Source organism: Flavihumibacter profundi (assembly GCF_020076305.1).
Classification (GTDB): Bacteria; Bacteroidota; Bacteroidia; order Chitinophagales; family Chitinophagaceae; genus Flavihumibacter; species Flavihumibacter profundi.
In genome coordinates, this window is record NZ_JAIQXE010000003.1 from 57,672 (window position 1) to 115,342 (window position 57,671).

The window sequence follows — 57,671 nt, forward strand, 5'->3', positions numbered from 1 at the left end:
GTTTCACTTTGTCGTCATCTATATACATGAAATTGAGTTGTATTGCACCTGAAGACAGGAAATCAAAATGAAGGCTGGCTTCAAAGCCTTTAGGTGCGCCGGGATAGTCAAAAGTATTGTTGCCCACATACAAAAAATCTTCCCCAAACACTTCATTTTTCATCCAGAGTGTATGCTCATTTTTAAACAAATCGACCGACCTGGTTTTATCCTGTACACTTATATAATGTCCGGCCAGTTTATCCAGCGCTTCCGGCTCAGCCAACAGTTTCGGTGACATGCTCACATCATAGGTCACTTTGGCGGTTCCATTACTATTTTTCTGCAGGTCAAGGATCCTTCGCTTTGCAGCCGGGGAGGCAGCAGAGGAGTCTTTACCGATATATTTATCGCCTGTAAAATACAACTGTGTTACCAGTGGCTGGTACCCTTCTGCGGTAATCATCAAATGGAAATGTGCAGGCCGGGTATGTCCATTTCCCACATCATAGGGCACAGGCAGGATGGTATTAAAAACATACTGCCCGTTTGCATCAGAATAGGTTGTACCCCGGTACCTGAAATCGCTGGTGGTATTATCATAAACACCTTTGCCATCACAATGCCACAATTCTATTTTAGCATTCTTATAGGGAGTAATACAATCATTGTGCTTGATTTTGCCACTCAGTTGAATCAGGGTTCCCTTATCTCCCGGGATGACAAAATTATTCCTGACCGGGCTACCCGGGCGATAATACGGGCCCAGGATATCACTCGTGGTTTCACAGTCACCCACATATTGCTTGCCATCAAAACGAACAAATCCAAAAGCACTAACTGCGAAAGCACTTAATGTTGTATTTTTTATAAAGGCTCTCCTTTTCATATTGACAGTTGATAAATGCTAATTATTTTTTTGCTTTTGCAGCTTCCAGGATATTCATGCCGCTTGCTTTAATGATCACCGAGCGATCGTAATAAGTTGAATAATGGTCTATCTTTTTCTCCGCATTAAAATGAACGGAAAAATTCATACGGAGGGCAACTGGTTTTCCTTTAAATACCATCTTGTTGGAAAAATAAGAGATCACATAAATCCCCAATTGTGCACCACCTTTAGGTTGTGCAATAACATTAATGGGAATATTGTTGAATTCAGTCATGGTCATAGATTCAACTCCTGATTTCTCCTTCCAGTTTTTCCACCAGCCCACTACCGCAGTTTTACCCGATAAAGTAGTACGGGTATCCACATCGCCATCGGGAAAACTGTAGACAACATTATCAGCCAGCATATCACCCCAGGCATCAAATTCAAACTTTGATATATGGTTAAAAGCCGCAAGGGATGAATCGGTATACTCCATCGGTGCAATAATAAAATTCGGATTGGTAATGGCTGCCGGCATTGTTGTTACGGGTTCTTCCTTTACAGCCTGTTCTTTTACCGGTGCGGCTCCATTACAGCCCACTGTAAAAAAACTGGTAAATATGACGATACCCGCAATTACCAGGGCCAGGGCCACCAACAAGTTAAACTTTTTCATGGTTTATTTTTTTCTCCGATAAACCTACTGTTTAGCAACTGCAAAAAGATAAGGGTCAGGATGAACAAGGCGCCAGACTGTCCGAATAGGGGTAAATATTTACCGGCCGGATCGGGCTACAGGGTCTTAATACTTTTCAGGAGTTTTTCTTTCTGGTCTGCACTGAGCGGAATGGTTTTCTGGCCAAGCATTACATGGCTTTCAGCCACTTCATCCACATGCGAAAGGTTGATGATATAAGAACGGTGAATACGGAGGAAAAGCCGCATGGGCAATTTCTCTTCAATTGTTTTCAGTGTAATAGCAAGCAGGTATTCTTTCTGTTGGGTAAATATCCGGCAATAGTTACGATCGGCTTCCATGTAAAGGATTTCGGCAAGCATAATTTTGACCATCTTATTGCTGTGCCGTATAAAAATCCGGTCACTTAAAATAAAGGGTTGCTCTTCCCCGGCAACTTTTTCTGTAAATGGTCCGGTTGCGCGTTCTGCCATGCGGCTGATCGTGAGTTCTATTGCCCTTTGCAGGTCCAGTTGCTTAAACGGTTTGGAAATAAATGCTGCCGGCCGGGAAATTTTCGCCCTGTTAAAGGTTGCTTCATCTGCATTGGCAGTCAGGTAAATGATGGGGATATCAGCGATTTTTTGGATTTGTAAAGCGGTTTCAATCCCATCTAATTTTCCCTTCAGGTTGATATCGAGTAAAACAATATCGGGCCTGTTCGCTGATACATGCTGGATGGCTTCTTCACCGCGCGGCAAAATACCAGTTACCTCATAACCAAGATCAGTGAGCAACATGGAAATCTTTGCACCAATGATCATTTCATCTTCTACCACCAGTATTTTGATTCCCTTATCCATTAATGCGGCATTTCGTATTTAAAAACAATAGAGATAGCAGTACCCTGACTGGTATCTGTCGAAAGTTTGCCACTTAACTGTTGTACTAATAAATTTACCAATTCTGTTCCGAAGCCTGTTCCTTTTGCTTTACTATTTTGGGGTTTGCCAATACCATTATCTGCAACCTTAAATACCCATTCATTTTTAGCGCCGGTTTTTGCCAAACTGATCTGTATTTCACCGCGCCGGTTTTCCGGGAAAGCATATTTAAGTGCATTGGTCAGTAATTCATTCGCAATAAGTCCGATCGGTATAGCCGTATCAATATCCAGTTCAACGGGCTGCATACTACAGCGGATATTGATCCGGTCACCGGCGTTAAAGCTGTCTGCAATACTTTCGCTCAGGTTTTTAAAATAATCCTGCATCTCAATAGCGGCAAGGTTGCTGCCCTGGTACAATTTCTGGTGGATGATACCCATTGAAAGTACCCGGTTCTGGGTGGCCTTCATCACTTCCTGGCCCGTAGGATGGTCGATCTGCGCAGCTTGTAATGCCAATAAGCCAGAAACAACTTCCAGGTTATTCTTTACGCGGTGATGGATTTCTTTCAGCAGTAATTCATTTTCAGCATTGCGTTTATCCAGTTGTGCGTTTTTTTGTGCAAGGTCATTATTGAGCGACCCGAGTTTGGTATTAAGCAATTGTTTATTCTGGTAGTTGCGGTATAGCACCACCAGGCTGAAAATCAGCAACCCGGCAGCGCTTAAGATCATCCACTGCAAGCGCTTTTGTTGCAGGATGGACAACTCCTGCGATTTAATGGTTGATTCCTTTTGCGCCACTTCAAATTCTGTTTGCAGTTTGGCAACCCGCTGGTCGGCATCAGCGGTGAATACACTATCCTTCAGCTGGTCATATTTCAGGAAAGCGGTATGGGCATTTTTGTAGTCGCCGGTAGCCGCGTAGGCTGTTCCCAATTCCTTATAGGCCAGGTGCAGAAAATAATTATCGCCGAATTTTTCAGTGGCCACCTGCAGGCAGGTATCCAGGCTTTTTATTGCCTCGGCTGAACGTTTGGAAAGGTTCTGAAGTTTCCCCATTGCCAGCCAGGAACGCATCAGCATAAAATTATTATCTAACAGCGTTGAATACCTGATTGCATTTTTTGCATTGACTTCTGCTTTGTCGTAATCATAGGTAATGGTATACAGGTCGGCCAGTGAAATATAGATATCTGCCAGGTTATTATAAAACTGGTAGCGTTCACTTATTGCCAGTGCGCGCTTATAGTATTCCAGTGCCCTGGGGTAATCTTTTACAGCCAGGTAATTGTTACCGATCACATAGAGGGTAAAACTGTAATCCATATCATCTATACCCCTATGCTTAAACAATAGCTCAGATTTCAACCCGTATTCAATGCCTTTACTAAATTTCGATTGCTTCCAGAATAAATTGCTGAGGTCGCTATAGGCCATGGCAATGGCTTTGATGTCGTGCAGGGACTCGCCAAGGCGCAAGCCTTCCATGGCGTAATCGGCTGCCTTGCTGATGAGTCCCCTGCGTTCCATCACATAGCCCATTTGGGTTAACACCTGCGGAAGGTCTTTCCGGGGAAGCCTGGTCCTGGCTGAATCCAGCACAGCGAAAGCGGAATCCAATTTTTCCTGTCGCAATAAAATAGCACCAAGTGTTGTTTGCAGCCGGCCTTCCCAGGCAGTTTGGCGGGAAGCAATTGCAGCTTCCAGCACCTGGCGGGTGAGTGAATTGGCTTTATCCAGGTTACGGGTATGCCAGTAATAAGCCAGGTCGTTACCGATTTTGAATTTCAGGGAATCGGGCAAATTTTGCCTGTACGCCTTTTCCAGGATGGTTAAGTAGGAAGAATCGAAATCATCTGTTTCGACGAATACCTGCAAGTATGGTGGATTGCGGGAGAAATCAACTATTTGGGCGTGAACAGTTGCAGTCACGAATAAAAAAAACAGTGTACAGTTTACCGGAATGGTTCTTCTCCACATAAACCGATACCGTTTTTTTATGGTGTTCATTTATGCGCGATCTTATTCCTTTTTAAGAAATCGTCATATTTTTCCTTAAAGACCTGGTAGCGGTATTTTCCATCAACCGGTTTTTCCTTTCCGGAAGCAGCCTTATCAACGAGTTCAAAATAAGCCTGTGGAAATTCATCAGAATAAATGGCTGGAATCATACCGGCCTTGTTAAACCCGACATAGAGTGAAAAGAGAAAGAACAGGGAAATGATCAGGAATGAATAGTCTTTATATTGAAGAACATATTTCAATGCAGAAACAGGTTCGCCATCTTCCCCCCGCCCTTTTTTCACCAGGCTTGCAGTGAGGAAACAAAGCAATAAAATAAATGCCAGCGCACCAACAATTTGCGCAGAACCCGGTACAAATGGCATAACCACCAGCGAAAGCAAAAACAAAATAATACTCGCGTGGAAAATAAGTACAGACAAGGCAAGGAAATTATTAATGGGTTGCAGTTTCCTGTAGCGGTATATCATTTTACGCATATAGATTCCGGCAAGGCAAATTCCTGCTACCACAAACAAGCCTTCAACAAATTGAAAATGGATATAAAAAACACGCAGCATAAGAATGAAGGCAAGCAGGGTAAGACTGGACATTTCAATCAACGCATAAATATTTTTCCGGTCTTTCTTCCATAAAAGGGAAATTAACCTCACCCCGAAAATCAACCCAAATGCAGCAGCTACGCCACCCAGGATTTTTAGTCCGTAACTATTCTGGGCCATGGCGGCAAACGCGCCCATGATCAGCAGCACAAACAACAGGTAATATAAGGATTGGTCTCTTTTCATTAGTTAGGGAGGTAGTTTAGGTAGTTTATATCCCACAACAGGTTTTTGTCAAAGGAGGTCCATTTTTGATCGCCTGTCTGGCGTTCCCTGACCCGGCAGGCTTCCAGTAAGATCAGGGTTCGGCAAACCAGGTCCTGTGATTCTGTAAGCGTGGAAGGCAGGGAAGTTAAAGCGCGGTAATAATTCCCTTCATAGGAAACACCAAGCACCTGGTAGTAAATGCCAAAAAATTTTCCACCTTCCGGAATATCCCTTAATATTTCACTTGCGTGTGTATTGACAGATTTACTGCCTATTTCCGAAAGCACCAGGATCTGGTCTACGCGTGGATCCAACCGGGCATCAAGCTTTGCATAATCAAGCTTAGCAATATTGGCGTAGGCGGAATCCAGGTAAACAAATGCTTTTGGATTGGCGTTCTGCCTGTATAATTTTTCTGCTATATGCAGGTACCCAAGAACTTTTTCATGGTTTTCTTCGAACAATTCGGCAATGCTGACAGATTTTTCCATTTTCCCTAATTCAGCCAGGTGCTCAGCCAGCTGCCGCATTAAATTCAGGAAGAATACTTTCTCGAGGTATTCATATTTGTCCTTGGACCGATGGATGTTTTGCAGGTCCAAAAGGCCTGTATATTTCATTCCTTCAAGGCTATCACCCCGGTCAAATGCCCGGTTCGCTAATACCAGTAACAGCAGGTTCTTATCAAATGCTTTACCCTCAGGGTGCTGGTCCGTAAAGCTGATGATGTTTTGTAAAGTGGAATCAGGTAGTGAATAGTTTTTTGAATATGCTTCAGGGGAAATATCAGCTTTGGTTTCAAAAGCCTTTGCTACCCAATAATGAATAGCCTGGAGGTCATTGCCCGTTTTATACAATTGGGAAAGCAGTCCATTCTTACGCAGGTAATTGAAAAAATAATCGCTGTGGAAAGTCCAGCTGAACCAGCCATCCCGGTAATCCGGATAGATAAAAAGGTCATGCCTTGAAATAAGTTTTGTCCTGACACCATCACCATTATAGACCACAGTTGTTGAAATCATTGCATCAAGTGAGTCTTTACTGACTTGCCCGTACAGGTCAACTGCTGCTTTTAGGTAACCATCTAACTTTACTTCATCAACAGGCATATTCCGGTCCCACCAGTATTTATGGTAGAACATGGCCTTTCGTTTATAATTCATGGCCAGTTCGAAATTACGTTCAGAGGGGTTCGGGATCTGCTTAAGCGTGCTATCATAATCAGCCATCTCTTCATCAAAAACTGCACGGTCAGACAGGTAAAGGTTCGGGAAAACATACCCCCTTGTGGAACGGTGGTAATTGCGGATAACGTTTAACAAATACATATGTGTAATATATCCGGAACGGATAACAACATTGCGCAGCTGCACCTGGGGAGAGTTATCGCGGGTATTTGAACTTATCCATTGCATTAATGAAATTGCCTCCTTTTGATGCCCGTATTGATAGAGGTACCCTATTATATTGAGGTGGCTATTCAGGATCCGCGGCAACTCAAAATAATCCCTTTGGTTATTGTCAAGGAGTTGCCTGAAACACCAGGTTATATGATCCGTCTCACCTGCAGCAGCATACAATGAAGCCAGTGTATGGTATCCGCCGTTAAAATCATTGGCCAGCCGCCCATTGGTTTCAAAACTTCCCTTGGGATAATACAAATTGAAAACAGCTTCTCCTTCTTTTGAGGAAAGTGGCGATACAAGCGCCAGTAAATTTTTGATTTGTTCCGGGCTGGCCTTACCCACAGTAAGCCAGTACTGTATGGCCATATTAAGTTCAATTGGAATAGTTGGCAGGTACAATTTTTTATTACCCAGGAAACGCATCACCAACTGGTAATTTTTTTCTGCAATTGCTGCAAGCACTTCCTCTTTTTTAGGGTCAGGTAGGTAATACTTGTCCATCGCCAGCAATGCCGTGAATTTATTCCCTTCCAGCAGCAAAAATTCAGGGTCTGCCGCTGGGTCCGGGTTCATTAAATTTTTTGTAATGAGGGAAAACAATTGGTTTTTCAAATCACCTTCCAGGTGTTTTTCCTGCAGCAGCAATTGCTTATATGACTCAACTGCAATTTTTACCCTGCTTTTAAAATCACGTGCCTCCAGTGCCGGAACCAGGGAACCTTGCTGGTACCGCTCTTCTGCCAGCATATAAACTGCTTTGTCCTGGATATTGACTTCCTGGCTGTTCAATAAGGCAGATGCTTCTTTCCTAACGCGTTTGATCACATTTTCATTTTTCTTTTGCTCTGCATCGTACCAATAAAACCCGGTAAGTACAAGCATGATCATTATTGCCAGTATAGCCGTAATCCTCCTGGCGCCATATTTCATGAATGCACGGGTAACCATTTCTTTCCGTGCACTTTTTTTCAGGAATTCTTTAATATCACCCAGGTCTGCTTCTGCTGTGTGAAGGGACTCCGCCGGATCACCTGTAATTCCACCATACCGGCGTAACCAGCCTGTATTTGGTTTACAGTTATTATACCAGTTTTCAAAATAAGTCAGCGGGCCGATGGGTAATAAGTAACCACTGCTTTTACCACTATTTTTCCAACGGTCAACCTGCTTTTGGAAATCGAGGTAAGTAGAATAAAATTCATATTCCCTGTTAGCCCAACTGTTTAATTTATTCCAGTTCCGGATCAGGCTTTCATGGGTAATATCCAGTACTGTTTCGGGCGACAGGTCATGGGTTTTCGGGTCATCCGTTTTAAAAGGCCTGATAAATGAATTGCCTTCTTCCCGGTATATATTGATCACCCCGCCCACAACTTCCGGAGACAGGTGTGGTGTGTTGATGATACTGGTTATTTCAGCCAGGGTCATCCTGTTCCTTACAGCGCGGCTGTTATCATATTTTGTGAGGCAACTGAAAGTGAGCGCTATGATCCGTTTGGCATCCCGTTGTGAAACGGGACTGTCCGGATGCTGCTGGTTGTAATAATTCCATGCATTTTCATATAATAAGCTGGCATGTATTTCAATGACTTTATGCAATCCTGTTTCCGCATAAAATTTCTGCTGCTGTTCAGGAATAGTCGCCAGCCAGTTGGTGAATTTCACCCTGTCTTCATCAGGCAAATCATCAGCGGGCATACCACCAACCATGGCATAATGCAGCAGGTCCATTTCCTCCCTGCCATTATCCGCTGCCTGCCAGATGCGGCTGAGGGCATGTTGCAAAATGGGCAACTGGTCAACGCCATCGGCAATATCATAAACCAGTCTTTCGATCAGGCGTTGTGAAATACGGTTGCCACTTAAAATTGCGGGTTCTTCAATGACCTGTTTTAAATCTTTCCTTTTTAACCTGGGAACAAAGAACTGGGAGAACCCTATATATTCCGGTAAACCCCGGAAAGAAGAACACTGGCCAATATAATCCGAACGCATGGTGCATACCACATATACCGGCAGGTTCCGGCTGATGGCAATGCGTGCAGTTTCCAATAAGAGGTTTACAACGATCTGTGCATCCTTTGAATGGACATCATTGAAAAAATTCTCGGGGTTGGTAAAAAATTCCTCGAACTGGTCAACCAGGATCATCAGGTTCGCCGACTTACGCTTTTTTTCCAGGCTCACCTCTTCTTCCCCTGCATAAAAAGATGAATTCAGGTAAAGGTCGATCAGGGAGCTGTATCCACGCCTCAATTCAGTTTCAACCGTATCAACACTTAGTTGCAATTGTTCAGCAACTGCTGCAGCCATATTCCTGACCGGATTCCTTTCAGGCCGGAAACCAGCAACAAGCCAATTGGAATACCTGGCTTTAAAAAATCCTGCGCGTGCATTGGGAATAAGGCCTGCATAGATCAGCGACGATTTGCCTTCACCGGAAGCACCGGTAACCATCAGGAATTTGTTCTGTTCGAGTAGTGCCGTGATCTGATCCACCTGCAGGTCCCTGCCCTTGAAATAAAGGCTTTCTTCCTCCGTAAATGAACGGAGGCCGGTATATGGACAAATATGGTTCAGGTCAGTTGTTTTCATCTACGTATTGTATATATCGTGTGATAAATGGCCGGTAATACTCATTAAAGCCAGCCCATTCACTACCAGACACTTTATCTTTTTCCCAATAACCATAAAGGATAGTGGCTAAAAAATCGGCCTGGTCATTATCAGAAATAGCATTGGGTATATGGTCTGTTGCCCCGAATAAATCACCATTAAAAGCATAAGACCTGCAGGTATTCTTAAATGCAGAAAATTTTTGTGGCAGGTTCTTTATCAGGCGGTTTATTTCAGTTGCATTTTTACCAGGCGACTGCATGGCTAATGCAAAGGCCAGTAATTGCCGGTTGGGCTGGTCCGTGGTTACATTCTCTGCACGTTTGGCCTCGCTTCCAGCGGAATCAATTAGTTGCTGTATGATCTTAGCATCCTGTTTTTCGCGTATCATTTCCGTTGCAGCAAATGCATACAGCGAAGACCTGTTCATCGGCAACTTGAATGTGGCGACAATTTTATGGGCCTCATCAAAATGACCGGCTTTTACCAGCCCTTTTACGGCAACAGCTATAAGCCGGAAAGACTGGTTACTTGGCTGGCCACCAAACTCGATTGTCTTTAATTGGTTAAAGAGGGTGTTATTTTGCAGCTTTCGGTAATAGCGAAGCATCTCTTCCGTATTTCCTGCCTGTTGTGCCTCCTGGCCCAGGTAGAGGTAAAGCAGGTTTAATTCAAGGCTCCTGTCCACTTTTCGCCTTTCCAGTTCCTGGTCTAATTTGCTGAATATGCCAGGCTTTGGTTTCGGGGTAAAGAACCCGCGGGGAAAAAACATTTTTACATTATAATCATGTAACCAGTAAGAAATATTATTCAATTCATCCTGGCCGGGATACAGCTGGTCAAACAGGTGCTGATCAATTATATACTGCAGGAAAATATCTGTAAAATAAAAAAAGAAGAAAGCCCGGGGTTCCAAAGGATGATATATTGTCCTGATGTCGGGATAAATAAAAAGTGTTTTACGGGGAACATTTAATTCATCACCGCCGCTGGCACCAACAATTGAAGTTGCCTGGTTAAGGTAAGCCGGACTAACTTTATTATAATAACTAAAGGCCTTATCAAAATAAGCCTGTGTAGTTAATTCTCCATTGGGAGGTAAATCCTTATAGGCAGATTTTGATATGCCTTCATCCTTAAAGGAAAGGGCTGTAAAGAAATTCTTCTTATCATTATCACCCGCAGATAATTGAATCACCTCCCGGAATTTGTTATAGAAAAAACTTAACTGGTCGCGGCTACTGAATTGCAAATTCAGATTGAAGGAATTATCCATCCAGAAATACAATTCCAGGTTGGACATGGTAAGACGATCTGGTAATGTCCGGCCCAGCAGGCGCGTATAAAACTCCTGTTCATCAATTTTTTTCCTCGTGCAATACCCTTTTACAAAATTGTCCAGCACTTCCGTTTTCCCGTTGCTGTAAAATACTGCGGCGATATTAGCGGCATTATCGGCCAGTGTTGCATAGTCTCCCTGGTGATAATTCTGGTTGTACTGAAGCAGGGTATCAATGCATTGTAAAGCCTTTTCACTATTGCCCGAAGCCGCATAGAGATAAGCCAGGTCCTGGTACAAACCATTGGACATAAAACCGTAATTCAATTCACTCCGCAATAAAAACTTATCTCTTTGGAAATTTGTTTCTACCCATTTAGATGGTGAACTGTTTTCAAATGGCGATAAAATTCCGAGCAGGTTATGTATTTCCTCACCGGAAAAAGCCTTGTAATTAATGGCATTTTCAAGGGCAAGGAAAAATTGCTGGATATCAGAAAACCCGGCAGGTTGCCGGAGTGCTATATGAAAGGACCATTGGGCAGAGCGCCTTGCATTCCGTTTCCGCCATTCCATGACCTGCGGATCAGCCAGGTTAAAATAACCCAGTTCCAGGATAACCCTGAAATCATTGATTTCCTTAAGCACGGAAGAAAGGAGTATGGGATTATTTTCCGGAATCGTAATCGCCTCCAAAAGGCTGTCTGTAAGTGACAGGCTTTGCATAATAAGATCCCGGGGATTATCCCTGCCCTGCAATAATAATAAGGTTGCGATGCCATTGGCTACATTAATCCGGTCGATTGGTTCTTTACTGGCCATAACAGCTTCCTTCAGGGTAGTAAGGCCCATCTTTAATTCTTCACAAGCCAGGGTAACTTTATACTCCAGTTTTACTTTGGGGTTGGCTGTCAGTGCAAGGCCCTGCTGATGGATATTCTTCAACACAGATTCATTCTGCCGTTTGAAATACACATTGATCGCAAAGGCACTTAAAGCAATTACTGCAATTAATCCCACGAAAGCAGCGATCCGTTTTGGCCCGTAGCGCATGATGGTACGGGTTACCACATGCCTGCTGGCGCTACGGCTGATAAATTCCCGGCCATTATTGAGTATTTCATTGGCTTTATTGAGCTTTACTTCTTCCCTGCCTTCTTCCGGCAGGTAACGGGCAATCCACCAGGCATTGGGTTTTACTTTATTATACCAGGTTTCAAAATAAGTAAGCGGCCCGATAGGCAGCAGGAAGCTGTTCGATTTGCCACTATTTACCCAGCGGCCCAACTGCTGTTCGAAATCCAGCGAAATAGAATAGTTATTAAATTCTTCTTTTGCCCATTGTCCAAGGTATAACCAGTTCCTGATCAGGCTTTCATGGGTGATGTCAAGGACCTGGCCGGGTTGCAGTGATTGGCTTTCCGGTATCTCTGTATTAATAAAAGGCCGTATAAAAGTATTGCCGGGTTCCCTGAAAATGTTCAATACAGTTCCGACCATACTGGCATCTATACCTGGTTGCCCTAAAATATTGGTGATTTCCTGCAGGGTCATCCGGTTGCGCACTGCCCGTCCCTGGTCAATTTTAGTCAGGCAGGTAAAGGCTGTACGGATGATTAACCGGCTTTCATCCCTGGAAACAGGCTTACCCGTTTTTTGGGTATAATATCCTGCTGCCTGTTCATATAATTTATTGACATGGGTATCGAGTACATTTTGCAAACTGGGCGCATGGTAACAGGCTTTGATCTCCGGCGTCAGCGAAGCAAACCATTCGTTAAAACGAGGCACTTGTTCCTCTGGCAACTCCTGCACATTCATACCGCCTACCATAGCATAGTGCAGAAGGTCCATTTCTTCATTGCCCATATCAGCAGCCAGCCAAATCTGGTTAAGTGCATGCTGGAGAATGGGCAGCTGGTCGCCCCCTTCTGTAAGGTCGTGTATCAATCGCTCTGTTAACCTGCGTGTAATCCGGTTCCCACTGAGTACTGCCGGTTCTTCAATAACCTGTTGCAATTGCGAGCGGTTCAGGCGGGGTACAAAAAACTGGGAAAAACCAATATATTCAGGCAGGCCACGGAATGCAGCACACTGACCAATATAATCGGACCGCATCGTAAAGATCACATAGACAGGCAGGTCTTCTTCCAGCGCAATGCGGGTCGTTTCCAATAACAGGTTGAGTACCAGGTTCGCTTCTTTAGAAGGGGCTCCCTGCTGGTAATTTTCGGGGTTGGTGAAAAATTCCTCAAACTGGTCTACAAGGATAACCAGGTTGGCAGCTCCCCGGCGCATTACAGCTTTACCGGAATCATCCGCCTGCAGCCATTCTGCAGATGCTGTGTCTATATACCTTTTTGAACTTTTATATAAATCAACCAGGGCAGAAAAGCCATGATTCAATTCAGACTCAACTGTAGTCTGGTTGGGTATGTCCAGTTGCCTGGCAATAGCAGTTGCCAGGTTCCTGAAAGGTGTCCTTTCCGGCCGGAAATCGGCTACACACCACTGTGAGTATTTTGATTTCAGGAAACCTGACTTTGCATTGGGAATGATACCGGCATATACCAGGGAAGATTTACCATCTCCCGATGCCCCGGTTAACATCAAAAATTTGTTCCGCTGTAGTTGTGCGGTAGCCAGGTCTATATCATCTTCCCGCCCCTTAAAATAAAGGGATTCCTCTTCCGTAAAGGATCTCAAACCAGTATAAGGACAAATCTGATAAGCTTCAAGCATGTTGCGGGATGTATCTATGTCAAGGTATTATTGACAGAGATATGGGTTTAGGGTTTATATATATTTAGCCGGGGCTCTGAAAATTTACTTTATTTCTACAACCGCGTTGTACACTTTTTTCACTTCTACAGGAATGGATTCTTTAGGCACTATACTTGATATTACTTTTGGCGCCTTGAAATTCCGGGCAATATTAGTATAGGGGTCATCCTCACCCACCAGGAACATGGGTGTAGGGGATGAGGCCCCGCCAACCTGTTTCCAGATTTGTTTTATAAATGGAAGCGCCCAGTCTGCAGCATATTTGAAATACACCACAGCCAGTTTGCTTTTCGGGATCTGTTGCGAAGACATTTCCCGGTAGGAGTCTTCCCCTTCCGGAAGGATATTCATGGTCTCTACAGGGAACTCAAGACTCAGTGTATTAATAATATGCTGCGCCTCCTGTTCGTCCTGCTGGTTGAAAATAAAGAAGATGTCGGTATCTTTCGAATCATACACTTTGGTATCATTTTTCATCATTACCACCCTGATATCATCTACCAGTTGCATGGGCCCAAGACTATTGGAGAACATCATGTTCCGGGTGATATTGTTCCGGATATATTTGATGAAATTCTGTTGCGCCGGTTTTATAGCCACTGAATTTTCAGGGGACTGCCAGACAAATACACTAAAGTCCGAACCGGGTGCATCAACTTTGTTTTTGGCTGCCAGGAATTGGTACTGCGGGAAAGACATCTCTTCATCGGCTTCAAACCGCCTTCCAAATTCCCCGCTTAACATATGCAGCGAACAAACACATTTATCGATTTCTTCTGTTGTTTTTTGCTTAAAGGTTTCATCATCAGCCGGACAATCAACTGCCGGCAAAACATTAAAGCCTGCTTTCTGCAGGATGATGGCCATCTCTTCCCGGCTTTCTTTTAAATCACTGGAAGTCCAGGCCAGGTATATATTTGGGCGATCTCGATTGATCACCTGGACCTTAATACCAGGCGACAAAGAGGTGGACACAACATTAGGCACAATCTGGCGGGCAGTTGCAGAGATGGTCGTATTTATAACAGGGGCACCCTGCTGTTTCAATTTAATTCCGCTGATGATTTCCTTTACTGCATTCGCCAGTTTATTGATCTGGTTGCGGTACATGGGTCTAAGCGGACTGGTATTCTTTTCATCATCAAGCGGGCGTAAAGGGCGATTAACACCTTCATCACGGTAGATAAAATCAATGGAGCGCATTATGCCAGACAATTCCGACTCCAGCAGTTTGACATCATCGGTGTCGATATCATGGATCTTCACCGGAATGACCCTCGATACGGCATTACCGTTGGAAAGCTTGATATTCGGACCAATGCTGTCCGATTTTGCCTGCGCCAGGAAAGGAGCGAACTCCCTTTTCCAAACCGGGGAAGAGGTATCACAATAGGTCTGTGAAATGATAGGAATGAAAATCAGGGATTGGACAGGTGATTCAGGCAGGTTTTCCTCCGGGCGCTTATCAAAGAATATTGAAAGTTTGTCTTTAATGGTGGCGCTTAATTCCTGCTGTAGTTTCTCCACAAATTCGGTCACCCAGCCATCATATTTATTATCGTTGAAACGGTAACTGATATGGATATCACAATCATAACCAGGAACAATAGAACCTAAAGCAGCAGGTTTCTCCTGCACATTCAGTATTTCTTCCCCGCCAAGCAGGATTTTGTATACCCCAACCGGTTCCTTAACATTCTTCAGGATTTCCAGTCTTACAAATTCCGAGCGGATATCATTTTTATTGGATACATCGCGGTGTACCGATTCGGAAATGAATATCCCACCGGGAGTAGCCGCAGTTTGAATGCGTGCGGCAATATTTACGGCATCCCCGAATATATCATCATTTTCGAAAACCACTTCGCCCTGGTGGATGCCTATACGCAGTGAAAAAGCATTCACCTGCCTGCAGAGTTCCTGGATTTTCATGGCTGCATAAACTGCATTACTTACCGCAGGGAAAGTAGCCATCACCCCATCACCCAGTTCCTTGATCCACCTGCCACCGAATTCTTCGATGACGGGTTTCTGTATTTCCCGGTTTTTACGGAGCAGTTCAAATGCCTTCTGTTCATTATTTCCCATCAAAGCTGTATACCCAACAATATCGGTAAACATGATGGCTGCGAGTTGGCGGTGCTGAGACATGTCAGGAAATTAGTAAAAAATTGTCACTTTCCATAAAAGTATTCAATACCCAAAATAAATATCCTGCACTGCACTGGCGTTTTTTCCACTACCGGCAGAGCATGCATGCATTACCGAAATGCTACTACCGGACCTGGCTTCGCACTTTTTAAAACGCCTGCCATTAATTATTTCACCGACCATTTACTGCCATTCACCGGAAACTCACGCTATCCTGCGGATAACCCCTTGTGCGGCGCCCTATCCCAACCTAGTTTTGATAAAAATTAATACAATGGATAAATTCAACAGATATGATAATCGCTGGGGACACAAAAATCGGGACAACCGGCATGGCGGTATTTTCTTTGGATTGGCACTATGTGTTGCAGGCGGATTACTTTTCGCCCGTAACGTTGGGGTGCCCATCCCCGACTTTGTTTTTTCCTGGCAGATGCTACTGATTGGCATTGGCATTTTTTCAGGTTTCAAAAATCGTTTCCGGAATATCGGTTTCGTTTTCCCGATATTAATCGGAACAGTTTTCCTGTTCCGTGATTTTTATCCCGATTTCTTACCCGGTGAATTATTAGTGCCTGCTGCATTGATACTGGTAGGCCTCATGATCATCCTGAAACCCCGTGGTCCCGGGAAGTTCTGGCAGCATGACCCCAGCCCTGACAACAATGTATCTAAAGAAGCAAACGAAGCTGGCAGTCAGGGTGGCCCGGCTCCCACTACAGAACCCATATCTGATACATTCACTGACAGCATCAGGGAAACCGCGGTCTTTGGAAATATCCGCAAGGCTGTTATCGCAAAAAACTTTGTAGGAGGCGAAGTGTCGAGTGTGTTCGGGAGCGCTGAAATAAACCTGATGCAGGCTGATATCCAGAACCAGGCCAGCCTGGAACTTAATGCCGTATTCGGAAGCATCCGGCTCATTGTGCCGGCGCACTGGCAGGTAAAAATGGAAACCTCTGCAGTATTAGGCGGTGTCGAAGACAAACGTGCAAAACATGCCATTTACTCCGACAAAGTGCTGCTGCTGGAAGGAAATGCAGTATTCGGCGGAATCCAAATAGAAAGCTATTAACCATAACTGGCTGTTCGCCCAAAACATAGCACAATGTCAACCATACCATTTTCATACCTGACTTTAAAAAACCTTTGCGGGGGCATCATTTTTATGATCTGGCAACTGCACTTCTTCACCGTATGGGGAATGGGCTTTCCGCTGCGTACCAGTTTTATAGATTCCATGGTGAATATTGGTGTGCTTACCTTCGCTACCATGGCCATTATCCAGATCTTTCGCTATTACCATCCGCCAGCAAAAAATTTCTGGTTCATTATCATCTTCTCCGGTGTCTGTTCCATTTTACTTGCTGGTCTGGCAAAACTTTTGATGCCGCTATTTAATACTAACGATGCAGAATATACTAAATTTTTAAACCTGAGTACGGGGATCAGGGGAATGGTTTATGTTTTAGCAATTGGATTTATAGTTGTGCTGAACCTGCTCTGGAATATGCTGCAACAGGAACTGGAAGCCAAAGACCGGCGCACCGAAACCCAGACCCTTGCACGTGAAGCCGAACTCTTTAAACTGCGCCAGCAATTACAGCCGCATTTCCTGTTCAACAGCCTCAACTCCATAAATGCAATGGTAGTGTCGCGACCCCAGGAAGCCCGCAAAATGATTGAGCAGCTGAGTACATTTTTACGCGCAACCATCAACCGTAAAGAAGATGAACTGGTGCCCTTCCGCGAAGAAATGGAACAGATCGACCGGTACCTTCAGATTGAAAAACTGCGCTTCGGGCATCGCCTGCAGACTTCAGTAAGCATCGATGAAGCCTGTAACGATGCCGTTTTGCCGCCGCTGATTTTGCAACCAATTGTTGAGAATGCCATTAAATTTGGGCTATACGACACCGTTGGGGAAGTTACCATTCAAATAGAAACAAAATGTGAAAATAACAACCTGGCCATAAAAGTGACCAACCCATTTGATCCGGAAACGAGCCCTGAAAATAAAGGAACAGGGTTCGGCCTCAGCGCAGTCCAGCGCCGGCTTTACCTGCTCTTTGGCCGCCAGGACCTGCTCACAGTAAGCACCGGGAATAACCAGTATATTACCTCCATAAATATTCCACAGCTTTATGCCAACCGCCATACTGATTGATGATGAACCCCTTGCCTGCGAAATGGTGCTGGAATACCTGCAGAGACATCCCGAGATTGAAGTACTGGCAGTATGCCATGATGGTTTCGAGGGATTGAAAGCCATCCAGCAAAAAAAACCCGACCTTATTTTCCTGGATATCCAGATGCCCAGGATCAATGGCTTTGAAATGCTGGAACTCGTGGAAAATCCTCCGGCCGTGATCTTTACCACCGCTTTCGATGAGTACGCCATCAAAGCGTTTGAACTGCATGCGATGGATTACCTGCTGAAACCTTATTCACAGGAAAGGTTTGATAAAGCCATAAATAAATTTTTACAGCAACCGGCCAGCGGGAAAACCCCCGCACTCCTTGAAACAACCGCACTATCGCCACAACAGGCAGACCGCATCGTGATCCGCGATAACAGCAATATCCGCATCATTAACATCAACGATATTTTATACATTGAAGCAGCCGATGATTATGCACGGATAGTTACTGCAAGCGGCTCATACCTGAAAAACCGGACGATGTCTTCTTTGGAGAAACAATTGCCCGGTAACAGTTTTGTACGCATCCATCGTTCCTGCATTGTAAACATTAAAGAGATCACCAAAATACATCCCCACGAAAAAGAAAGTTACCTGGTGCAACTGCGCAATGGCAAGCAATTGCCGGTAAGCAAAAGCGGCTACCCGAAGTTGCGTGAGAAGCTGGGGTTCTGAGTGGGTTTCATTCCTTCTTTTCAATTCACCATTCACCATTCACTATTCACCATTCACCCCCCCCTACGCCTCTGTCCCTAACCACAAAGCCCCGCCGATGCTATCCTTACGGGCGCCTGTAACCGAAGACAGCACATTAAACTCTTCCCGCCAGCGCAACACCCCGATCAGGGCCATGATCACCGCTTCCTTATATTCCACCAACTGCTGGTCCGGAACTACAACAGTAACGCCCATCGGCTGAAGATGTGCGGTGATGCGACCCACCAGGAAATCATTAAGCGCGCCACCGCCCGTAACCAGCAACTGCTGGCCTTCAAGGGCAATACCTTCCCGCCGCGCAATAATACTGATGCCTGAAGATACCTGCGTTGCAATATGTTCTATAAATGTACTTAGCTCATCTTCAACAGCTAATTTATAGGAGGTAACCAAAGGATATACGAGGTCGGTCCCGAAATCATTCGCCAAAGATTTCGGGTAAGGCAGGCCGTAATAATCAAGCTGGTCGAGTTCTTCCAGGAGGCGCTCATTAACCTTACCGCTGGCTGCAAGGGTCCCGCCCTTGTCCATTTCAAGCCCAAGGGGTTTAACCAGCATATTCAGCACGCGGTTAGCCGGACAAAGATCAAATCCGAAATATTGGTCACCGGCGCGAAATGAAATGTTGGCAATGCCGCCCAGGTTCAGCAAAAAGCCATACTCGGCCAGCAATAATTTCTCACCAATCGGTACTATCGGAGCCCCCTGTCCGCCGAATGCCATATCCAATGCCCGCAGGTCACTGATTACCGGCAATCCGGTTTCCGCTGCAATTGCCGCACCATCCCCAAGCTGGTGGGTCATGCCGCGCATTGGCAGGTGAAAACTGGTATGGCCATGCGAAGTCACCATATCCACTTTATGATCCAGGTTAAAACTATGGATGAACTTATTCACCGCATCCCCTAAATAATGGCCATAATCAGCATGAAGCAACATATAATCCAGGGCCGGCAGCCTGGTAGCTGTGCGTAATTTCTCGGTCCATTCGGCTGAATAGGGATAACATGCCGTGTGCTGGATCTCCATTGTCCACCGCCCACCGGTTTCATGGAAATGCACATAGGCAATATCCAGGCCATCCAGGGAACTGCCACTCATTAACCCGATCGCTTTATACACCATGAAAAATTGATTTTAGATTTAACCGCCCACAGGTTAGATTTGTCAGGCGGGTGCAAATTACAACGATTGGCCCCTGCAGAAAAATAGGAATACAATGGTGGTCAATTTAAGCAAGCATTATTCGATTTTGTGCGACTGGATCAATGAGATCCGGGATATGGAACTGCAAAGCGACCGCATGCGGTTTCGACGTAACCTGGAGAGGATCGGGGAAGTTGCCGCCTATGAAATCAGCAAGGGTTTGGCTTTCGACCAATCCGAAACCCAAACCCCGCTGGGAACATCCAGTAGCAAGAAACTTCAGCAACAACCAGTGCTGGCAACTATTTTAAGGGCCGGGCTCCCCCTGCACCAGGGCCTTCTAAATTACTTCGACCGCGCCGATAATGCCTTCATTTCAGCCTACCGTAAGCACCATCCCGACGGTTCTTTTGAAATAAGCCTGGAATATGTGACCTGTCCGGATATCGAGAATCGCGTAGTTATACTATGTGATCCTATGATTGCAACCGGAGCTTCCCTTGTAAAAACCATACAAGCGCTGCGCGAGGAAGGCAACCCTAAAGAAATTCATATCGTTTGTGTTATTGCATGTACCGTAGGAATTGAGTATGTTCACAGAAATGAACCAAATGTAAAGATCTGGTGCGGCGCCATAGACGATGAGCTAACAGCAAAAGGGTATATCGTACCCGGATTAGGAGATGCAGGAGACCTGGCCTTCGGGTTGAAACAACAATCCTAATTTTAACAGCTGCCATCAGCATTTTTTTTTACTTTACCGTTCCGATTATGAGAATAGTGTTAGGCATACTGCTGCTGACGGGTTTTTTTTCTGCCCCTGTTATTGCGCAAGATCCCCATTTTTCACAGTTTTTCGCGTCACCGCTTACGCTGAATCCTGCCTACACGGGTAAATTCAACGGTGTTGTGAGGATTGCAGGCAACTATCGTGACCAATGGCCAACGATCAGCAAAGCCTTTGTTACCTCTACTATTTCCGTTGACGCCCCCATTATGGCAGGCAAACTGAACAGCAATGATACCTGGGGCATCGGTGGAATGGCCATGACCGACCGCACTGCTAACGGAATCCTGAATAGCAACTACCTGTCATTTTCCACCGCATACCATAAAGCATTAGATGAAAACGGTTTCCACCAGCTGGGTATCGGCTTCCAGGGTGTATATGCCAGCAAAAGGCTGGATGGAACACAACTGAACTTCGAGAACGAACTGGCCCTGGATGGTACCTGGACCAACCCCAGTGGCGAAGCAATTGACGGCACCCAGGTGAACGTGAGTTATTTTGATTTTAACGCGGGAATGATCTACAGCGGATCTACCACAGGGGATGATAATTTTTACTTCGGCGCTTCTGTCTACCATATCAACAGGCCCCAGGAAAGTTTCACCAATGGGTTTTATACCCTTGAACCCCGGGTAACAATTCATGGTGGCGGATATGTACCCGTTGGACAAACCACCACCCTGCATTTTTCAGCCCAGCACAGCCGCCAGGCCGGTGCCTATGAAACCCTGCTCGGCGGCGCTATCGCCTTTAACCTGAATGATGATTTTGACCGGCCCAATAGCTTTTACGTGGGTTCCTGGTATCGCTTCAACGATGCCCTCATTCCTTACCTGGGATTCGAATGGGCTGATTTCCGGTTTGGTGCTACCTACGATGTGAACACCTCCAACCTTAAAACCGCTTCCCAAAAAAGAGGGGGTATTGAAATATCACTGATCTACATCAAAAGACGTAGTGACGGCCGGAAAGATATCCCTTGCCCGAAATTCTGACACCCGGCGGGTAATACCCGGCGGGTAAATTATCGTTTGCGCCCACTTACAAAGCGGTTACCGCTAATAAAAAACCTGTACGGCAAAACAGCATCTTCACCTGCATAGTCAACACCAATGCGGGGTGAGGCCAGAATTTCCCCTTCATCCCGGTTGTCGGTCCAGATGCTGATTTCCTTTTCCAGTGTAATACCTGTGTAAGCCGTCGTGATGCCCATTGCCTTCGACAGGTTACCCGGCCCGCGGCCAACGGTAAAGTCCAGCCGCTCTTTCTTCATGCGCTGCAGCATAAACCCTATACCTTCCATAGGTTCTATTGCCCTTATCAGAACCGCATGCGGTATATCTTCAGCATTGGTTACCACATTGAACAGGTGGTGCATACCATAACACAGATATACATACGCAATACCACCTTCCTGGTACATAACTTCCGTGCGGCTGGTCCTTCTTCCCATATATGCATGTGATGCCCTGTCCACCACGCCGTTATATGCTTCAGTCTCCACAATACGCCCGCTGGCATAAGCGCCGTTAATTTGCGTCACCAGTATTTTCCCGATCAAATCCCTTGCAATAGCCAGCACATCGGGCCGCGTAAAAAAAGAGTTGTCCAATTTTGTCATCATTTTCCCCGGGGTCTTACTTCAAAGTAATAAATTTAGGCGCTAAAACCAGCGTATTGCTTAAAGAGATCATTATAGCCATAGAATCCTATTTCAAGGCGCACCAGTTTATCCGGGAGCACAAACTCTGGCGCTGGATCATTATACCGGGCATCTTGTATATGATTTTGTTCATGACGGGTATGTATTTTTTCCTCGGCTCCAGCAATACAGCGGTGAACTATTTCAGTAATGTCATCGGAATTGACCATTGGCTGCAGGAACAAAAAAACCCACTCCTGAATTTTTTATTTGTGATGGGGAATATTATGGTTCGCTTGTTGCTGGTCTTTTTTTATTTTTCCCTGTTCAAGTTCATGTTCCTTATTGTGGGTTCGCCCCTCTTTGCCTACCTGAGTGAAAAAACAGAATCAATTCTGGAAAACCGTGATTACCCTTTCAGTTTTAAACAATTACTGAAAGATATCCTTCGTGGCATCCGTCTGGCTGTTCGCAATATGTTGTGGCAAACCGTGTACACCATTTCTATCCTTATCCTTTCTTTTGTTCCCATTGTTGGCTGGGTGAGTCCTATGTTATCGCTTTTTTCAGAATGTTACTACTATGGTTTTTCCATGGTCGATTACAGTTGTGAAAGAAGGAAATTATCCCCGGCTGATAGCATTAAATTCATCACCGACCACAAGGGCCTGGCCATTGGCAACGGATTACTGTTCTACGCCATGCATGCCATCCCTGTTATAGGCTGGATACTTGCACCATCCTATGCAGTAGTAGCCGCTACTTTAAGTGTTCGTCAACTTGAAAATAAATAACCATGGCCAGCGCTGCATTAGGCAAGGTTTACCTGATCCCCACTTTCCTGGATGAACGAAGCCTCCAAACTATTCCGCCATATGTCACCGATGCCGTGAAAGAATGTCATGTTTTTTTTGTGGAGAATGAACGCAGTGCCCGAAGGTTCCTGAAACAACTCTGGAAAGAGATGGTGATCGATAACTACGAATGGTTTGCTATCCATAAGGCTGAAGAAGAAACCCGCAACCATTTGCGGCAGCAATTGCAAAGGGGAAAAACCATTGGTATACTCAGCGAGGCAGGATGCCCTGGTGTTGCAGACCCCGGACAATTGCTGGTTGCCACAGCACAGGAAATGGGCGCTGTTGTGAAACCATTTGTGGGACCTAGTTCTATCTTGCTGGCGCTGATGGCGAGCGGCATGAATGGCCAGCAGTTCAAATTCAACGGCTACCTGCCTATCGATGCGGCGCAGCGCAATAAATTATTGAAAGAACTGGAAGCTGAATCCATCAAAAATAATTGCACGCAGCTGTTTATAGAAACACCATACCGGAATAACCAGCTTATCGATACACTGCTGACCCAATGCCGGCCCGGTTCACGGCTATGTATAGCTGTAGATTTAACAGGTCCGGATGAAGTCATAAAAACGCATACCATTGCCGAATGGCAAAAAAGAACACCGGATATTCATAAAAAGCCGGCGATGTTCCTGCTGTTGGGGTAAGCGGTGAACGCTTACCGCTCACCTTTCACTCATTCGCCGGTTTCGGGTTAATCACCGGTCCTCCGGCAGAGCCGCGCATCGATAAAATACTATCAACAATATATAGTGAATTCCCTCTCCAGGGCAATGAACCCAGGTACTCTTTATAATGCAATTCAAATTCTTTACCGCTATTGTTCATCAGCTGGGTAGCAATGGATTCTTTGGTTACGGAAAATTCAAACTCATAAGATTGTATACCTCCGGCAGCGCCGCCTTTAAATCCGCTTTGGATCAGCTTACCCTCATAGGTTTTAAAAATATACCCCTTCTTCACCAGGAAATTCAGTTCCCCGGCTTTAACACCTTCACCGAAAACCCAGTAGAAACGCCAATAGATAAACCCGGTTGCAAAGAGAAGTAAGCTTACTATGACTATCGTTAAAAACCTTCCCATAAAACTTAGTTTAAATAGTGAAAATAATCATAATCCGTATTTATCCACCATATATATAAGCATAGCCATGTTCAGTGCGCCAAAATCCAGCTCGCGTTTATTCACGTTCTCAAAAACATCACCGCGCGCGTGGTGCAGGTCAAAATACCGCGAATTATCTGGATTTAGTCCGGCCATTGGAGTTCCCAACAACCTGTTCAAAGGGCCAATATCGGCCCCGCCCCCGCCGGCGTTAAACTGGTAAACACCATAGGGCTCAAAAAGAGATACCCAGGCCCGCATATTCCGCAACTGATCTAAAGAAGCCGTGAACCCAAAACTGCGGGGCGTGAACCCACCGGCATCGCTTTCCAGCGCAAATACGTGTTTCTCCCCTTTTGCTTTGGCTTCTTCAGCATATTTATTTCCACCACGCATACCATTTTCTTCATTGGCAAATAATACCACCCTTAGGGTATAACGGGGCTTATAACCAATGGCCTTCAAGGCGCGCAGCACTTCAATGGAATGCACGCATCCCGCACCATCATCATGCGCGCCTTCAGCCGGGTCCCAGCTATCGAGGTGACCGCCAACTGTTATATACTGATCGGGAAACTCGCTTCCGGTTAATTCCCCTATTACATTGTGACCAACAGCATCTGGTAAAAACCTGGCTTCTGAACGGTAGAAAACATAAACTTCCTCACCGGCTTTTAAACGCGCGATCAGGGCATCTGCATCTTTCAGTCCCATCGCCGCGGCCGGAATTTTCGGGTAAGCAGTATCATACACCAGTGAGCCGGTATGCGGATTATTATCAGTGCTTGCTGTTATCGAACGAACCAGTACTGCTTTTGCCCCGTATTTTGCGGCCATACTGGCCCCCCTGACCCGGTAAGCCCCGGATTCACCATAAGATTTAAAAGTGGACAGGTTCTTTGGGTCGAATATATTGTTGAACACCACGATCTTGCCTGCCAGTTCCGCCTTCCTGGCTTCCAGTTCATTGAAATCATTTATCAGGATGGCGGGTAAGAATATGCCCTTGGGATCCGTACCCATGGAATTGCCCAGGGCAAGGATATCCATCGGTGTTTTTTTTATTGTTTTGCCATCTTTCGAACTATACCAGGCTTCGTCTTTATTGCCACGCACCCAGTTCGGCACCGCGCATTCCTGTAACCAAACCTTATCGGCCCCGGCATCCCGGAGGGCTTTTTGTCCCCAGGCCTCAGCCTTCACCATTCCGGACGAGCCCGCAAGCCTCGGTCCAACTGTTTTACACAGTGCACGCAGGTTCTCATATGCTGCATTCGAGCTCAAAACATTGTCTGCAATTTTTCGCAGGAAACCGGAATCATCAGTTTGTGCCGTTGCCGATTGAAAAACTAAAAGAGCCATTACCCAAACAAATCGGTTCATGTTGTGTTTTTTTAAAATTAGCTAAACATTTTAATCCTTTACCTTCACATCCAATTTTTTCAATTATGCGTATTGGTATCGTTTGTTACCCAACTTTTGGAGGCAGTGGTGTACTGGCAACCGAACTGGGAAAAGCGCTGGCAGAAAAAAATCACCAGGTGCATTTTATTACTTACCAGCAACCAGTACGCCTGAACGAATTCAACGCAAATATTTTTTACCATGAAGTAAGGGTGCCTACTTACCCCCTCTTCGATTACCCGCCTTACGAAACAGCTTTGGCCAGCACCATGGTGGATGTTATCGTCAACCAGCACCTCGACCTGTTACACGTGCATTATGCTATTCCCCACGCATCTGCAGCTTATATGGCGAAGCAGATCATCCTCAAAACAACAGGAAAAAATATCCCGGTTATCACCACACTGCACGGTACCGATATCACCCTTGTTGGCCGCGATAAAACCTATGCACCGGTTGTTACTTTCTCTATCAACGAAAGTGATGCCATCACCGCAGTTTCGGATAACCTGCGCGAAGAAACGTATAAGTCTTTTAAGATCGAAAAAGATATTGAAGTAATCCACAACTTTGTGGACGTATCGCGGTTCCGTAAAAAAGGGATCGATGCGTTTCGCCGGGTCATCGCACCGAATGGGGAAAGGATTTTAATGCATGCATCGAATTTTCGCAAGATCAAAAGGATTGATGATGTAGTGCGCATATTTGCCAATGTTGTAAAACAGGTTCCCAGCAAATTATTGTTTGTAGGTGATGGCCCCGAGCGCCCGGCTGCAGAAAGCCTTAGCCGCGACCTGGGTATCTGCGACGAAATTCGTTTTGTCGGGAAACAGGAACAGATTGAAGAAATACTGGCCATTTCCGACCTGTTTTTGCTTACCTCCGATTATGAAAGTTTCGGTCTTGCTGCACTCGAAGCTATGGCCGCCGGGGTTCCCGTGATTAGTACCAATGCCGGGGGATTACCCGAAATTAATATCCATGGCGAAACCGGCTTCCTGAGCCCGGTTGGGGATGTCGCCGGCATGAGCCAGCATGCAATTGATTTATTGAGCAACGAAGACATGCTGAACCGTTTCAAGATAAATGCCATGAAGCAAAGTGATCGCTTCGATATCCACAATATTGTACCGATCTATGAAGATTTGTACAATCGTTTTTTATAACCTGTATCCCCACTGCCATTCATCCTTTTACCCTTTACAAGGCAAAAAATATTTTTACCTTAGGCCTAACCATTTAACCTTCTGCAAATGAATTGTTCCCGAATCTGCCATTCCTTATGGATGGTCATTTGTATATTAATATGCTCCGGGTATGCAATGGCTGCCCCCCGGATGACCATCCCCGTAGAATACTACAAATTAGCCAACGGATTAAAAGTGGTGCTATCACCCGACAAGCACGCACCTATTGTTACCGTTGCTGTTTATTATAATATCGGTTTCAGGATAGAACCCAGGGACCGCACAGGCTTCGCTCACCTGTTTGAACACATGATGTTCCAGGGTTCAAAGAATTTTCCCAAAGGGGAATTCGATAAACTCACCGAAAAAAACGGTGGCTTCAATAACGGTTCCACCCGGTTTGATTTCACCAACTATTATGAAGTGATGCCCGCGCATATGCTGGAACCTGTTATTTGGGCAGAGAGTGATCGGATGAAACAACTAGACCTGAACCAGGCTTCATTAACTAACCAGCAGGGTGTTGTTAAGAATGAGGTAAAAGTGAATGTAATCAACCGGCCTTACGGTGGATTTCCTTGGCTCGACATGCCGCAGTATGCCAACGAAAACTGGTACAACGCGCACAATTTTTACGGCGACCTGAAAGACCTCGACGCTGCCAGGCTGGAAGACGTTGAAAGTTTTTTCAGGACTTATTATTCGCCTAATAACGCCGTAGTGGTTATTGTCGGTGATTTTGAAACGGCCCAGGCCAGGCAATGGATAGATAAATATTTCAGCGGTATCCCATCCGCACAACTGCCGCAAAAGCCTGACCTTACAGAGCCTGCGCAGCTCAGGGAAAAACGTTTTACAAAAATCGATTCACTGATCAATAAACCTGCAATCGCCATAGCCTATAAAATGCCGGAAAAGAACACGCCGGAGTATTATGCGATGGGACTCATCAGCCAATTGCTTGTGGAAGGAAAAGACAGCCGGCTTTATCAACGCCTGGTACAGCAAAAAGGCTACACGTCCAATGTGAATGGAGGTATAAACTACCTGGGCAATATGTATAATTATAACGGCCCCATGATATGGATGACCGACCTTATTTATGATGGGGCAGTGAATCCCGATTCCATTATCAGCCAGGTGGATGGCGCCATTGCTGATATTAATAAAAACATCAGCCAGTCTTCAATTGACCTGGCGATGGTGAAAATGCGGTCTGACCTCTACGATAACCTCGGTGGGTATTATGGCATCGGGCTGGCTGATATGCTTGCCTGTTTCGCTCTGTTTGATGACAATCCTGCCAGGGTGAATAGTCTTGAGCAGGAATTCAAACAGGTAACACCCGAACTGGTACGCAAAACCATCAATACTTACCTGCGCCCGGAAAACCGCACCATCCTTATTGACCAACCTGCCAAAACCAGCACCAAATGAAGCAAATTATCTGCTACATAATAGCTGTTACCAGCCTTTTAACGGGAGTTAATTGTTTTGGGCAAACCCAGTTACCGGCTCCGGGCAAACCCAGGGAATTTACCCTGCCTACCCATAAAAAATTCCAGCTACCCAACGGTTTTCGCGCTACCCTGGTACCCTATGGCATTATCCCGAAAGTATCCGTTGAAGTTGTGGTTAAAACCGGGGCAGTGCATGAAGGCGCCAATGAAAAATGGCTTGCCCGCTTCACGGGTAAATTGATGGAAGAAGGCAGCACTAAAACTGATTTTGCCACCCTGTCTGAAAAAGTGGCGGCAATGGGTGGGCGGTTAAGCATCTCTGTTGGTATGGAAACCATTTCCATCGGCGGGGCCGTTCTCTCTGAATTCGCTCCTGAATTTATTAAGCTGATCGCTGAAGTGATTACACAGCCCGCTTTCCCGGCTGCTGCTGGTGATCGCCTGAAGAACGATATGAAAAGGGACCTCAGCGTAAGGAAAGCACAACCCGATGCCATTGCTTCCGAAAGGTTTTTCACGATGATCTATAAAGACCATCCTTATGGCAATAAAATGGCAACTGATGAAATGATCGACAGCTATTCCGTAGAAAAAGCCAAAGCTTTTTACACGAAGAATTTCGGTGCCCGGCGTTCCGCTATTTATATCGCTGGCAATTATAATGAAGCAGCGGTAAGCAAGGCCATTAAGGACGGCTTCTCGGGCTGGACCAAAGGACCAGCTGTGAATTATCCACCGGCTATTGCAGCAAAAAACAGCGAAATAGCAGTTATCGACCGGCCCAATGCTTCCCAAACAGTTGTTTTCCTGGGCACACCGGTTGCCGATCCTACCAGGCCCGATTATACGCAATTAGAAGTGACCAATTCTTTACTGGGCGGCTCTTTCGGCTCCAGGATCACGCTTAATATCAGGGAAGACAAAGGCTATACCTATTCACCCTTCAGTGGTATCCAGAACCGCCAGGGCAATGGCGTTTGGTATGAAAAAGCAGATATCACGAGTGAAAGTACTGCCGATGCCCTTAAAGAAATTGCAAAGGAAATCAGTTTACTCCAATCCACCCCGCCTTCTGTTGAAGAACTGAAGGGAATCCAGAATTATGAAGCCGGAAGTTTTGTTTTAAACAATTCAAGTGCCGATGGTATTATTGACCAGCTGAGTTATATGGACCTGTTTGGCCTGGATGAAACCTACCTCACTAACCGGATCAGGAATATCAATTCGGTTACTCCCGTCCAGGTGCAGAACATGGCCAGGAAATACCTGGATTACGGGAAAATGACCCTTGTTATGGTGGGCGATAAAAAATTACTGGACACGCAGATGGGCACTATAAAGGCTGACAGGGAGAATGTGAAAAAAGCCTTCTAACCTTTAATAAAATCTAACCTGCACAATGTAAGCGCTGCATTTAACCGGCCATGCCTGAGATGGCCCGTTAAATCTTCCAGCCTTTGGTGATATATCCCGAAATCTTCCTGGTATGCTTCTTCCAGGTGTTCTTTTTCATCCACCGAAAGCTTGCCATCGAAAGCTGCGGCTACGGTAAACAGGTCTAACAAAAAATTCCTTTCCTGCTCGCTAACCTTACTTAAAGTTTCCAGGAAAAGCGGCCAATCGTCGTAACGGTCTTCTTCGGTAAGCTGCAACAGGGAACGAAAACGCAGCAAAAGGATAACCATATTGGGGTGATAGTTCTGGGCCATTACCACTGCATTGCCAATGGCCTGCAGGCAGCCCCGCCTGGCCTGTGGTGATAAAATGCTGAGGTATCCATCAGCGCTGATATTATCAGCAATTTTATTGGCCAATGCATACCCGAAGAGGCGCAACCGCGCTTCATGGATCACTTTGTAAATGACCACGCTGTTCCAGAAAATTTCTACCGGGATGGCTTCATATAAAATGGGTACCCCCATCAAACTATCACCTACGGCAAACCGCAATGAATACTTTAAAATGAAATTTGATACCAGGATTTTTCCCTTGTACAATAAGCCGAGCACAAACAGGTTCTTTTTTGATATTTTCTCAAACGGGTCGATACCCAAAATTTTTAATTCGGGATCTTCTATTTCCAATGCTGTGCGCGCAAGGATATTCTTCACGCCAAAAACACCATCCTGTAATGCTTCATGTTGCAGGTCATGCAAATTTATGAGCTCGCTGACCCTGTGCACCGACTTCAGGGAAATATAGAACAGTGCATAAAATTCCAGCCCTGTAGCAACAATGGTTACCAGTGCCACCCAACCATAGTGTTCCAAAAAAGGGGCATTGGTAAAATAAACATCTGTATAAATGATGGCGAATACAGCCAGCAGGCCGGTTAATGAAGAAAGGAAAACACCCTCCCAGGTAATCTGCTGCACCCGCCGGGTAAGTTGCTGATCAGTTTGAAGAAAAGCACTCGGGCTGGTTTCATAGCGCTTAAAGATGTTCAGGTAATAAAGACCGAACCGTTCAAACCGTGAGGGTGGCAATTTGGGCAATGTATCCATGCCCGTTAAAGATAATATGGATTACCGTAACCAGGATTCCGGATTCAGGTTTACGTTTTTGTCGTTGGTGATCAGGAACTCCAGCTCACCGCGGCCGGCATCTTTTTCATCCAGCTTGCCGATCACCTGCCCGGTTTTTACCTGCTCCCCTTTACTTACACTTACGCTGGACAGGTTGCTGTAGGTAGTAAAATATTTTCCGTGTTTCAGGATTACACCCTGAACAGAACCAATTGAAATTACAGTGGCTACTTCACCATCGAATACAGCTTTAACTGAACTTCCCGCATCGGCTTCGATGGTAATACCCGGATTGTCATAGGTAATGCCCGCCAGTCCTTCGTACTCGGCTTTGCCAAATTTCATGGCAATACGTCCTGAGCTGATTGGCCAGGGCAGCTTGTGTTGGTTTATCTCAAATTTGTCAGATAACAATTTTACTTCTTCCGAACCTTCAAGCGGGCTAAGCGGTTTCACTTCCCGGGCTGACTTTTCCGTGGATTTAGTCACAACGGGTTTACTGGCGCCGGCTGCCGGTTCTTCCTTATTATTGGCAGCGGCCGCTTTTCTTTCTTTTTCTGCTGCTGCCACCCTTCTTCTTTCCGCTTCAATTTCCCTGCGGATCGCAGCACTGATGGCATTTCTCAATGCTATATCCTGCTTACGCTTTTTATTCATGTCATTCATCAGCTCTTTCTCCTGCCCTTTGATCTCACGGACAACAGCATCTTTTTCCTTCTTCTCTTCTTCGAGTTGCTTGAACTGTTTATTTTGCTCCTCAAGCGCCTGGCTCTTCTGTTGTTTATTTTGGTTTAGCCCGGCTATCTTCAGTTGCAGCTGGTTTTGTGTATTGCGGATGCTTGCAGCCTGTTGCTCACGGTAAGCTCTATACGATTTGAGGTAGGACACACGATTCAGCGCGTCGTTAAAACTGCCCGATGAAAAAATAAAATTCAGGAAATCGTAGTTGCTGCGGTTTTTGTAGGCATAGACCACACTTTTTTCATACTGCATTTTCAGGGTATCGAGCTCACTGCGAAGCTTAACGATATCGCGCCAGCTTTGGTTGATATTTCCCTGGATGAGTTCAATCTGGTCATTGATGTTACGGATCTGCGATTCACGCAGGCGCAGTCTTTTCTGCACCAGGTTCAGTTCACTAAGGCTTTTCTTCTTGTATTTCTTGGTTTGGTTCAGTTGCTCGCGCAGGTCATCAATTTCCCGTTGAATTTCGGCCTGCTTCTTCTTCAGTTCCGCACTACTCTGGCCCTGGGCATTCTGGAAGACCATTGCCAGGATCAATACTGCGAGAAGAAGAATTTTTTTTATCATGCCGGTTTCAATTGGTGTTGGAATCTTTCAAATATAAACTCCCTAACGCTTATTGCACAGTATAATTTTTCGGAATCGGGAAAGGGAAGTTTAAAGTTTCGTTAAAGGCAAACTGCTTAAAATCGAGTTGTACTTCAAACCTGTTCTTTTCAGTAAGGATAATACTCCTGGAGGTGGAGAATGCTTTACCTCCGGCTCCGTCGTAATTGGCGTAACTTAAATCGGCCGTGCGATTGCGAATGGGGTTCACATCGTCCAGCTTACTATGCCTTACCAGGAAATCTCCATTATCAATAGTTAACAGGTTTTTAAATATTTCACCGATGCACAACAGGCTGGTAACGTCGGGTTCTTTTTTGTACGATACAATATTAGAGTCCAGAAAAACAGGGTTACCAATAATGAGGTCTTGCAATCCGGCAAAATCAAATGGAAGGTGTGCTACTTCCACCAGGTAATTTGATGATCGCAATTGCAATATTTTGTCTTTTTTATTCAAGAGCTTCACACTATCTGGTGTAATGATTACCCTGAATGCCTCATAGCTGAATACTGTTGCATTAATTGATAACCAGATGACACTGTCTTTCTGCATGCGCACAAAAATGGTCAGGTCCGGACCTTTCCCATCTTTATCCCAGTAGTCTACCTTGATTTTTGCTGAGAAGGTTTTATAATCTATCCTGTTTTTGCCGATAGCGCTCATCAGGTTATTGATGTATTGCACGGAATCAATATGGGGATCTACCAATACTGTTTCAGTAGAATCTTTCCTGGTAATGACAGCATTGATTTTTTTTGTGGTATGGCATCCTGTCGTAACCAGTGCTGCAATGATTACCAATACATAAATAACCTGTTTCATTGTGTTTATGATTTTCCGGTATGACCGAACCCGCCGGCATCGCGTACCGTTGATGTTAAAGTATTAACGGGTTCCCATTCTACAAGTTCCACTTTTTGTACGACCATCTGGGCAATCCTGTCGCCCGGCTGTATGACCTGCAGCTCCTGTGAAAGATTAATTAATATGACCTTGATCTCCCCGCGATAATCAGCATCAACCGTTCCGGGTGTGTTGAGGCAGGTGATGCCTTGTTTAACGGCTAGTCCGCTCCTGGGCCTTATCTGGGCCTCATAACCCTCAGGTAATTCTATAAACATCCCGGTCGGGACAAGTGTACGCTCAAGGGGTCGTAATTCAATGGCTGCAGTTAAATTGGCCCGAAGGTCCATCCCCGATGATCCGCTGGTGGCATATGAGGGTAAGGGGTGGGCTGACTGGTTGATAATTTTTACGACGACAGTTGACATGGGTGCAAAATTAAGGGAATAGGGTAATTCCTGAATCACCTCTTCTTCAGCAACACCGTAGCATAAGCAACCAGGCCTTCTTCGCGGCCTACAAAGCCCATCGTTTCTGTGGTAGTGGCTTTTACAGAAACATCGTCAATGGTGAGTTCCAGTATTTCAGCAATGATTTCGCGCATGCGGCCCGAATATTTTTTAATCTTCGGTGCTTCCAGGCATAGTGAGCTGTCAATATTCACAACACCATAGCCTTTTGCACTGATCAGTTCATAGCATTTGCGCAGCAATATCTTACTGTCGATATTTTTGAAGGCCGCATCGGTATTGGGAAAATGAATGCCAATATCCCCAAGGCTCAGTGCGCCAAGCAAGGCATCACAAATGGCATGTAACAGGACATCTGCATCGCTGTGCCCCAACGCGCCTTTATGATGAGGGATGCTTACCCCGCCTATAACCAGGTCGCGACCCTCTACAAGCTGGTGGAAGTCTATGCCGAATCCTATACGTAGCATTTGTAATAATTTAGTGAATGGTGAATAGTGAATGGTGAATAGTGAAACGACATGAAAACAGGAAGATAACCTGTTCCCTAACTCCCGATTCACCATTCACTATTCACCATTCACCTAAAAGAAAACGTCCCGCAAAGATGCAGGACGTTCGCCATATCAAAAATAAATATGTTTATTGATTCAGGCTGGAGCCAGTTTTACCATCGCCACCACCCAAATCGAAGATCAGGCCTAATCGTAGTGTGTTAGACAACGGGTTCTGGTTTACACCACTACCCGATGGAATAATATAAGAGAAATTCAATCCGAATACATTGTACTTGATACCCATACCTACAGTGAAATACTGGCGGTTACCTTTCGTTTTGTCCTCATAAAAATAACCCGTCCTAAGGGCAAACTGATCCTGGTACCAGTACTCAATACCGGTAGAAATAGTCCATTCCCTCAGCTCTTCGCTAAATCCACCCGGGGCATCCGAAAAAGAAGTGAACCAGCTTTTTACAACAGGTATGGAATGGTATTCAGCCAGTCCGGCAGAATCACCCGATGCTGGTGGCGTTGGTACCATCAGCTTGTTGAAATCCATGCCGAAAGTGATTTTGTTGCTTTCATCAAAAACCTTGGTATATGTACCCCCCAAACCCAGGTTCGCAGGGATAAAATCCTTTTGCGTAGCGTCTGTGGTATAACCGATTTTTGTTCCCAGGTTTGTTGCTGTAGCCCCTCCACTAAAACCTTCTCCAACAGCATTGGTTCCATTATAATAAAAGGTGATATCACCCGCAACTGCATTTCCTGCCTGGTAGGTAGTACCGTTTACATTTTGCCCGCCTGCCAGGTTCGAATAAATATACCGAAGGGCAATACCCAACCCTATCTTTTCCGAAAGCTTACGGGAGTAGCCCACATCAAAACTGAATTCCCTCGGCCTGAAACTGCCAAATTCATTGCCCTGGTTATCGGTGAACTGGATATCTCCCAGGTTAAAATAGCGTAAAGAAGCAGATATGGCCTGGTCATCATTATCACCAATTTTTCCATAACCACTGGCAGTTACCATATACACATCATTCAAACCAAGTCTTTTTAACCAGGGGGTATAAGTTAAACCGATGGCTCCTTTACTGGTATTAAAGGGCGTTTTAGCCAGGTTCAGGAAAGGCGCATTTACATCGGCTGTGGTGGCGATTCCTACTTCTCCCATACCACCTGAACGGGCATCGGGAGATATGCGCAAAAAGGGTACTGCAGTGGTAACTACGTTAATCGGTTCAGTGGTTTGCGAACGCGCCTGCATAGCTGTAAATCCTGTTATGCATAGCGATAAAGCCAGTTTTAGGAAATTGTGATTCATGTGATGTTGTCTTTCGTATTAATAATTCACATGAAACGCCGGGGACTTGCGTCTAAACAAAGAGATATTACCCTTTGAACAGTTCAGGGTTGCCTGGTCGTTTCAATAAAATCTTTGGGTAAATTTTCTCTATAAGCGGCTTAAATATTGGTTAAATATCATCATTTTTTTCAGATCCGGATCAGCTTCTTTACTACGAAGGCTTGCTGGCCATTTGCTGTTGTGATGATAATCCGGTACACATAAACTCCGGGGGGAACCAGGTTACCCCTGTCGTCTCTTCCATTCCAATCAATGTAGGAACGGTTACCATTACCAATTATTGTACCATGTATAGTTTTTACCATGTGTCCGCTGATCGAAAAAAGCTCAACCACGGCCTGTAAAAGTTCATTCCCCTGGTTGTGGTTTATACCAAAACGAACGTTTCCGGTGGAGGGATTGGGCCAGGCCAGGACTGACTCCACTACCAGTTTGCCGCTATTTTTTACCCGGAAATTGAGGTTGACTGTACTGCTGTTGTTCACTACATCCCAGGCTTTTATAGTCAGTACATGGTCACCATCAGCAAGAACAGGTAACCTGAACTGAACCGATCCTCTCTTATATGTATCGGTTTCTGTTTCAAAAAATGAATTCAAAACCAGGGGCGCCTGTATATTTCCATCTATAATTACAGTTACATCATGCCCGATACCATTACCCAATACATTGATCCCCGAACTATCGGCCAGTTTCAGCAGCAGCAGGGGCGTTTCATCTGTTAACCCCCCATTCCGGAAATTAGTGTCATTCAGCCAGGCACTGATAGCAGGCCCCTGGAGGTCAGCAGGCGGAAGTGCCGAGCCGCCTATCGGCAACTGGTCAAAAACCCCGGCTGCATCGGTTAAGCTATCCTGGGCATAATAGCGGATGGCACCCAGTCCGGCTGCATAATTCAAATCTTTGGGCACAACAAAGGAGAAGGAAAAACGACCGTCCTTAACTGTTGCCTTACCTTTAAAAAGATATTGGTCCTGCACAATAAAATCTTCTGCTATACTTCCCGGATCATTGGCCAGGGTCCTCCGTTTATACGGTTTATCCAGCACTTGCGGGAACACCAGTCCATTGAAATCCGCCCTTATTTGTCCCTGCCCATCGGCAACCAGGCCCGCTACCGTAATTTCTTCCAAAGCTTGCAATGAATCCACACCGGAACTTACCGCCTTCCCGTTGACAGACGTGGTTATTACCTGGTATTTGGGAAAAGCCAGGCTAACCGCCGGATCACCCAGCAAGGTAAATTTCAGGTTATTGAATACGTCTGACGAGCCCTGGTAAGTTAAATTTTTGGCCGCCTTCACAGCTTCCCCCAGGCTCCTGTAATGCCCGTCAGGCAAAGGCTGCAGGGCAACAGCCAGGTAATTGCTGTTCATAATCCGGTTGCTGAAGGCAAATACCAGCCGGGTTGTGGTCATCAAAGCAATGGCCCCTGCGGCGGGCTTTAATATTAAGTATTCCCCTAATGAAGTTATGGATGGGTTATCATAGGGTGCAAAATCGCAGGTGGCTGTTATGAATAAAGGCAGCCTTCCGTTTTGCTGCCATCCGTCTACAATGCCCTGGTCCAGCACCACTTCTTCCGCCAGCCTCCTGAAACCACCGTGCCCGTTGAAATTCCAGATAAGGGTGCCTTTTTGCATTCTATCGCTGATGGCCTGGTTCACCAGTGGATAACGGCTTCCTGCTGCATCGCTTTCCTGCTGATAGGCATCCAGGTAAATTTTATCCAGTTGAAAAAGGTCATTAACCGACTTCACCCGGCCTGTTATTTCTTCCGCATCCCTGAGATGCAGGTTAAAGTCTTCATCATCTGCAATAAAACTGAGGACATTGCGCCAGTCGCCACGCGCCGCAGGCTGGTGGTAAAGGACAATCTTATCAATATAGTTGTTAGCGCCCTCCAAATCCGGGGCAGGAATCCGGCCTATGCCAATATCAAGCTGAAGCCCTGGACCGACTGAATTGATATCTTCAGTATCCTCTAAAAATCCATAATAATCATCGGAAACATAGGTCGTCAGGGGGTCCAGTGAAGAACTGCTTTCATATGCCGGCACACCTGCATTATTGCCGGGTACCCTGTTTTTATAATCGTAAGAAGCATCGCCAAACAGCAATAAATACCTGGGTCGCAGGCTGCTGTCCTTCCCTGCGCGGTCATAGTACATTTTTACAAAATCCCTGATGGCTGTTGGATTGACCTGCCCTGCAGAAAACTCCTGGTAAACCTGCTCTGTCGTTACTACCAGGCTATTTAGCGCATCGTGTTGCTGGTGCCAGCTGGCCAGCCTGTTGGCTGCTGGCAATAGTGCGGGTGTTGTCACCACAATCATTTGGGGTATTGCAGTTCCGTGCAGGTCCTGGTTGCTGATCAACCCCTTTATCACCGGTACAGGAAGCTGTGCAGGATCATCTTCAAATGCCAGGTATTCTTCCGCCTTTTCATGCAAATCAGTGAAAACAAGGTTGGCGCCCTTCAGGCTGGCAGCCACCTGGACGGGCAAATTTCCATTGGACACCCGCCAGACCCGGGTACTGGCGCTGGCATTGGCCACCCTGTATTCCGCCAGGCGACCACTGCCCGTATTCAACCAGCTCCGAAAATCAAGCTGCAAGCCGGCTTGCAGGGATAACTGGCTTTGCGCAAAACAATCAAAATAGTTGATCCAGCCAATTGCCGAAGAATTGCCCGGTTGAAAGCTGTAGGAAAGCTGGTTATCTGGCAAGGGACTAAATTGGGCCTCCTGGCTGTTTTCCCGGGCGAACTGGTCCAGGTTCGAAGAGGTCACCGGGCTTATTGCCTGGGTGAGCAGGGCGGCACCATTCATGTCCAGCTGGAAACTGCTGGCGGCATCCACCGACCTGGCGGCAGCGGCAGACACCAACGATGCAGTGCTGCCCGGAACCGGGAAAGGTATCTTTAAGGCAAGGCTCAATATTGCAGGTGATTCAGCCAGGAAACGCTCGCCATACCATTCCTTGCCGCTTGACAACAGGTTATACAGGTCTTTCTCATAATGGTACCGGAACTGGTAGCTGGTGATGGTATCGGTGGCTATACCTTTTACCGTATCGGTACTGATCCGTGCTGTTGCATTGCCCAGTGTAAAGTATATATATGCTGTATCACTATAAATATTATGCACGGCTGAAAATCGCTGGTTTGCCGTATCAGCTTTCCATCCGTGCGGACCGGAAGCATAAAAAACAAGATAATCTGTATTGTTAAAATTGCCGTCATTACCATCGTGCACAATTACCGGCATTTCCTGCAGGTCATCAGTATATGGTGACGAACAGGCTTCCCCGGGAGGCAATCCATTCCGGCCAAAGACCTGCAGTTTTGCGGAAGGAACCGGCAGGGAAAGGCCAAGTTGCTGCAGGAATGCCCCATCTATTTTATACACGCCCGCCTGTGTTACTGCCAATTTGTACCAGTTGCCGGTTGCAAGCACCGAATGGCCGGCATAACTACGCTGCGCCCGGACAGAAAGGGAAGCGGACAGGAACAGGAAGACACAAACATTTTTGAGGCAGCACATCATAGGCTTGTCAAAAATAACATAATCCAACACGTTTTAAGATTTTGGCAAGGGTATTGATTAGGTAATCTCGCTATATTCGCAACCAGCTTTTTTATAAAAACACAATAATAGGGATGGCCTCCCGTTATTACTGTCTTAAAACCAGCGTAAATGGCTATCAATATGAACTGGAAAAACCTAACCATCCTCCTATCCTGCGCTGCAATGGTGGCGTCTTGTAAGAATGGAAAACTTTTCGGAAAAAAAGAACAGAAATCTGACGTAACCGGTTGGAATTACAATGACAAAAACCAGGGTGGTTACCAGGTATCTAAGGAAAAAGAACAAAGGACCGGTCCCGGTCTTGTATTTATACAAGGTGGAACCTTTACCATGGGCGCTACCCAGGAAGACGTAATGGGCGACTGGAACAATGCTCCGCGCCGTGTTACTGTTAACTCATTCTACATAGATAAAACAGAAGTAGCCAACGTTCACTACCGCGAGTACCTTTACTGGATCAACACGGTATTTGATGGTGATGAGCACCAGGCTGTGCGCAACGGCGCCCTGCCCGATACACTGGTATGGCGCAGTGAGCTGGCTTACAACGAACCGCTGGTTGAATACTATTTCCGTCACCCTTCCTATAATTACTACCCGGTTGTGGGCGTAACCTGGAAACAGGCCAACGACTTCTGTTTGTGGAGAACAGACCGTGTGAATGAACTGGAACTGATGAAAAGGGGTTTTATCAATGAAAAGTCATTGAAAAACATGAGCGGTATCGCTGAAGAGCATTTTGATACAAAATCTTACCTCGCAGGTGAATACCAGGCTACTCCTGGTGCAGCTGCCAAGTCTAAGAAGAATACCCTTAAGAACCCCAATGGTACGCCCCGTACCAATGTAACTTTCGAAGATGGTATCCTTTTACCAAGCTATCGCCTTCCTACAGAAGCTGAGTGGGAATATGCAGCGCTTGGTTATATCAACCAGAACCCGTCTCCTTCAAAGAAAGAAGGCCAGCGTGGTGAAGAACTGGTTGTGAACAAACAGGTTTATGCCTGGAATACCAATTCAAACGGACTTCGTGATACCCGTAAAGGTAGCTGGCAAGGTACATTCCTGGCCAACTTCAAACGCGGATCAGGTGATAACATGGGTGTTGCAGGTGGTTTGAACGACCGTGCTGTATACACTGCACCTGTACAATCATTTTTCCCTAATGGTTTTGGCATCTACAATATGAGTGGTAACGTTAACGAGTGGACTGCCGATGTTTACCGTCCGCTTTCTCTCGCCGACTTTGATGATGTTTCACCCTATCGTGGTAACAAATACCAGACTGTTGACCAGACAACCGGCAAACCGGAAAGGGATAGCCTGGGTCGTATCAAGTACAGGATGATGACCGATGATGAAAGCAAGAACCGTCGCAATTACCAGAAAGCTGATGTGATCAACTACCTCGATGGTGACTCCCTGTTAATTGGTGTAAATTATGGTTATGGTGTAACTACACTGATCAGCGACAAGAGCCGCGTAATTAAAGGTGGTAGCTGGAACGACCGCGCATATTGGCTGAGCCCGGGTACACGCCGCTTCATGGAAGAAGACCAGGCCAGCAGTACAGTAGGATTCCGTTGTGCGATGGATCGTACAGGTAGTCCTGAAGGTAACGGTCGCAAAACCGGTATCAACTACAAAGAGAGAAGACAAAATTCCCGCAAAAAATAACGGGGTTTAGATAGCCTGCAAAATGCCATTCCCAACCGGAATGGCATTTTCATTTACTTCAGCAATTATCTTTGTCCTATGACTATTGAACAATTGTACGCTGTTTACCTGGCCCATCCTTCCATCCAGACCGATACACGGAAATTAAAAACAGGCGATATTTTTTTTGCATTGAAAGGTGAGCATTTCAACGGCAACAAATTTGCCCGGACTGCTTTGGATGCCGGTGCAGCTTATGCTATAATTGATGAACCTGAATATGCAAGCGGTGAAAAAACCATTTTGGTACCCGATTCCTTGTCTGCATTGCAGGCACTGGCCCGCCATCACCGGAGACAGTTCCCTATTCCCTTTTTGGCCATTACCGGCAGCAACGGAAAGACTACAACAAAAGAATTAATACATGCTGTACTATCCACCAGTTTCCGCACGTACACCACGGAAGGCAACCTTAACAATCATATCGGCATCCCGCTTACCCTTTTAAAAGTTAAGCCGGATGCAGAGATGGCCGTAATTGAGATGGGCGCCAACCACCAAAAGGAAATCGCCGGATATTGCACCTACGCCGAGCCTACACACGGCTTGATAACAAACCTGGGGAAAGCCCACCTGGAAGGATTTGGCGGCGTGGAAGGCATTCGAAAAGGGAAAGGTGAACTATTTGATTGGCTCAGGAGCCACGAAGGAACCGCATTTGTTTTTTGCGATGATCCCTGGCTGGATCAAATGAGTGAAGGCATTAAAACCGTATACAGGTATGGTTTGAAAGATGGCGACCTGACCGGGCAGGCGATTCCCGTTCCTTCCCCAGATGGACAGGATGCATTTTTGCGGGTACAGATTTTGCAGGGTGCGCAAATGGATCCTATCCAAACACAACTGGTGGGTGATTATAACCTGCCGAATGTGTTGGTGGCAGTTGCGGTCGGGAAATTTTTCGGGGTCGCAGAAGCTAAAATAAAATCCGCCATAGAAGCTTACCAGCCATCCAATAACCGATCCCAGTTGGTGGAAAAAGACGGCAATACTATTATACTTGATGCGTATAATGCCAATCCAAGCAGCATGCGCGCCGCTATAGAAAATTTTGTGCACCTGAAAGGAAGCGACAAAGTGCTTATGCTGGGAGCGATGGCTGAACTGGGCGGGGAAAGCCTCGATGAACACCGCGGTATTGTATCCCTGATTGCGCAATACCCCTGGAAAGCTGTTGTGCTGGTGGGCGGTGATTTTGCGAATATCAGCCACCCGTTTATCCAACTCAGCTCAAGTAATGAGGCAGCGGAATGGTTCAGGCAGCAAAACTTCAGCAATACACAGGTATTGATTAAAGGATCACGGAGCATGCAGATGGAAAAAGTATTACAGTAATCCTTATCACTTTTATACTGGCTGGTTTCCGGTAACTTCGCGAAAAATTTGGGGGTTTATGGCAAAGGAAAATAAACACAGGTCTTACCTGGGAACTGTATTAAGTAATCGCTGTCCGCGTTGCCGTGAAGGAAAAATGTTTGAATCACCTAATCCATATACGTACGGAAAGGTATTGAAGATGAATGATCGTTGCCCCGTTTGTGGCCAACCTACTGAAATTGAAGTTGGCTTTTATTATGGTACCGCTTACGTGAGCTATGCGTTAACTGTAGCTTTTTCCATTGCTACTTTTATTGCCTGGTGGGTTCTACTGGGTTTTTCCCTTGAAGACGGCGACCTGAGGGTATTGTATTGGGGGATAACCAATGCGGTGCTGATGCTTGCCCTTCAACCGGTATTTATGCGCTTATCAAGGGCCATCTGGCTCAGTTGGTTTGTAAAATATGAGCCCGATTGGAAGGAAAAAGAAATTAACCCGGAAACCCTGGAAAGAATTGTACCGGGCCAAATGGGCAACTGGTAGTTAATAGTGAATGGTGAATGGTGAATAGTGAATGGTGTCGACTCACTATTCACCATTCACCATTCACCATTCACCATTCACCATTCACCCTAAATAAACCTGTTCACCAGGTTCTCCAAAAACTCCTGGCGGCCGCTTCTTACTTCAGGCTCACCTTTTTCGATCGCAATATTTCGCAGGTCCGTTAATGTTAGTTTACCTGATTCAAATTCTTTTCCTGCACCACTGTCGTAAGAGGCATAACGATCACGGCGGATTGCGCGGTAATCAGATTCCTGCAGGATTGCATCTGCTGCCAGCAAGGCCCTTGCGAATGTATCCATACCACCAATATGTGCGTGGAAAAGGTCTGCGGCGTCTGTAGAATTCCTGCGGATCTTTGCATCGAAATTGATGCCGCCACCACCAAAACCACCCGCTTCCAGGATAATCAGCATGGCTTCTGTCAGTTCATTAATATTGTTGGGGAACTGGTCGGTATCCCATCCGTTCTGGTAATCACCCCGGTTAGCATCAATAGATCCAAGGATGCCTGCGTCTGCGGCTACCTGCAGCTCATGCTGGAAGGTATGCCCTGCAAGGGTAGCATGATTCACTTCAATATTCAGGGAAAAGTCATTGAGCAAATCGAACTGGCGCAGGAAACCAAGTACAGTAGCGCTGTCATAATCATACTGGTGTTTAGTAGGCTCGCAAGGTTTAGGTTCTATAAAAAACTTGCCTTTAAATCCCTGTCCACGCGCATAATCGCGGGCCATTTGCAGAAAACGCGCCAGGTGTTCCTGCTCCCTTTTCATATTGGTATTTAAAAGGCTCATATAACCTTCACGCCCACCCCAGAAAACATAGTTTTGCCCGCCAAGTGCAATCGTCGCATCAAGCGCTGCCTTCACTTGCGCTCCTGCGTGAGCCAGCACCTGGAAATCAGGATTTGTTGCTGCTCCATTCATATAGCGGCGGTGCGAAAATAAATTTGCGGTTCCCCAAAGTAACTGGATACCGCTGTTCTGCTGGTGCTGCTTTGCATATTCAGTAACAGCCTGCAACCTTCTTTCATTGTCGGCAACATCATTTGTAAAATCCACTACATCCACATCGTGGAAACAATAGAATGGCATAGACAATTTGCCCATGAACTCAAAAGCCGCATCCATCTTGGCTTTCGCACGGTCAACAGCATCAGGGATACTGTTCCACCCAAAAATATGGGTTGGCTCACCAAATGGATCTGCACCATTTCCGCAAAATGAATGCCAGTAGGCACAGGCAAAACGGAGGTGCTCTTTCATGGTCTTCCCTGCAACCACCCTGTTTTCGTCGTACCAGCGAAAAGCGAGCGGATTGGCTGATTCTGTGCCCTCATAGGCAATCTTGCCGATTCCTTTAAAATAGTCTGATGATGTTGACATAACGTTAATGCTTATGTGTTTTATAAAATTTGTTTTTGCAATAATTGTAACCATTCCTGGTAAGCCGCCTCAAGGTTATCGCAATCATCCGGATGCACGGTCCTGATCGCCTGCTGGCGGCTGAATGCATCTTTCACCTGCTTGTAATAACCACAACCGATACCTGCACCCAAAGCTGCACCTACACTTCCATCCGATGCATACAAGGTTACCGGCACACCGGTAGCCGCAACAAAGGAATGCAGGAAAACATCACTTTGAAATAAATTTGCTTTACCCGCACGGATGCTGGTGGGGAAGACTTTGTTGCTGCGCATAATGTCAATGCCATAACGGAAGGCAAATGCAATCCCCTCCTGGATAGCCCTGAAAAGATGGGCTTGCTTATGCTGGTTGAGGTCTATTCCACTGAAATGCACACCCGTAACCTTGTTTTCCAGCATCCTTTCGCTGCCATTGCCAAATGGAAGCACCCTTACACCACCACTGCCAGCTTCTGTATTGGCAGCCAGTTCATTCATGGCAGCATAAGATAACCCGGATCCCAATTGCTGCCGGGCCCAGCTGTTTAAAATTCCAGTGCCGTTAATACACAATAATACACCGGTGCGGGTTTGCTGGCGGGTATGGTTCACGTGTGCAAAACTATTCACCCTTGACAGTGGATCATAGGTTAATTGATCACTCACCGCATATATCACCCCCGAAGTTCCTGCTGTTGCGGCAACTTCACCGGGTTCTGTAACGCCAAGCGATAATGCATTATTCGGCTGGTCGCCTGCTTTGTAACTAACAGGAATGCCCGCCCGAAGTGATAAGGGCGCTGCAACTTTTGCGTCAAGTTGCCCGTGTTCTGAAAACACATCCTGGAGTGATGGAATGAATGAGTCCGCAAAGCCATAGTAACGCATCAGGGCGGTACTGATGGAATGGGTCGTAAAATCCCAGAAAACACCTTCCGATAATGCAGATGGTGTTGTTGTAACGTTACCACATAAACGAAAAGCTATGTAATCACCGGGCAGCATCACATGGGCAACCTGCGCATAGGTATCTGGTTCATTTTCCTTAACCCAGGCGAGTTTGGAGGCGGTGAAATTGCCCGGCGAATTCAATAAGTGCTCCAGGCAGTATGCCGGTCCGAGTGCCTGGTTTGCTGCGGCGCCAATGGCAACCGCCCGGCTGTCACACCAGATTATGGATGGCCTTAATACATTAAATTCACTATCGGTAATCACCAGTCCATGCATCTGGTAAGCAATACCAATGGCCCCAATATCAACAGGGTCATATTTCCCGCTTCCATTGGCTTTCAAAATCGCTTTCTGTACATGCTGCCACCAGGTCTCCGGCGATTGTTCCGCCCAACCAGGTTTTGGCGAGCTGATCGGCGTTTCGGTTTCAGGGTATTGTACCGTTGCCAGGCTGCGCTGGGTTGCGGCATCCACAACTGATACTTTAATGGAGGAAGTCCCGATGTCTATTCCCAGCAATAACATATGGCAATCATTAGATCGTTTAATATAGGACTACTAAATTAGACCCCGGAAAAAGATTTGGACCCTATTTTTTTGTTGATTTTACAAACTATTTTAATATTTTTACAGCAGATTTATGCTCGTATCTGTTAATATAGTTCCACCATGAAGCCCTTTATTGAAAAACTACCCATCGAAACAGAAAATTCCTTCGTGGCACGTACTTACCGCACTCCCCACTTTGAAGTTCCCTGGCACCAGCATCCGGAACTTGAACTGATTTTATTTACCGAAGGGGAAGGCAATGCTTTCGTTGGAAACCATGTTGGCAATTTCACCACCGGGGATATTTATTTTTTAGGCAGCAACCTGCCGCATACATTTCAGAAAGCAAATGATGACCTCATTACAGGTGCAGTTGTGGTGCAATTCCTGGGCAACTGCTGGGGCGACAAACTTCTGGAAATGCCGGAATGCCGCAGTGTAAAATTGCTTTTCGATACTGCAAATGCCGGAATGAAACTGCACGGCGAGACCAGGGAACTGTTAATACCGCTGATTACACAACTGGAACATGCCACCGGAATTAATCGCATCCTGCTCCTTTGGCAATGCCTTGCGCTGATCAGTGCAAGAAAAGAATTTGAACTTCTATCTACCCAAAACATGGCCAACCTGCAAAGCCGCCTGCAGGCCCGGATCGATAAAATATTCCAGTACACGATTGAACATTATGCCGATGGCATAACGCTTCAGGAGGTTGCCGACCAGGTAAATATGAGCACCCCGGCATTTTGCCTGTATTTCCGTAAGCATACCAAAAAAACATATATCGAATTCCTGAATGAAGTGCGCATCGGGAAAGCCTGCCAGCAATTAATAGATACACAAAAATCGATCAGTGAAATTGCCTACGAATGCGGCTACAATACACTTGCCAATTTCAATAAACAATTCCTGAAAATAAGGAATATGCAGCCGAGCCATTACCGGAAGGTATTTGCTGAGAGCACGGCAGTTAGCCATGAACACCTTGCAGCATCGGGAAAATCCTACTTTCCTTAACAGCCGCTTAACGCTGGTTAATACTGCGTTAAGCAGCCCTAAATCACCGTCCGGGCGGTTTTTATTGAGTTGCTTTGTATTTGGAAAAAGCAACATATTATGTCATCTACACGCCAGATTTTTCATACCGGGTCAAATAGAAGATGGGCCCGCTTTAAATGGAGCCTTGGTTTATTACTGGCACTTATTTCCATTTTGCTGCTGACGCTTATCGCTTCCCTCTGGATGAATTACCATCCGGATCTGCCGGTATTATACAACCGCAACGAACAATTGAAAAGCATTTTGAAGCCTAATGAAAATTTTATACTTGAAAATAAAATAAACAGGGAATACGCAGGGTTCAGGTCCTTTATCGCCGAAAGAAAGGACAGCATGGAGAATAAGCAGTCCTGGGTAAAATCGAACCAGTCGGCACCGGTAAGGGCTGCTTTCTATGTTGCCTGGGATGCACAATCTTATTTCTCCCTGCGTAATAATATTTCCAAATTAAATATGGTATTGCCGGAATGGCTTTTTATTGACCCGAATGCAGATACTGTTTATACAAATATTGATCAACGTGGATTAAAAGTGATCCGGGAATCAGGCGTGCGCATTGTCCCGATGTTGTCCAACTTCTTCAATAACGATTTCGATGGCGAAGCCGTTCACCGGATCATATCTAATCCCCTCAAAAGAAAACAGGTTATCGCCAGTGTTCTCAATATTTTGCTATCTAATCATTTCGACGGCATTAATGTCGACTTTGAAGAGCTAAAGGAAAAAACAGATGAAAACCTGGTTGCTTTCCAACGGGAACTGTATACTGCTTTGCACCAGAAAGGCCTGCTGGTAAGCCAGGATATATCGCCATTTAATGAGGACTACAACTACCGCGAACTGTCCCGCTACAATGACAATATCTTCCTGATGGCCTATGACGAACACAATTCAGAAAGCAAACCCGGACCTATCAGCTCCCAAAAATGGATTGAAGCTGCAATGGATGCAGCCGCCAGTGAAATACCTTCCGAAAAAATCATCCTCTGCATTGCCGCTTACGGTTATGATTGGCCGAAAGGTGGGGCAGGCACTGATATTACCTACCAGGAGGCATTGACAACAGCCTCAGAAAGTGATGCAAAGCCTGAATTTGACAATGATACCTACAACCTGCATTATACGTATTACGATGACAATAACCTGGAACACGAGGTTTATTTCACCGATGCTGCCACAAACTTCAATACGCTGCGGTTTGCTGCAGAATATGGCATAAGCGGGGTTGCCATGTGGCGGCTCGGCAGTGAAGACAGCAGGCTTTGGCAATTCTATGATAATGACGCTACAAAAGCCGGATTGAAAAACTTTGACCTTGCTGCACTGAACCATGTGAAGGAAAGCAATGATGTGGATTATATCGGCGAAGGGGAAATCCTGGATGTAAAAAGCAATCCGACACCAGGAAAAATAGCTGCTGAAATAGATTCATCAGAACTGCTTATCAGTGAAGAAAAATACATCAGCCTGCCCTCAATGTTTGTGGTAAAAAAATTCGGCACCGCCAATAAGAAAATAGTCCTGACTTTCGATGATGGTCCTGATCCGACTTATACGCCAAGGATCCTGGACATCCTCCACAGGGAGCATGTTCCGGCGGCTTTTTTCATGGTTGGCCTGAATGCTGAAAATAATATTCCACTTGTAAAGCAGGTTTATTCCGAAGGCCATGAATTGGGAAACCATTCCTTTACACACCCTAATATGGCAGAAGTGAGTACAACCAGGGCCGAACTGGAAAGGAAGCTCACCCGTTTACTCATTGAATGTATTACCGGGCATAGTACACTTTTATTCAGGGCGCCTTATAATGCGGATAGCGAGCCGGAAACCATGGAAGAATTAAAACCTGTGGCAGATAGCAGGGTCGATAATTACCTTACTGTCGGGGAAAGCATTGACCCGAATGACTGGGAACCAGGTGTAACCGCAGATACCATCCTGAGCCGGATAATCCAACAGCAGAAAAATGGCAATATCATTTTATTGCACGATGCCGGTGGTAACCGGGAAGCTACCGTACAGGCTTTACCCCGGATTATTGAATACTTTAAGGGACAAGGTTACCAATTTACTACAGTAGCAGGTTTGCTGGGTAAAAAAGAGCTGGACCTGATGCCTGCTGTTCCCCAAAAAAGCGGGTTCTATTTGATTAAGGCCAACTACTTTCTGGCAGACATCGGGTATTATCTATCAAGGTTCCTGAACATTCTCTTCTTCTTATTCATTGCAGCAGGTGTATTAAGGCTATCAATAATGGCCGTGCTGGCACTTAAAAAAAGAAAAAAAGACAGGGAAGCATTACCATTGGCAAACCTGGCCCAACCTTTTGTTTCAGTAATTATACCCGCTTACAATGAGGAGGTAAATGCGGTGCGGTCCCTTGACCTTTTACTGCAAACTGATTACCCGAATATTGAATTCATATTTGTTGATGACGGCAGCAAAGACAATACCTATGATAAAGTATGGACTGCGTTCCATATGAATAAAAAGGTAAAAATACTAAGGAAACCAAATGGCGGTAAAGCTTCGGCGCTCAATTACGGCATACAGGAATCCACTGCAGAATTTGTGGTATGCATCGATGCTGATACGCACCTGTTGCCGGATGCCATCAGCAGGTTAATGGAAAATTTCACCCATCCAAATGTGGGTGCTGTTGCCGGGCAGGTTAAAGTTGGCAATGAAGTGAACCTTCTGACCCGGTGGCAGAGCATAGAATATACAACCGCCCAGAACTTCGACCGACAGGCTATGGCCGCTGTTAATGCAATTACCGTAGTTCCGGGAGCTATTGGCGCTTTCAGGAAAGAAGCCTTGCTGAATGCTGGCGGGTTCACAACAGATACCCTTGCCGAAGATTGTGACCTGACCATCCGGATGCTGTTAAAGGATTATACAGTTACTGAAGATAGCAGGGCCATTGCAATAACAGAAGCCCCTGAATCTTTATCAATGCTCTTAAAACAACGATACAGATGGAGTTACGGCGTGCTTCAAACCAGCTGGAAACATCGGAAAGCACTTTTTAATACCCGTCATAAATGGCTTGGCTTTTTTGCCTTGCCCAATATCATCCTTTTCCAGTTTATCATCCCGGTATTTGCACCAATCGCCGACCTGCTGATGATTATTGGCTTACTCACAGGCAATGAAGGCAAGATTATACTGTACTACCTTCTGTTTATGCTCATTGATCTGAGTATTGCCCTGATGGCCTTTATCCTGGCCGAAGAACCGGTTTATAAACTTCTATGGCTGCTGCCACAAAGGATTATCTATAGGTGGCTAATGGTATGGGTCCTGTTCAAATCATATTTCAGGGCCCTGAAAGGGGAATTACACAGCTGGGGAGCTTTAAAAAGAACCGGGAATATAGGCCCAGACACCATTTTTAAAACACCGGGAAAAGACCCGGTTCCACAAGGATAAAACTTAACCAGATAAATAAAGCCATTCACTTGCGTGAATGGCTTTCTACGTATCAAACCATTGGGTACTTGCTGGACGCTTAGTTCTTCTTTGGAGCTGGCTTAGTTTCAGTAGTAGCCTTTGTTGAGGTAGTAGTTTTTGCTGGGGTTGTTGTCTTTGTTGAGGTACTTGTCTTTGTTGAGGTAGTTGTCTTAGTGGATGTTTCTTTCTTTTGTGCCTCAGTTTTAGTGGCGGGCTTTTCTGTTGTTTTAGCAGCCGGTGTTGTCTGGGCAAATCCAATTCCTACCGTGGCAAGCAGCATGGAAGCTGCTAATACTAATTTTTTCATTTTTCGAAACTTTAATTTTTTAAAATAATCTGGTTAATAACAAATATTATTCAAACTTCCTGCCTAATCCAAACATTCGGGCATGGTTAACCGGGCTTTAACCAGGGTTAACCAATTGTTATGGTAAAAAACCGGGTATTCAAGCCTTACAAGGGGAAGCTATTTTATACGACATTTGTTACTCATGCGGTCATCAACTACCCGGATATTAATACTTCTCCTGGCAATTACTATCGCAGCCATCATTGGCCTCCAGATTCACTGGCTGCAAAAAACCTATGCCTTTGAAAAAAATGTATTCAACACCTCGGTGATAAAAAGTATACGCGGACTTTATGAAGACATGGACCTGACCCATGAACCCGGCAGCCACCTGAGCTCTTTAATTGAACATCCCAATCCAAATATCTTCCTGTTTAAAATTGATAGCATACCCCAAAAAGACAGCCTTGCTTATTACCTCAAAAATGAATTCGAAGATTTTGATGTGTATACAGATTGCCGGGTAGCTGTATATAATTATTCCCGGCAAGGTTTTATTTATGAATCCGTCATTACAGCTACTGCACCAGGAAAAAAATTTACCGGTATGGCGCAATTGGTTCCGGTAAAAAAGGATTTCTCCTACGTTTACCTTTTCTTCCCCAACCGTAACCGCTACATTATAACCCAAATGAATGCCTGGATACTTACCAGCTCATTATTGCTCCTGTTGCTTATTGGATTTTCATTCGCGATTTACTACCTCTACCAGCAAAAATTCCTTAATGAAGTGCAGAAAGATTTTATCAATAACGTAACCCATGAATTTAGCACCCCGCTAATGGTTATCGACTTGTCTACTGATGCACTTACCAAACAATCGGTTTTACAGCAACCTGAAAAAATCGCCAAATACGCCAATTCAATCAGGCACCAGAGCGACTACCTGAAAAGCCATATCAAAAACCTGATTAACACTGTTGTGGCCGACCAGTATACTTTCGCCATTAAAAAGACCGCGGTAATTCCTAATGAACTGATCAGGCAGGCTGTACTCCAGTTAGACCCTATAGTAATGGATAAAAAAGGAGTAATAGAACTCAACCTTGAAGAAAACAACAAGGTAATCCAGGCTGATAATGAAAATCTTTACCTGGCCCTTTTTAATATTATCAACAATGCCCTGAAATACGCAACCCAACCGCATGTAATTATCAATACTTATTCCCATAACAGCCACTATTATATCAGCATAAAGGATAACGGTATTGGCATTGACGCAGTTGAACTAAAGAAAATATTCAAGAAATTCTACCGTGGACAAAAAGGCAACCTGCATAACTCAAAAGGGCTTGGACTTGGCCTTTATTTTACAAAAAAAATAATTTCCCTGCACCACGGAAACATACACGTAAACAGCATCCCCGGCATAGGCACTGATTTCACAATTGAATTACCAGTAAACAACATCTAAAATGGAAAGCAAAGCAAGAATACTACTCGCAGAAGATGACGCAAGCCTGAGTGAATTAATGAAGGAAGCCCTTGAAGATGAAGGCTATACTGTGGAAATTTTTTCCAATGGACAGGAAGCCATAAATAATTTCGATAAACATAAATACGATATATGCCTCCTGGATATCATGATGCCTGTTAAAGATGGCTTTATGGTGGCCAAAAAAATAAGGCAGGTTTCCGATATCATCCCTATCTTATTTATCAGCACAAAAGGCCTTGAAGAAGATAAATTAAAAGGTTACCAGACAGGCGCCGACGACTATATCACTAAGCCTTTCAGCATGAAAGAACTGCTGATGAAGCTGGATGTTTTCCTGCGCCGTACCCGGAAAATGTTTTACGAAACCAAACAGGAATACCAGATCGGGAAAATCCATTTCTCCTATACCGATTTAAAACTGAAAAGTCCTGCCGGGGAATTTGACATGAAGCAAAAAGAAGCTGACCTTTTAAAATTCCTGTGTGAACATGCTAATAAGGTGTTGCGCAGGGATGAAGTTTTACTGGCCGTCTGGGGCAAGGACGATTTCTTCCTGGGCCGAAGCATGGATGTATACATGACAAAAATCAGGAAATACCTGAAAGCAGACCCGGATATTATAATTGAAACAATACATGGGCTTGGCTACAGGTTTACAGTGCCTGGGTTAACAGAGCAATAATGCCCCTTTTTACGCCTGCATGATTATTTCACTGCTGGCATTTCAGGAATTCAAACACCTCAAAACCTTAACATATAATGATACTGAGAATTAACCTGGTACTGGTACTTTCAATATTATTAATTACCCAAAACTGCAAAGCCCAAAACCTAATGCACTACGCTGCCGACGGCCAGCTCCTGCACAGTACACATGGCACTAACTACTGGGGATTCAGCCTTTCAGCCGAGCGTTTAGTTAGCCCCGTTACCAGCCTGGGAATAGGCGCCGAATATTCCTATTGCTCTTACCATGAAGACAATGGCTGGAATTTGACCAACCTGAATTTTTTCCCGGTCTATGTACAGGAACGGTTTAGCCTTTTTCCCAAAAGCAGGCTGCAGCCATATATCCGCCTTGAAGAAGGCGTTAGTTTCAACAATTACAATAAGGAACTTCAAAATGCTAATGAAGGTATCCAACATGTTTATGAAGCGGGTATTTATGGGCACATGGGTATTGGTATAATCTGGCTGAAGGTGAAAAAAACGAGCTGCTATCTGGAAGCAGGACTAAAGTCTTATAATATCACCTTTGATAACCTCGATGTTAACCCACATGGTTTTACTGCCAGGATAGGCTTAACAATTTAATAACTGTTTTAAATTCAACGGCTTGCTTAACCTGCTTTTAACCAACAATAATTGCAGTTAACTTAATCGCATAGCAGTTTTGCATTTGTAAACAAAATTTGTTACCGATGCGACGTATACTGCTATTGCTGACTGTACCTTTATGCTTACTGCAGTCCAGGTCCACAGCCCAATCGAGCCCGGATACCATAAGACTGAGTATACCGGAAGCCGAAAAATTATTTCTTCAAAACAATCTTTCTTTACTCGCTGCCAAATACAATATCGATGCGAATAAAGTATTGATCCAGCAGGCTAAACTTTGGGATAATCCTACATTAATTACTGACCAGAATATTTATGACGGGAAATTTTTCCGCCATTACGGCGATTATGGCCAGATATTTATACAGGTCCAGCAACTGATCAGAACTGCAGGTAAAAGATCAAAGCTGGCGAAACTGGCCGAAGACAATACGGCAATATCGCAGGAACAATTTGAAGATCTGCTTCGGAGCTTACGCTACACCTTACGCGCAGATATGCTCGATATCTGGCAGCTTGAAAAAGTCATTCGCGTTTATACCAACGAAATTAATGAAGTTTCAAAACTGGTGAAGGGCATGGATGAAGTGTACAAAGCAGGCAACATTTCCCTTAAAGACAATATGCGCCTGAAGGCCCTGCTTTTCAGCCTGCAGAATGAACTGGTCAATATCCAAACGCAAATGTTTCCGATCCAAAGCGAAGTCAAACTGTTATTGCAATCAAAAGATTCGGGCTTCATCCAACCCAATTTCACCTACGAACTTCCTGTGTTGATTAACTCTTCGCTTCCCCCTATAGATACGCTGATTGCGCAGGCTATGGAGAACAGGCCGGATGGAAGGCTGGCAAAAAAAGCGCTTGAATTCCAGCAGCACAACCTTACTTACCAGAAAGCACTGGCCAAACCTGATGTTACGGTAGGTCCGGAATATGACCAGCACAGCAGCTATGTACCCAATTACGTTGGTCTTACCGTTTCTTTACCCCTGAATATTTTTAACAGGAACCAGGGCAATATCAAATCTGCCGAATATGGCATTAAATCCCAACAGAGCCAGGTTGACCAGGAAACCGACCGCATCAGAAATGAAGTACTCAGCAGCTACTCCAAGGTGAAGTACCTGCAGGGTATCAATAATCGCGAACAATTGGTTTTTGCAACCGATTATGAAAAGCTTTTCCAGAACATGGTGAAAAGTTACCAGGACAAGCAAATCAATTTGCTGGAATTCACCGACTTCCTGGATGCCTATAAAGACACGAGGCTGAAAATTGTAGACCAGCACATCAACCTCGTAAAATCATTTGCAGAATTGAATTACGTGGTAAACAATACGATCATCCCTATACAATAACAGATTATTTATCATTTTATGAAGAATAAAATACTGCTGCCAGGCACTACCCTATTAACCTTGATTAGTTTAATCTCCTGCCAGCCTAAAGAACCCGCAGAAGATAAAAAAATAAAAGAAGCGGTTTGTGTAACCGATTCTATGGCAAGTATCATACAAATTGACACAGCCATCACCAGCAATATTAACGATGAAGTTAAACTGAGCGGCGAAGTCAATTTCAATGACAAAAAAGTGGTGAAAGTATATCCCTTCAGCAGCGGACAGGTTATAAAAGTAATGGTGTCTCTTGGTGATAAAGTAAACGCCGGACAAACACTGGCCATCATTAAAAGTGCCGATGTTGCCGGAAACTATAGTGATCTTTCGGCCGCCTCCAATGACCTGGCTATTGCCAAAAAACAAATGGACAATGCAGAATCATTATTCAATAATGGAATTGCCAGTGAGCGGGAATTTATTGAAGCTAAAGAGAATTACAGCAAGGCTGTATCGAACGCCAATAAAATAAAAGACCAGATCAATATTAATGGCGGCGGGCACACTTCCGAAAATGGAACTTATGTAATTACCGCACCTATGAACGGTTATGTTGTAGAAAAAAAGATAAATGAGGGAGGTTTTATACGGACCGACAACGGAGATAACCTTTTTACAATCGGCGACATCAGTGATGTTTGGGTATGGGCCAATGTGTATGAAACCGACATAGCAAAAGTTAAAGAAGGATATACTGCAAGGGTTACCACACTCGCCTATCCGGATTCTTCATTCAACGGGGTTGTTGATAAAGTAAACCAGATACTGGACCCCGTAACCAAAGTAATGAAAATCAGGGTTCGCCTCCCCAATCCGGGAATGAAACTAAAGCCCGAAATGTTTGCCAATATCGCCATAGAAAACAAAGAAAGTAAAAAGGCGGTATCCGTTCCGGAACAGGCCCTCATAAATGATAATGGCAAGGTCTATTTAGTTATTTATGAAGACAAGTGTAAACTTTCCATTAGGCAGGTTGAAGTGATCAAGACAACAGCAGGTAGAGCATACCTGAAAAATGGCATTCAGGAAGGCGAAAAAGTAATTTCCAAAAACCAGATCCTGTTCTTCCGGGCCCTCACATCTTAAGTGCGGTATTCTCCCACAACATCCAATTATTCAGGCTTTAGAAATGCAGCAATATGAACAAGTTTATAAGAAGCATCATACATTTTTCACTGCGCCACCGGTACTTTGTTTTTTTCCTTACCCTGGTGCTGGTAGCAATCGGGGTATGGAGTTACAAAGAAACACCCATAGAAACCTTCCCGGACGTTACGAATACGCAGATTGTTATTATCACCCAATGGCCCGGCAGGAGTGCTGAGGAAGTTGAGAAGTTCATTACTATTCCATTGGAAACAGTTTTGAACTCTGTTCAGAAAAAAGCCAACCTGCGTACAAACTCATCCTTTGGCCTTAGTTTTATTACTTTAATTTTTGACGATGACGTAGATGATGCATTCGCCCGCCAGCAGGTGATGAGCCGTATTATCAACGCAGACCTGCCCGAAGGCATAAGGCCGGAAGTCCAGCCACCCTATGGCCCAACCGGTGAAATTTACCGGTATACACTGGAAAGCAAGATTAAAGATATTCGCGAGCTGACCGCCATACAGGACTGGGTATTAGACCGCCAGTTTAAATCGGTACCCGGAGTTGCTGATGTTAACAGCTTTGGGGGTGAAGAAAGGATTTTTGAAGTAAGCGTAAACCCCGACCTGCTGATTAAATACAACCTGACTTCATTGGATGTTTATAACGCCGTTTCCAAAAGCAATGTGAACGTAGGCGGGGATGTCATCCAGAGAAACGGCCAGGCTTACGTTGTTCGTGGCATCGGCTTATTAAACAACATTGATGAAATAAATAATATTATCATCACTAAAATAAACGGGGTTCCCCTGCTGGTGAAGAATGTAGCCAAAGTAGTGGAATCACATGCCCCTTTATTGGGCTCCGTTTCAAAAGATAATGTTGCCCACCAGATCGAAGGAATTATTGTTATGCGCAAGGGCGAAAACCCAAGCGAAGTGCTGGAGCGTGTTCATGCGAAAATCACCCAGCTAAACAAAAATATCCTGCCGAAAGATGTAAAGATTATTCCGTTCTATGACCGCACAGTGTTAATGGATTATGCCACAGAGACTGTTATCCATAACCTTATTGAGGGCATAGTCCTGGTTACCGTTATTGTATTGCTTTTCATGGCCGACTGGCGCACTACCATTACTGTTAGCCTTATTATTCCGCTGTCACTCTTATTCGCATTTATTTGTATGCGGATTAAAGGAATGAATGCAAACCTGCTGAGTATGGGTGCGGTGGACTTCGGGATTATCATTGACGGGGCCGTGGTAATGGTGGAAGGGCTCTTTGTTGCCCTTGACCAGAAGGCCAGGGAAGTGGGCATGGAAAAATTCAATAAGCTCGCCAAACTGGGTCTCTTCAAAAGCAAAGGAACTGAAATGGGTAAATCCATCTTCTTTTCCAAACTGATCATCATCACCTGCCTTATGCCCATTTTCGCCTTCCAGAAAGTTGAAGGGAAAATGTTTTCACCACTTGCTTACACCCTTGGATTTGCATTGCTTGGCGCCTTAATTTTCACACTTACCCTCGTACCCGCGCTCTCCAGTATTTTATTAAGGAGGAATGTCCGGGAAAAACATAACCCGATTGTCCTGTTTTTTGAAAAGGGAGTGGAGAAATTATTCAAGATCGTTTATGGTCACCAGAAAAAGAGTTTGCTGGTGGCTTTGGTAATTATGTTTTTATCCTTTCTTTCCTTCAAGTTTTTAGGATCAGAATTTCTTCCTCAGCTGAACGAAGGCGCTCTTTGGGTAACAGCAGAGTTACCAAGAAGTGTTTCGCTGGATGAAGCCGACAGCCTTTCCGATAAAATGGTGAAAATAATCGGCAAATTTCCAGAAGTGCGGCATACGCTTACACAGGTGGGTCGTACAAACGACGGAACAGACCCTAAAGGTTTCTTTAATGTTCAGGTTGCGGTTGACTTGCTACCCAAGGAACAATGGACCAGGAAAATTACACCCGACCAATTGGTAGATGAGATGGATGCAAAGCTGAAGCAGTTCCCGGGAATTGTTTTAAACTATTCACAACCCATCCGGGATAATGTTGCAGAAGCGGTGGCTGGCGTACCGGCTGCATTGGCAGTAAAAATTTTCGGACAGGATTTTAATGTCCTGGACAGCAGTGCCACAAGGGTAATGTCTATCCTGAAAGATATTAAAGGTGTGGAGGATTTGGGGGTAATCAGGAACCTGGGGCAGCTTGAATTCAGGATAGAACTGGACCAGCAGAAAATGGCATTCTATGGTGTTAATACAGCAGATGCGAATGCCGTAATTGAAATGGCTATTGGCGGCAAAGCCGCTACCCAGCTTTATGAAGGTGAACGTAAATTTGATATCCGCGTTCGGTACCAGGAAGATTACAGGGCCAGCCAGGAATC

The 57,671-nt window shown here is 45.2% G+C and carries 43 protein-coding genes (2 of these 43 cut by a window edge); 21 read left to right on the forward strand and 22 right to left on the reverse strand.

Annotated elements, in window-relative coordinates:
- The 8 genes from LAQ65_RS14910 to LAQ65_RS14945 form a co-directional block, all read right to left on the reverse strand.
- Positions 1-868 carry the 5' portion of a dioxygenase family protein gene (locus tag LAQ65_RS14910; protein ID WP_224117791.1) on the reverse strand. 29 nt of this gene lie to the left of the window's left edge, so only the first 868 of its 897 coding nucleotides appear in the window; the start codon lies at positions 866-868; the stop codon falls past the left edge of the window.
- Between the two features lie 22 nt (positions 869-890).
- The gene (locus LAQ65_RS14915) at positions 891-1,529 is read right to left on the reverse strand and encodes a nuclear transport factor 2 family protein (RefSeq protein ID WP_224117792.1); all 639 of its coding nucleotides are present in this window, start codon (positions 1,527-1,529) and stop codon (positions 891-893) included.
- 116 nt (positions 1,530-1,645) lie between these two features.
- Entirely contained in the window at positions 1,646-2,392 is a 747-nt protein-coding gene (locus tag LAQ65_RS14920; protein WP_224117793.1) for a LytR/AlgR family response regulator transcription factor, read from the reverse strand.
- Positions 2,392-4,398, reverse strand: coding sequence for a tetratricopeptide repeat-containing sensor histidine kinase (locus LAQ65_RS14925; protein ID WP_224117794.1), 2,007 nt, complete (start codon positions 4,396-4,398; stop codon positions 2,392-2,394). Before LAQ65_RS14925 ends, LAQ65_RS14920 begins: the two co-directional genes overlap by 1 nt.
- Before the next feature lie 26 nt (positions 4,399-4,424).
- Entirely contained in the window at positions 4,425-5,228 is an 804-nt protein-coding gene (locus tag LAQ65_RS14930; protein ID WP_224117795.1) for a hypothetical protein, read from the reverse strand.
- A complete protein-coding gene (locus tag LAQ65_RS14935; protein WP_224117796.1) occupies positions 5,228-9,250 on the reverse strand; it encodes an ATP-binding protein in 4,023 nt (1,340 codons plus the stop codon). Before LAQ65_RS14935 ends, LAQ65_RS14930 begins: the two co-directional genes overlap by 1 nt.
- On the reverse strand, positions 9,237-13,292 hold the full coding sequence (locus LAQ65_RS14940) for an nSTAND1 domain-containing NTPase (protein ID WP_224117797.1): 4,056 nt from the start codon (positions 13,290-13,292) through the stop codon (positions 9,237-9,239). Before LAQ65_RS14940 ends, LAQ65_RS14935 begins: the two co-directional genes overlap by 14 nt.
- An 84-nt stretch (positions 13,293-13,376) precedes the next feature.
- Positions 13,377-15,485, reverse strand: coding sequence for an adenylate/guanylate cyclase domain-containing protein (locus LAQ65_RS14945; protein WP_224117798.1), 2,109 nt, complete (start codon positions 15,483-15,485; stop codon positions 13,377-13,379).
- A 274-nt stretch (positions 15,486-15,759) separates the two neighbouring features.
- Here LAQ65_RS14945 and LAQ65_RS14950 point away from each other — a divergent pair, with 274 nt between their 5' ends.
- From LAQ65_RS14950 to LAQ65_RS14960, 3 genes are read left to right on the forward strand one after another with little or no spacing between them, the layout of a single operon-like run.
- Positions 15,760-16,560, forward strand: coding sequence for a LiaF transmembrane domain-containing protein (locus LAQ65_RS14950; RefSeq protein ID WP_224117799.1), 801 nt, complete (start codon positions 15,760-15,762; stop codon positions 16,558-16,560).
- 33 nt (positions 16,561-16,593) lie between these two features.
- Positions 16,594-17,652, forward strand: a complete 1,059-nt coding sequence (locus tag LAQ65_RS14955) for a sensor histidine kinase (RefSeq protein ID WP_224117800.1) — start codon at positions 16,594-16,596, stop codon at positions 17,650-17,652.
- Entirely contained in the window at positions 17,630-18,361 is a 732-nt protein-coding gene (locus LAQ65_RS14960; protein ID WP_224117801.1) for a LytR/AlgR family response regulator transcription factor, read from the forward strand. Before LAQ65_RS14955 ends, LAQ65_RS14960 begins: the two co-directional genes overlap by 23 nt.
- 63 nt (positions 18,362-18,424) lie before the next feature.
- Here the strand turns inward: LAQ65_RS14960 and LAQ65_RS14965 are convergent, their stop codons facing one another.
- Complete coding sequence (locus tag LAQ65_RS14965; RefSeq protein ID WP_224117802.1) at positions 18,425-19,528, reverse strand: anhydro-N-acetylmuramic acid kinase; 1,104 nt, start codon at positions 19,526-19,528, stop codon at positions 18,425-18,427.
- 94 nt (positions 19,529-19,622) lie between these two features.
- Between LAQ65_RS14965 and upp the strand changes: the two genes are divergently transcribed.
- Positions 19,623-20,273 carry a uracil phosphoribosyltransferase gene (gene upp, locus LAQ65_RS14970; protein WP_224117803.1) on the forward strand — a complete coding sequence of 217 codons (651 nt, stop codon included), beginning with the start codon at positions 19,623-19,625 and terminating at the stop codon, positions 20,271-20,273.
- A 47-nt stretch (positions 20,274-20,320) separates the two neighbouring features.
- Positions 20,321-21,334 (forward strand): PorP/SprF family type IX secretion system membrane protein, encoded by a 1,014-nt coding sequence (locus LAQ65_RS14975; protein WP_224117804.1) that lies wholly within the window; start codon positions 20,321-20,323, stop codon positions 21,332-21,334.
- A gap of 29 nt (positions 21,335-21,363) precedes the next feature.
- On the opposite strand, the gene LAQ65_RS14980 is transcribed toward LAQ65_RS14975, so the two are convergent.
- Positions 21,364-21,963: a DNA-3-methyladenine glycosylase gene (locus LAQ65_RS14980; protein WP_224117805.1), complete on the reverse strand. Its 600-nt coding sequence runs from the start codon at positions 21,961-21,963 to the stop codon at positions 21,364-21,366.
- A 53-nt stretch (positions 21,964-22,016) separates the two neighbouring features.
- On the opposite strand from LAQ65_RS14980, the gene LAQ65_RS14985 reads away from it, so the two are divergent.
- Both LAQ65_RS14985 and LAQ65_RS14990 read left to right on the forward strand, forming a co-directional pair.
- Entirely contained in the window at positions 22,017-22,775 is a 759-nt protein-coding gene (locus tag LAQ65_RS14985) for an EI24 domain-containing protein (protein ID WP_224117806.1), read from the forward strand.
- A gap of 2 nt (positions 22,776-22,777) precedes the next feature.
- Positions 22,778-23,488: an SAM-dependent methyltransferase gene (locus tag LAQ65_RS14990; RefSeq protein WP_224117807.1), complete on the forward strand. Its 711-nt coding sequence runs from the start codon at positions 22,778-22,780 to the stop codon at positions 23,486-23,488.
- Between the two features lie 25 nt (positions 23,489-23,513).
- Here LAQ65_RS14990 and LAQ65_RS14995 read toward each other — a convergent pair whose 3' ends face one another.
- Positions 23,514-23,924, reverse strand: coding sequence for a hypothetical protein (locus LAQ65_RS14995; RefSeq protein WP_224117808.1), 411 nt, complete (start codon positions 23,922-23,924; stop codon positions 23,514-23,516).
- A 27-nt stretch (positions 23,925-23,951) separates the two neighbouring features.
- A complete protein-coding gene (locus LAQ65_RS15000) occupies positions 23,952-25,328 on the reverse strand; it encodes a M20/M25/M40 family metallo-hydrolase (RefSeq protein ID WP_224117809.1) in 1,377 nt (458 codons plus the stop codon).
- Between the two features lie 65 nt (positions 25,329-25,393).
- Between LAQ65_RS15000 and bshA the strand changes: the two genes are divergently transcribed.
- The 3 genes from bshA to LAQ65_RS15015 all read left to right on the forward strand — a co-directional run bounded on the left by bshA (position 25,394) and on the right by LAQ65_RS15015 (position 29,370).
- Positions 25,394-26,515, forward strand: coding sequence for an N-acetyl-alpha-D-glucosaminyl L-malate synthase BshA (gene bshA / locus LAQ65_RS15005; protein ID WP_224117810.1), 1,122 nt, complete (start codon positions 25,394-25,396; stop codon positions 26,513-26,515).
- 87 nt (positions 26,516-26,602) lie between these two features.
- Entirely contained in the window at positions 26,603-27,973 is a 1,371-nt protein-coding gene (locus LAQ65_RS15010) for a M16 family metallopeptidase (protein ID WP_224117811.1), read from the forward strand.
- Positions 27,970-29,370, forward strand: a complete 1,401-nt coding sequence (locus tag LAQ65_RS15015; protein WP_224117812.1) for a M16 family metallopeptidase — start codon at positions 27,970-27,972, stop codon at positions 29,368-29,370. Before LAQ65_RS15010 ends, LAQ65_RS15015 begins: the two co-directional genes overlap by 4 nt.
- Here the strand turns inward: LAQ65_RS15015 and LAQ65_RS15020 are convergent.
- The 7 genes from LAQ65_RS15020 to porU all read right to left on the reverse strand — a co-directional run bounded on the left by LAQ65_RS15020 (position 29,367) and on the right by porU (position 38,635).
- Positions 29,367-30,500 (reverse strand): LBF_2804 family protein, encoded by a 1,134-nt coding sequence (locus tag LAQ65_RS15020; protein WP_224117813.1) that lies wholly within the window; start codon positions 30,498-30,500, stop codon positions 29,367-29,369. The two genes, LAQ65_RS15015 and LAQ65_RS15020, sit on opposite strands and share 4 nt — an antisense overlap.
- Before the next feature lie 21 nt (positions 30,501-30,521).
- Complete coding sequence (locus LAQ65_RS15025) at positions 30,522-31,832, reverse strand: murein hydrolase activator EnvC family protein (RefSeq protein ID WP_224117814.1); 1,311 nt, start codon at positions 31,830-31,832, stop codon at positions 30,522-30,524.
- Between the two features lie 49 nt (positions 31,833-31,881).
- Complete coding sequence (locus LAQ65_RS15030) at positions 31,882-32,697, reverse strand: DUF4292 domain-containing protein (RefSeq protein ID WP_224117815.1); 816 nt, start codon at positions 32,695-32,697, stop codon at positions 31,882-31,884.
- A 5-nt stretch (positions 32,698-32,702) separates the two neighbouring features.
- Positions 32,703-33,146: a dUTP diphosphatase gene (dut, locus tag LAQ65_RS15035; protein ID WP_224117816.1), complete on the reverse strand. Its 444-nt coding sequence runs from the start codon at positions 33,144-33,146 to the stop codon at positions 32,703-32,705.
- A gap of 35 nt (positions 33,147-33,181) precedes the next feature.
- Complete coding sequence (ispF, locus tag LAQ65_RS15040; protein WP_224117817.1) at positions 33,182-33,658, reverse strand: 2-C-methyl-D-erythritol 2,4-cyclodiphosphate synthase; 477 nt, start codon at positions 33,656-33,658, stop codon at positions 33,182-33,184.
- Between the two features lie 172 nt (positions 33,659-33,830).
- The gene (porV, locus tag LAQ65_RS15045; protein ID WP_224117818.1) at positions 33,831-35,015 is read right to left on the reverse strand and encodes a type IX secretion system outer membrane channel protein PorV; all 1,185 of its coding nucleotides are present in this window, start codon (positions 35,013-35,015) and stop codon (positions 33,831-33,833) included.
- Positions 35,016-35,185: 170 nt separating this feature from the next.
- The gene (gene porU / locus LAQ65_RS15050; RefSeq protein ID WP_224117819.1) at positions 35,186-38,635 is read right to left on the reverse strand and encodes a type IX secretion system sortase PorU; all 3,450 of its coding nucleotides are present in this window, start codon (positions 38,633-38,635) and stop codon (positions 35,186-35,188) included.
- A gap of 120 nt (positions 38,636-38,755) precedes the next feature.
- Here porU and LAQ65_RS15055 point away from each other — a divergent pair, with 120 nt between their 5' ends.
- The 3 genes from LAQ65_RS15055 to LAQ65_RS15065 all read left to right on the forward strand — a co-directional run bounded on the left by LAQ65_RS15055 (position 38,756) and on the right by LAQ65_RS15065 (position 42,224).
- Positions 38,756-40,324, forward strand: a complete 1,569-nt coding sequence (locus LAQ65_RS15055) for an SUMF1/EgtB/PvdO family nonheme iron enzyme (RefSeq protein WP_224117820.1) — start codon at positions 38,756-38,758, stop codon at positions 40,322-40,324.
- Between the two features lie 78 nt (positions 40,325-40,402).
- Complete coding sequence (locus LAQ65_RS15060) at positions 40,403-41,698, forward strand: UDP-N-acetylmuramoyl-tripeptide--D-alanyl-D-alanine ligase (RefSeq protein ID WP_224117821.1); 1,296 nt, start codon at positions 40,403-40,405, stop codon at positions 41,696-41,698.
- Positions 41,699-41,756: 58 nt separating this feature from the next.
- Positions 41,757-42,224, forward strand: a complete 468-nt coding sequence (locus LAQ65_RS15065; RefSeq protein WP_224117822.1) for a DUF983 domain-containing protein — start codon at positions 41,757-41,759, stop codon at positions 42,222-42,224.
- An 89-nt stretch (positions 42,225-42,313) separates the two neighbouring features.
- Here the strand turns inward: LAQ65_RS15065 and xylA are convergent, their stop codons facing one another.
- Both xylA and LAQ65_RS15075 read right to left on the reverse strand, forming a co-directional pair.
- Positions 42,314-43,633 carry a xylose isomerase gene (gene xylA / locus LAQ65_RS15070; RefSeq protein WP_224117823.1) on the reverse strand — a complete coding sequence of 440 codons (1,320 nt, stop codon included), beginning with the start codon at positions 43,631-43,633 and terminating at the stop codon, positions 42,314-42,316.
- Between the two features lie 20 nt (positions 43,634-43,653).
- Entirely contained in the window at positions 43,654-45,132 is a 1,479-nt protein-coding gene (locus LAQ65_RS15075; RefSeq protein WP_224117824.1) for a xylulokinase, read from the reverse strand.
- 144 nt (positions 45,133-45,276) lie between these two features.
- Between LAQ65_RS15075 and LAQ65_RS15080 the strand changes: the two genes are divergently transcribed.
- Both LAQ65_RS15080 and LAQ65_RS15085 read left to right on the forward strand, forming a co-directional pair.
- On the forward strand, positions 45,277-46,176 hold the full coding sequence (locus tag LAQ65_RS15080) for an AraC family transcriptional regulator (RefSeq protein ID WP_224117825.1): 900 nt from the start codon (positions 45,277-45,279) through the stop codon (positions 46,174-46,176).
- A gap of 99 nt (positions 46,177-46,275) precedes the next feature.
- Positions 46,276-49,653, forward strand: a complete 3,378-nt coding sequence (locus LAQ65_RS15085) for a glycosyltransferase (protein ID WP_224117826.1) — start codon at positions 46,276-46,278, stop codon at positions 49,651-49,653.
- 79 nt (positions 49,654-49,732) lie between these two features.
- On the opposite strand, the gene LAQ65_RS15090 is transcribed toward LAQ65_RS15085, so the two are convergent.
- Entirely contained in the window at positions 49,733-49,981 is a 249-nt protein-coding gene (locus LAQ65_RS15090) for a hypothetical protein (protein ID WP_224117827.1), read from the reverse strand.
- A 184-nt stretch (positions 49,982-50,165) separates the two neighbouring features.
- Here LAQ65_RS15090 and LAQ65_RS15095 point away from each other — a divergent pair, with 184 nt between their 5' ends.
- From LAQ65_RS15095 to LAQ65_RS15120, 6 genes are all read left to right on the forward strand, one after another.
- Positions 50,166-51,437 (forward strand): sensor histidine kinase, encoded by a 1,272-nt coding sequence (locus tag LAQ65_RS15095; protein ID WP_224117828.1) that lies wholly within the window; start codon positions 50,166-50,168, stop codon positions 51,435-51,437.
- A gap of 1 nt (position 51,438) precedes the next feature.
- Complete coding sequence (locus LAQ65_RS15100; RefSeq protein WP_224117829.1) at positions 51,439-52,143, forward strand: response regulator transcription factor; 705 nt, start codon at positions 51,439-51,441, stop codon at positions 52,141-52,143.
- A 77-nt stretch (positions 52,144-52,220) separates the two neighbouring features.
- Positions 52,221-52,775 carry a hypothetical protein gene (locus tag LAQ65_RS15105; RefSeq protein ID WP_224117830.1) on the forward strand — a complete coding sequence of 185 codons (555 nt, stop codon included), beginning with the start codon at positions 52,221-52,223 and terminating at the stop codon, positions 52,773-52,775.
- A gap of 107 nt (positions 52,776-52,882) precedes the next feature.
- Positions 52,883-54,157, forward strand: coding sequence for a TolC family protein (locus LAQ65_RS15110; protein ID WP_224117831.1), 1,275 nt, complete (start codon positions 52,883-52,885; stop codon positions 54,155-54,157).
- 18 nt (positions 54,158-54,175) lie between these two features.
- The gene (locus LAQ65_RS15115; protein ID WP_224117832.1) at positions 54,176-55,282 is read left to right on the forward strand and encodes an efflux RND transporter periplasmic adaptor subunit; all 1,107 of its coding nucleotides are present in this window, start codon (positions 54,176-54,178) and stop codon (positions 55,280-55,282) included.
- 53 nt (positions 55,283-55,335) lie between these two features.
- Positions 55,336-57,671, forward strand: partial view of an efflux RND transporter permease subunit gene (locus LAQ65_RS15120; RefSeq protein ID WP_224117833.1) — the 5' portion only. Its footprint extends 820 nt past the window's final position; only the first 2,336 of its 3,156 coding nucleotides appear in the window; the start codon lies at positions 55,336-55,338; the stop codon falls past the right edge of the window.

Coding starts and splice junctions, on each gene's coding strand:
- porV (WP_224117818.1), bottom strand. CDS start 35,015: ATGAATCACAATTTCCTAAAACTGGCTTTATCGCTATGCATAACAGGA.
- LAQ65_RS14940 (WP_224117797.1), bottom strand. CDS start 13,292: ATGCTTGAAGCTTATCAGATTTGTCCTTATACTGGTTTGAGATCCTTT.
- LAQ65_RS14930 (WP_224117795.1), bottom strand. CDS start 5,228: ATGAAAAGAGACCAATCCTTATATTACCTGTTGTTTGTGCTGCTGATC.
- xylA (WP_224117823.1), bottom strand. CDS start 43,633: ATGTCAACATCATCAGACTATTTTAAAGGAATCGGCAAGATTGCCTAT.
- LAQ65_RS15060 (WP_224117821.1), top strand. CDS start 40,403: ATGACTATTGAACAATTGTACGCTGTTTACCTGGCCCATCCTTCCATC.
- LAQ65_RS15100 (WP_224117829.1), top strand. CDS start 51,439: ATGGAAAGCAAAGCAAGAATACTACTCGCAGAAGATGACGCAAGCCTG.
- LAQ65_RS15095 (WP_224117828.1), top strand. CDS start 50,166: ATGCGGTCATCAACTACCCGGATATTAATACTTCTCCTGGCAATTACT.
- LAQ65_RS15080 (WP_224117825.1), top strand. CDS start 45,277: ATGAAGCCCTTTATTGAAAAACTACCCATCGAAACAGAAAATTCCTTC.
- upp (WP_224117803.1), top strand. CDS start 19,623: ATGGTGGTCAATTTAAGCAAGCATTATTCGATTTTGTGCGACTGGATC.
- LAQ65_RS14990 (WP_224117807.1), top strand. CDS start 22,778: ATGGCCAGCGCTGCATTAGGCAAGGTTTACCTGATCCCCACTTTCCTG.
- LAQ65_RS14965 (WP_224117802.1), bottom strand. CDS start 19,528: ATGGTGTATAAAGCGATCGGGTTAATGAGTGGCAGTTCCCTGGATGGC.
- LAQ65_RS14945 (WP_224117798.1), bottom strand. CDS start 15,485: ATGTCTCAGCACCGCCAACTCGCAGCCATCATGTTTACCGATATTGTT.
- bshA (WP_224117810.1), top strand. CDS start 25,394: ATGCGTATTGGTATCGTTTGTTACCCAACTTTTGGAGGCAGTGGTGTA.
- dut (WP_224117816.1), bottom strand. CDS start 33,146: ATGTCAACTGTCGTCGTAAAAATTATCAACCAGTCAGCCCACCCCTTA.
- ispF (WP_224117817.1), bottom strand. CDS start 33,658: ATGCTACGTATAGGATTCGGCATAGACTTCCACCAGCTTGTAGAGGGT.
- LAQ65_RS15115 (WP_224117832.1), top strand. CDS start 54,176: ATGAAGAATAAAATACTGCTGCCAGGCACTACCCTATTAACCTTGATT.
- LAQ65_RS15075 (WP_224117824.1), bottom strand. CDS start 45,132: ATGTTATTGCTGGGAATAGACATCGGGACTTCCTCCATTAAAGTATCA.
- LAQ65_RS15105 (WP_224117830.1), top strand. CDS start 52,221: ATGATACTGAGAATTAACCTGGTACTGGTACTTTCAATATTATTAATT.
- LAQ65_RS15010 (WP_224117811.1), top strand. CDS start 26,603: ATGAATTGTTCCCGAATCTGCCATTCCTTATGGATGGTCATTTGTATA.
- LAQ65_RS14955 (WP_224117800.1), top strand. CDS start 16,594: ATGTCAACCATACCATTTTCATACCTGACTTTAAAAAACCTTTGCGGG.
- LAQ65_RS14980 (WP_224117805.1), bottom strand. CDS start 21,963: ATGATGACAAAATTGGACAACTCTTTTTTTACGCGGCCCGATGTGCTG.
- LAQ65_RS15020 (WP_224117813.1), bottom strand. CDS start 30,500: ATGGATACATTGCCCAAATTGCCACCCTCACGGTTTGAACGGTTCGGT.
- LAQ65_RS15030 (WP_224117815.1), bottom strand. CDS start 32,697: ATGAAACAGGTTATTTATGTATTGGTAATCATTGCAGCACTGGTTACG.
- LAQ65_RS14915 (WP_224117792.1), bottom strand. CDS start 1,529: ATGAAAAAGTTTAACTTGTTGGTGGCCCTGGCCCTGGTAATTGCGGGT.
- LAQ65_RS14920 (WP_224117793.1), bottom strand. CDS start 2,392: ATGGATAAGGGAATCAAAATACTGGTGGTAGAAGATGAAATGATCATT.
- LAQ65_RS15015 (WP_224117812.1), top strand. CDS start 27,970: ATGAAGCAAATTATCTGCTACATAATAGCTGTTACCAGCCTTTTAACG.
- LAQ65_RS15090 (WP_224117827.1), bottom strand. CDS start 49,981: ATGAAAAAATTAGTATTAGCAGCTTCCATGCTGCTTGCCACGGTAGGA.
- LAQ65_RS14975 (WP_224117804.1), top strand. CDS start 20,321: ATGAGAATAGTGTTAGGCATACTGCTGCTGACGGGTTTTTTTTCTGCC.
- LAQ65_RS15000 (WP_224117809.1), bottom strand. CDS start 25,328: ATGAACCGATTTGTTTGGGTAATGGCTCTTTTAGTTTTTCAATCGGCA.
- LAQ65_RS14925 (WP_224117794.1), bottom strand. CDS start 4,398: ATGTGGAGAAGAACCATTCCGGTAAACTGTACACTGTTTTTTTTATTC.
- LAQ65_RS14960 (WP_224117801.1), top strand. CDS start 17,630: ATGCCAACCGCCATACTGATTGATGATGAACCCCTTGCCTGCGAAATG.
- LAQ65_RS15055 (WP_224117820.1), top strand. CDS start 38,756: ATGGCTATCAATATGAACTGGAAAAACCTAACCATCCTCCTATCCTGC.
- LAQ65_RS14950 (WP_224117799.1), top strand. CDS start 15,760: ATGGATAAATTCAACAGATATGATAATCGCTGGGGACACAAAAATCGG.
- LAQ65_RS14995 (WP_224117808.1), bottom strand. CDS start 23,924: ATGGGAAGGTTTTTAACGATAGTCATAGTAAGCTTACTTCTCTTTGCA.
- LAQ65_RS15110 (WP_224117831.1), top strand. CDS start 52,883: ATGCGACGTATACTGCTATTGCTGACTGTACCTTTATGCTTACTGCAG.
- LAQ65_RS15065 (WP_224117822.1), top strand. CDS start 41,757: ATGGCAAAGGAAAATAAACACAGGTCTTACCTGGGAACTGTATTAAGT.
- LAQ65_RS15025 (WP_224117814.1), bottom strand. CDS start 31,832: ATGATAAAAAAAATTCTTCTTCTCGCAGTATTGATCCTGGCAATGGTC.
- LAQ65_RS14935 (WP_224117796.1), bottom strand. CDS start 9,250: ATGAAAACAACTGACCTGAACCATATTTGTCCATATACCGGCCTCCGT.
- LAQ65_RS15085 (WP_224117826.1), top strand. CDS start 46,276: ATGTCATCTACACGCCAGATTTTTCATACCGGGTCAAATAGAAGATGG.